Genomic DNA, 54,920 nt, shown 5'->3' with positions numbered 1-54,920 from the left:
TGCGCGTGCACAATTTCACCGTCTCGCTGGACGGCTACGGCACCGGCGAGGGGCAGAGCCTGGAGGCGCCGTTCGGGCACGCGGGGGAGCGGCTGCTCGACTGGCTCCACCACACCCGGACGTTCCGGCAGATGCTGGGGCAGGACGGCGGGGAGACCGGGCTCGACGACGAGATGGCCCGTGCCTGGGGCGAGGGGATCGGCGCCGAGATCATGGGCCGGAACAAGTTCGGACCGCAGCGCGGCCCCTGGAAGGACCACGAGTGGACGGGCTGGTGGGGCCCGAACCCGGTCTTCCACACGCCGGTCTTCGTGCTCACCCACCACCCCCGGCCCTCGGTGGAGATGGAGGGCGGCACCACCTTCCACTTCGTCGACGCCTCCCCGGCGGAGGTGCTCCGCCGGGCGCGGGAGGCCGCAGGCGGGCTCGACGTGCGGATCGGCGGCGGGGCGACCGTGATCCGCGAGTTCCTGGCCGCCGACCTCGTCGACCACCTGCACGTCGTGGTCGCACCGATCCTGCTGGGCCGCGGCGTCCGGTTCTGGGACGGACTCGAGGGTCTCGAACAGCGCTTCCGCATCGAGTCCGTGACCGCCCCGAGCGGGGTCACCCACCACACCTTCACCCGCCCGTAACGGCTGCTTCCAAGGGGCGCGGGGAACTGCATCGCGCAGTTCCCCGCGCCCCTTGCGTCTGCCCGCTCTGCGCAATGCTACGCGCACCGATGCGCAATGATGCGCGAAATTCGGCTCGAACGCGCAATTGACGTCACCTGGCGCCTCTGCTGTCATGTCATTGCTCGACTGCCCCTGCGCGTCCGCCAGTTGAGCCATCGGACCCCGCAGACCTCCTGAGGAGGCACCCCCGTGCGATCCGCTCCGCCCTCCGTCGTGCCGCGGCCCGGGAGCCCCGGCTCCCGTCGCACCGCCCTCGCCCTGGCCCTTCTGCTCATAGCGGCGCTCGTCGCCGTCCTCGGCCCGGCCGCCCCCGCCCGAGCCGCAACTCCCGGGAACGCCACGGGAATCAGCCGCAACGGCAACACCTTCACGGTGGCCGCGTCCGGCGGGGCCGCCGCCCGGGTGGTCCTCGCCAGGGCCGACATCCTGCGCATCTGGCTGTCCCCGACCGGCGCGTTCACCGACGACCCGGCCGGCACCGACCTCGCCGTGAAGACCGACTTCGGTGCCGTGACCGCCACCCTGACCGACGCGGGCAGCCACTACCGGATCGCGACCTCGGCGGTGAGCCTGCACATCACCAAGTCGCCGCTCACCTTCGCTCTTTACCGGGCCGACGACACCACACTGCTCTGGGCCGAGTCCCAGCCGACCAGTTGGACCGGCACGCAGACCACCCAGTACCTCGCCCGCGGCGCCGACGAGCAGTTCTACGGCACCGGCCTGCGGCTCGGCGAGTGGGCACTGCGCGACAAGACCGTCCCCGTCGCGGTGTCCAACTCCTGGAAGGAGAACACCAACGCCAGCCCGGCGCCGTTCTACATGTCGACCAACGGCTACGGCGTGATGCGCAACACCTGGGCCCCCGGCTCGTACAGCTTCGGCGCGCCGACCGCGCTCACCCACGACGAGAAACGCTTCGACGCCTGGTACTTCGCCGGGAACGGCCTCAAGGACGTACTGGGCGGCTACACCGACGTCACCGGCAAGCCGTTCCTCGCACCGGTCTGGGGCCTCGAACTCGGCAACGCCGACTGCTTCAACGCCTCCAACCCCGACTACAGCGGCGACCACAACCGGCTGCGCCACCAGACCACGCCGGACGTGGCCGGCTACGCCGCCGACGCCCGGGCCGCCGACATGCCCTCCGGCTGGTTCCTGCCCAACGACGGCTACGGCTGCGGCTACACCGACCTGCCGAACACGGTGGCTGCCCTGAAGGCCAAGGGCTTCAACACCGGGCTGTGGACCTCCACCGGCCTCGGCGGCATCAACTGGGAGGTGGGGACGGCCGGTTCGCGCGCGGTGAAGACGGACGTCGCCTGGATCGGCGGCGGCTACAAGCAGGCCTTCGCCGGCGTCCAGCAGGCCGTCGACGGCATCGAGAACAACTCCGACGCCCGCCGCTTCGTCTGGACGGTGGACGGCTGGGCCGGCACCCAGCGCAACGCCGTGGTGTGGACGGGCGACACCTCCGGCACCTGGGACGCCATGCGCTGGCACGTCCCGGCGATCGCCGGCGCCGGCCTGTCCGGGCTCAACTACGCCTCCGGCGACGTGGACGGCATCTTCGGCGGCAGCCCCAAGACCTACGTCCGCGACCTGCAGTGGAAGGCCTTCACCCCGGCGTTCATGACCATGTCCGGCTGGGGCGCCACCAACCCCGCCGCCGGTTACCAGGACAAGCAGCCCTGGCGCTTCGCCGAGCCGTACCTGTCGATCAACCGCAAGTACCTGCAGCTGAAGATGCGGCTGACGCCCTACCTGTACACGATGAGCCGCAACGCCACCGACACCGGCGTGCCCGCCACCCGGGCCATGGTGCTGGAGTACCCGGACGACCCGGTCGCCCGCGGCAAGGCGACCAGCGGCCAGTTCATGGCCGGCGACTCCTTCCTGGTCGCGCCGGTGGTCTCCGACACCGCCGTCCGCGACGGCATCTACCTGCCCGCCGGGACCTGGACGGACTACTGGACGGGCAAGGTGTACACCGGTCCCGGCTGGCTGAACGGCTACAGCGCGCCGCTCGACACCCTGCCGCTGTTCGTCAAGTCCGGTGCGATCGTGCCGATGTGGCCGCAGATGAACTACGCGGGCGAGAAGCCCGTCTCCCGGCTCACCTACGACGTCCACCCGCGCGGCAGCTCCACCTTCACCCTCTACGAGGACGACGGCACCACCCGCGCCTACCGGTCCGGCGCCTTCTCGCGGCAGAAGGTGGACGTGACCGCGCCCACCGCAGGCAGCGGCGACGTGACCATCGCGGTCGGCGCCGCCGACGGCAGCTACACCGGCAAACTTGCCTCCCGGGACTACGAGTTCACTGTCCACGCGGCGGCCGCCCCGAGCAGCGTCAGCGTCGGCGGCACCGCACTGCCCGCACTGTCGAGCCGCAGCGCCTACGACGCGGCGACCACCGGCTGGTACTTCGACCCGTCGGATCGTTCCGGCGTGCTGTGGGTGAAGACCGGGCCCCGCTCCTCGGCGTTCACCGTCACCGCCGCCGGGCTCACCCTGCCCTCCGGCACCCCCGTCCCCTCCTCCTCCAGCATCCCGACCGCGGGCTGGACCCTCGTCCAGGCCGACAGCCAGGAGACCGCGGCGGAGAACGGCGCCGCCACCAACGCCTTCGACGGCAACAACGCCACCATCTGGCACACCCAGTGGTCGGGCACCGCGGCCCCGCTGCCGCACGACATCCGGATCGACCTCGGCGCCCGCTACACCGTCGACGGGCTCAGCCAGCTCCCGCGCCAGGACGGCGGCGTCAACGGCCGGATCGGCCGGTACGAGGTGTACGTCTCCGACTCCACCACCGACTGGGGAGACCCGGTCGCCACCGGCACCTTCCCCGACAGCGCAGCCCTGCAGCGGATCACCTTCGGCGCGAAGGAGGGCCGCTACCTGCGGCTGCGCGCCCTCACCGAGGCCGGCAACCGCGGGCCGTGGACCAGCACCGCCGAGATCGGCGCCACCGGCCGGGCCGTCCCGCTGCCGAGCAACGCCACCCTGGTCAACGGCGCCTCCGGCACCTGCATCGACCTGCCGGGCAGCGTCACCGCCCCCGGCACCCAGCCGACCCTCTACACCTGCCACGGCGGCGGAAACCAGCGCTGGACCCTGCGCGCCGACGGAGCACTCACCGGCCTCGGCGGGGTCTGCCTCGACGGCGCCGCGGCCACCGTCGTCGTGCAGACCTGCAACGGCTCCGCCGGCCAGCGCTGGCAGCAGGGCCCGCAGCTCGCCCTCGTCAACGGCGGCCGGTGCCTCGCCCCGCAGGGCTCCGGCACCGCCAACGGGACCAAACTCGTCCTCGCCACCTGCAACGGAGGCACCGCACAACGCTGGACACCCACCCCGTAACCGCGCAACCCCGTGATCCCGGGCCGTCGGCCGCCCCCGCGGTGGCCGGCGGCCCGGCCGCGTCGGCGACTCTCAGCCGCCGACGGAGGCCGCGATCTGGGCGTACTCGTGCGCGGCGGCCCACAGCTCGCCCGAGGTCGGCCGCATGCCGGGCATCGCGTTCATCGCGGCCTCGGCGTTCATCGCGGCGAAGCCCCACAGCTCGCGCCGCTCGCCCCGGGCGGCGCCCTCCGCCCGGCGCAGCGCCGCCAGCAGGGAGGTGCCGGTCGTCAGGTCGGCCGGCGAAAGGTCCAGGAACGACCACGGGCCCGGCGGGGCCTGGTCGAGCAGGTCGGGCGGCTGCGCCGCACCGCGTGAGGTGGTGTCGTTCATGCGGCACACCCTTGCACCTGGATCTGACACGCCGTCGGTGCCGGGCGCAGGGCCCCCGCGACGGCGGTCAGCCGGCCGATCGGCCGACAGCGGCGAGGACGGGCGCGACACCGTCCTCCGTGCGCAGGCGTGCGGCCAGTGCTTCGGCCTGCCGGCGGTACCCGGGGTCGGCGGTGGCCCGCCGCAGCGCATCGGCGAGGAGATCGTCGTCCAGCCGGCGCAGCGGGACGGCACAGGGCGCCGTGCCCAGCGCGGTGAGCCGCCCGGCCCAGAAAGCGGCGTCGAACTGGACGGGAACCGGCACGGACGGCACTCCGGCCCGCAGCGCGGCCGCGGCGGTGCCCGCGCCCGCGTGGTGGACCACGGCCGCCACGTGCGGGAACAGCAGGCTGTGCGGCACGTCGCCGACCGTCAGCATGTCGTCCCCCTCGGCCTGCAGGCCGCTCCAGCCGCGCTGGACGATGCCGCGCAGCCCCGCGGCGCGCAGGGCCCGGACGACCGTCCGGGCGACCCGCCCGGGATCGGGCACCGTGGCACTGCCCAGCCCGACGAAGACCGGCGGCGGACCGGCCGCCAGGAAGTCGGCCAGCTCGGCGGGCAGGTGCTGCCCGGGCCGGTCGTACGGCCACCAGTAGCCGGCCACCTGCAGCCCGGGCCGCCAGTCCCGGGGCCGGCGCACGACCAGCTCGCTGAAGCCGTGCAGGACCGGCCAGTCGGTGTGCTCGCGGGCACGGCGGGCGGACCGCAGGCTGCGCGGCGGCAGCCCGAGGTCCGCGCGGACGCGGCGGATGCTGTCGGTGAAGATGGCATCCACGGCGGCATTGACGGCCCGGCCGGCCAGTCTGTTCCCGGTCGGCCCCCAGGACCGGGTGCCGATCACCGGCGGCCCGAACTCGGTCGTGGCGGCCAGCGGTTGCAGGTGCAGGCCGATGCTCGGCAGGTGCAGTCCCTCCGCCACGGTGTGGCCGAGCGGGGCGACCGGCGCGGACAGCAGCAGCAGGTCGTGGCCGCGGGCGGCCTCGAGCAGCCCGTCGGCCATCTCGCCGACCAGTGACCTGGCCATGGGGACGAGCCGGGCGAACCTGGCGACACCGCCCGCACTGCGGTGCAGCCCCTGCCCGCGGGCCGACTCCAGCACCGCCCGCGGATCGACGGGCAGCGGATGGAAGTCCAGCCCCGCGGCCTCCGCGAGCGGCGCGAACCGGGCATGCGTCACCAGCGTGACCCGGTGGCCCGCCGAGGCCAGCTCGTGCCCGAGGCCCGTGAACGGGGCGACGTCACCACGCGAACCCGCTGTCATCACCGCGACACGCATGATCGCAAGTATCGCCCGGGCGCCCGCCCGGGCCCGGCACGGCGCGCCCACCCGACTCGCGGGAGCAGCCTCTGACGGCACGCCGAGTGATTCCGCGCCGCCCGGGCGGACACCTGACGGGCCGTGGAATCCGGGAATCCGCGCGGCGACGCCGTAGGCTGCTGGAGCGTCCCCGACTGACGACTCCCAGGAGTGACGTATGCCGAGGCCCCCGCTTCCCGATGAGGCCGTCGCCATGCTGGGCAGGCCCAATCCCGCGGTGATCGCGACCCTGCGGCCCGACGGGCAGCCGGTCTCGGTGGCGACCTGGTACCTCTGGGAGGACGGCCGGGTGATGGTCAACATGGACGAGGGGCGCCGCCGCCTCGGCCACCTGCGCCACGACCCGCGGGTCACCCTCACCGTGCTCGACGAAAACTCCTGGTACACGCACCTGAGCCTGGTCGGCCGCGTCACCGAGATGTACGACGACACCGGCCTGGCCGACATCGACCGCCTCTCCCGGCGCTACCTCGGCCACGACTACACCCAGCGCAGACGCGGCCGCGTCACCGCCTGGATCGAAGTCGACCACTGGCACGGCTGGGGCGCCTTCCGTACCCGCCACCACGGGCACTGACCGCCCCCCGCGGCACCCATCCGCACGGCCGTGCCGTCCGAATGGGGTACGTGAGCGACGGACGAGAGCGAGCGGACGGGACGCCTGCCGCCGGCCCGGGCGGTCGGCGGGGGCGGTGGATCGTCCTGGCGTGGGCCGGTCTTCTCGGGCTGGTGGCCGCCGGGCTGGCGGTGGGCGTCGGGGAGGCAGCGGCGGCCTTCACCGGGCCGGCCGGTGCGCCGGTCGTCGCGGTCGGGTCGGCCGCCATCGACCTGGCGCCCACCCCGCTGAAGGAGTACGCCGTCCGGACCTTCGGCACCCGGGACAAGGCCGTCCTCCTGCTGGGCATCCACACCGTGATGGCCCTGCTGGCGCTCCTGGCCGGTCTGCTGGCGTACCGGCGGCCGACTGCCGGTGCCGCGGTGGTGGCGGGCTTCGGCGGTCTCGGGGTGTGGGCCGCCGCGTCCCGTCCCGCGGCCGTCCCGACCGACGCCCTGCCCTCGGTGGCCGCGGGGATCGCCGGCGCGGCGGCCCTCTGGTGGCTGGCCCGCCTGCTGCGCAGCGCCACCACCGATCGCACGGCCGCGGCGCCGGCCGGCGAGCCCGGAGACGGGGCGGGCAGGCCGTCCGACAACCGGACGAGCCGGCGCACCGTGCTGGCCGCGACCGGTGCAACGGCCGCGGTGGCAGCCCTGGGCGCGGTCGGCGGCCGGGTGCTGGGCGAGAGCCGTACGGATGTGAGCGCCGCCCGGAGGGCGGTCCGCCTGCCCCCGCCGTCACGCGCGGCCGCACCCCTGCCCGCGCACGTCCACCCCGCGGTGCCCGGCCTTTCGCCGTTCACCACCGCCAACGCCGACTTCTACCGCGTCGACACCGCCCTCACCCTGCCGATGATCGACCCGCGCGCCTGGGCGCTGCGCATCCACGGCATGGTCGAACGCCCCACCGTGCTCACCTTCGACGAGCTGCTGCGCCGGCCCCTCGAGGAGATGGATTACACGCTGACCTGCGTCTCCAACGAGGTCGGCGGCCGGTACGCGGGGACGGCCCGCTGGCTCGGCGCCCCACTGCCCGCGCTGCTCCGCCGGGCCGGAGTGCGGGCGGGCGCGGACCAGCTGGTCGGCCGCTCCAAGGACGGCATGACGATCGGCACGCCGCTGGACGCGGTGCTCGACGGGCGTCGCGCGCTGCTGGCCGTGGCGATGAACGGCGAGCCGCTGCCGGTGGCGCACGGCTTCCCGTGCCGCTCGCTGGTGCCCGGCCTGTACGGCTACACCTCGGCCACCAAATGGCTGGTCGACCTGGAGGTGACGCGTTTCGCCGCGTTCGACCCGTACTGGGTGAGGCGGGGCTGGGACCGCACCGGCGAGATGCGGACGGCCTCCCGGATCGAGGTGCCGGCACCGTTCGCCCGCGTCCCCGCGGGGGACGTCACCCTCGCCGGGACGGCCTGGGCCACCCACCGGGGGATCGCCGCCGTGGAGGTCCGCATCGACGGCGGCGCCTGGCGTCCTGCGGACCTGTCGGCCGACGCCGGTCCCGACCTGTGGCGGCAGTGGTCGCACACCTGGCGCGGCGCCGCCCCGGGCACGCACCGCATCGAGGTCCGGGCCACGGACGCCGCCGGCGCCGTCCAGCCCGAGGCCCGCAGACCTCCCTTCCCCTCGGGTGCGACGGGTTGGCACAGCACCGTCGTCACGGTGGTCTGAGCACCTCTGCTGCGCCCGGGACCGGCGGGGGTGCGGGTCCGCGCGGGTGACACGCCTTCACGACCTCTTCGCAGTCGGGGGCAACGGGCCTCCGGCCGCGTACGGTCGATGTGGTCGGTCCCGTCCGACCCGCCACCGCGGCGGCGGGACGAGCGCAGGAGGTAACGGATGACCACGCCCGGCCCGCCGGACCCGCCCGAGCCGTCCGGCCCGCCGCCGGAGCCCGCCGGCCCGACCCCGCCCGCGGGTGGAGTGACGGCCCGGCAGGTGCTGGGCAACCCCAAGATCTGGATCATCCCGACCGCGCTGATCGGGGTGGTCGCCTTCCTGCTGTCGGTGCTGTACATGGGCGGCATCCTCAACCCCCGCCTCGACCTGCACCGGCTGCCGGTGGGGCTGGTCAACACCGACCGCGGCGCAACCGTGAACGGGCAGCAGCAGAACCTCGGGGCGAACATCACCGCCGCTGTCGCCGCCGCGCCCGACCCCGACAAGCGGGTCAACTGGAAGATCCTCACCCCCGAGGAGGCCCAGGACCAGCTCGCCTCCAACAAGCTCGCCGGGGCGCTGCAGATCCCCGCCGACTTCACCGCGGCCGTCGCCGGCCTCGGCGAACCGGCGGGTGCCACGTCCGCCCGGCCGACCGCGGTCGTGCTGACCAATCCGGGGGCGGGCAGTCTCGCCTCCTCCTTCGCGAGTTCGATCGCCGCGGACGCCGCGCACCGCGCCTCGCTCGACCTGGGCAAGCAGCTGACGGCGGTGGCCGCACAGCAGACGGCGCAGCAGGGCACGCAGGTGTCCACGGCGTCGGCCCTGCTGCTCGCCGACCCGATCACGGTGGAGACCCGGGTCGGGCACCCGATCGGCCCGCACAGCGGGCTGGGTCTGAGCGCCTTCTACTACACGCTGCTGCTGGTGCTGGCGGGCTTCCTCGGCGGCAACGCCATCGGCAACGGCGTGGACGTGGCACTCGGCTACACCGACAACGAGCTGGGCCCCTGGCACACCCGGCGGCCGACCGTCCCGATCAGCCGCCGTCGGACATGGATCGTCAAGTCGGTGATGACCGTGGGGATCTCGCTGGTCAGCTCGGCCGTGATCATGCTGGGCACGATCGGCGTGCTCGACATGGACGCCTCGCACCTGCCGCTGCTGTACCTGTTCTCGGTGTGCGCGAGCGCGGCGGTCGGCCTCGGTGTGCAGGCGATCAACGCGACCTTCGGCGGGATCGGGCAGCTGGTCGGCATGTTCGTCTTCATCGTGCTGGCGCTGCCGTCCTCCGGGGCGACGATTCCGCTGCAGGCGCTGCCGTCGTTCTACCGGTTCCTGGCCGAGTTCGAGCCGATGCGGCAGCTGAGCGACGGCGTCCGGGCGATCCTCTACTTCGACGCCCGCGGGGACGCGGGGCTGACCCGCGCCTGGATCATGATCGCCATCGGCACGGTGCTGGCCCTGATCCTCGGCTACGCCATGACCACCTACTACGACCGCAAGGGCCTCCACCGCCTCTCCACCACCATGTCGGCATAGGGGCACCCCGTCAGGGGCGCTCAGAGGTCGGCTGTGCGGTGGGTCGGGTGCCCCCCGAGGACGGTGAGGAGGACCGGGAGGTCGGCGAGGTCGGTGGCGGCGACGGTGAGCGGGTCGTCGGCGAAGGCGGTGAGGTCGGCGCGGTGGCCGGCGGCGATCCGGCCGGCGGTGTTCTCCTCGCCGGCGGCCCAGGCCGGGTTCACGGTGAGCCCCTGCAGGGCCTGCAGCGGGGTGAGGGCCTGTTCGGGCCGTGCGGGGGTTCGGAGAGAGGTCGCGGGTGGGCCGGCGGTGCCGGGCGCCGGCCATCACGCCGAGCGGCGGGAAGGGCGCGATCGGCCGGTCCGAGCCGAGCACGACCCGGACGCCCGCCTCGTACAGGTCCCGGCAGCGGAAGGCCCGTGCGGCGCGCTCCTCGCTCGAGTTCATGGTGGCGCCGATGGGCCCGACCGTCGCCGTGTACGCCACCGACATCCTGTGGCGGCGCAACCGCTACAGCGGGTCGGAGCTCACCGACGAGACGCCCGCCGGCCCGTTCCGGTACACCGCCGGCGTGAACCGGGCGGGTGCGACCGCCCTGGTCGCCGGCACCACCGCCGCCGTGCTCTGCCTCGCCACCGTCCCCCGGACGGGGCCGGTCGCCGCCGCCCTGGGCGGCACCGACCTCTCGCTGTCGGCCGGCATCCTGGTCGCCTCCGCGGTCTACCCGGCGATGATGCGCCCGCGCCGGCCCGCCGCCTGACCGCCCCCGGCGGCCTCCGGAAACCCGCCCGCCGCGCCGGACCCGCGGCGCGGCGGGTACCGGAACGGACAATTCCGTTCTCCGGCCCTTCCGCGCGGCGCAGCGCCGTGGCAGAGTGCCGACCCTGGGGAAGCGGGCGATGACCTGGTGGAACAGGGACCGCACGCTTCGCTGTGTAAGGCCGCCCGCGCATGCGGGCGGTGCCGCGGTGCCCGGCAGTCCAACCGCCGCCGGGCAACCGTGAGCCCCTCTCCCGATCCTCCCGGCGCGCCGGTCCGCGACCGCCGCCGCGGTGTCCGCCACCCCGCCGGAGAGGGGGTGTCCAGCTGCCCCGGCCGACCCTAGAATGCGGAGCTCGCACGGCATTACTGACCGGTAGGGGCAAAGGGGTTCGGATGGCGGGGGAGCGGGTCCACGCATTCGGGGACGACGCACTGGGCGAGCACGACGCGGTCGCCCTGGCACAGCTCGTACGGGAACGCCGGGTCAGCCCCGGCGAGTTGGCCGAGGCGGCGGCCGCCCGGGCCCGGCGGATCGACGAAGCCCTCGACCCGGTCGCCTTCGCCGCCTACCGGGCACCGCGCCGCGCCGCAGAGGACCCGGACGCACCCCTGCACGGCGTGCCCAGCTACCTCAAGGACAACGTCGACCTGCAGGGCATGCCCACCGGGCAGGGCAGCGCCGCCTTCCGGGCCCGCCCCGCCCGCCGCACCGCGGGCTTCGCCGACCAGTTCCTCGGCACCGGCCTGGCCGTGCTCGGCAAGTCCCGGCTCCCCGAGTTCGGACTCAACGCCTCCACCGAGTACGCCGCCGCCCCGCCGGTGCGCAACCCCTGGAAGACCTCCCACTCGCCCGGCGCCTCCTCCGGCGGATCGGCCGCCCTGGTGGCCGCCGGCGTCGTCCCGATCGCGCACGCCAACGACGGCGGCGGCTCGATCCGCATCCCCGCCGCCTGCTGCGGCCTGGTCGGCCTCAAGCCCACCCGCGGCCGCCTCGTCCCCAACGACCAGGGCAAGCGCCTGCCCATCGACCTGGTGACCGACGGCGTCGTCACCCGCTCCGTGCGCGACACCGCCGCCTTCTTCGCCGCCGCCGAACGCCACCACCGCAACCCCGCCCTGCCCCCGCTCGGCCTCGTCGAAGGCCCCGGGGACACCCCGCGGCGGATCGGCCTCGTCGTCGACTCACCGCTCGCCGCCAGCGACGAGGACACCCGCCGCGCCGTCGAGCAGACCGCACAGCGCCTGGAGGCCATGGGCCACCGCGTCGAACCGGTCGAGCTCCCGTTCGGCGAGGAGTTCTCCCGCGACTTCACCATGTACTGGGGCTACATCGCCTTCCTGATCGCCGTCACCGGCAAGCTGATGCTCGACCGCAGCTTCCGCGCCGACCGGCTCGACGGCCTCACCACCGGCCTGCGCCGCAGCTTCCGGCGCGAATTCCGGCACATCCCCGGCGCCCTGCGCCGCCTGCGCCGGGCCGAACAGACCTACGCCGAACTGTTCCGCCGGCACGACGCCGTCCTCTCCCCGGTGCTCGCCCACACCGCCCCGCCGCTCGGCCACCTCAGCCCCAACGTGCCCTTCGAGGAACTGATGGAGCGGCTGCGCCGCTACGTCGCCTTCACCCCGGTCAACAACGTCACCGGCGCCCCCGGCATCGCCCTGCCCACCGGCAGCGCGGCCAACGGCCTGCCGGTCGGCATCCACCTCTCCGCCGCCCACGGCGCCGAACGCACCCTGCTGGAACTGGCCTTCGCCCTCGAGGCGGACCGGCCCTGGCGGCGCATCCAGGACTGACCGCGCCGGGTCGGGAGGGCCCGGAGGCGAGCGGGCGAGCACCGTGCGTCAGCTGTAGAAGTTCCGCTCCCACCGGTGCTTGGCGAGCACGGCCAACTGCTCGTCCGTCAGCAGCGGGCCGCCGCTCAGCGCGGTGTTCCGCTCCACGTTCCGCACGCTGCGCATCCCGGGAATGACCGTGGAGACGGCCGGCGCGGCGAGCACGAACCGCAGCGCGGTGGCCGCCATCTCCTCCCGGGGGATGCCCAGATCCCCGGTGATCGCCCCGACCCGCCGCTCCACCTGCGCCGGGCGGTCGCCGCGGAAGTAGCGGCTGCGGAAATCGCCCTCCGGGAAGGTCGTCCCCGCCGTCATCCGGCCCGTCAGGCCGCCCTCGTCGAGTGCCACCCGGACGACCACGCCCACCCCGTGCTCGGCGCAGGCCGGGAACAGGGCATCGGCCGGGGACTGGTCGAACACGTTGTAGATGACCTGCACCGCGTCCACCACACCGCTGCGCACCAACTCCAGGGCGTTGCCCGGCTGGTGGTCGTTGATCGACACGCCGAACAGCCGGATCTTCCCCTCCTCCTTCAGCGCGGCGACCGTCTCCAGCCAGTCGCCGCGCCCGACCCACTCGTCGCTCCACACGTGGAACTGCAGCAGGTCCACCCGGTCGAGGCCGAGGGCGCGCAGACTCGTCGCCAGGCTCTCCCGGATGTGTGCGCCGGGGAACGTCTCCGCCGGGTCGAGCCCGTCCGGGGCCGGCCACACCCCGTTCTTCGGCGGCACCTTGGTCGCCACGTGCACCCCGTCGCCGGCGCGTTCGCGGACCACCCGGCCCACGATCCGCTCGCTCTCCCCGTAGCCGCGGGCCGTGTCGACGAAGTTCACCCCCAGGTCGATCGCCCGGTGCAGCGCCCGCACCGACTCGTCCTCCGTCGCCCCCACCCAGCTCGACGCGCCGATGCCCCACGCCCCGTAGCCGATCTCCGACACCGAAAGCCCACTGCGTCCCAGCTCGCGGTAGTGCACCGCGGCCCTCCTTCGTCGCCGAACGGAAACCCTCCGATGCGCCGACCCTACGGGTTGCCGCCCGCCCCGGCCACGGATCCGACCGGGGACGTGGCGAGCCGGGGCCGTCCCCACCCCGGGCCCTGACGGGTCGTCGACGCCGCGAACGGTGACCGCCCGGGCAGGGCGGCGGAACCGCCGACCGCCCCACGGCGTCCTCCACCTGCGGCGGAACGGGGGCCGGAAGGCGTCCGCCCGCCCGTCCCCCGCCACCCCGCCTCGGCCGCCCCCGGCCGGGCCCTCGGATCGGAGCCCTCGTGAACCTCGACGCCCACCCCCAGCACGCCGGAACGAAGCCGTTCCGACTGGTCGTCACCGGCGGCGGCACCGGAGGCCACACCTACCCGGCGCTGACGGCCGTCCGCACCCTGCGGGCCGCCCTCGCCGCCTCCGGCCGGGGCCTGGACGTGCTGTGGGTCGGCACCGCGGAAGGCCTGGAGGCCAAGGTCGCCGCCGCCGAGGGCATCCCCTTCGCCACCGTCGCCACCGGCAAGATCCGCCGGTCCGCCAATCCGCTCAAGCTCGCCTCGCCCGCCAACGTCCGCGACATGTTCCGCGTGCTCCGCGGCATCGTCCAGGCCCGCCGCCTCGTCGCCGACTACGCCCCCGACGTGGTCCTCGCCACCGGCGGCTACGTCGCCGTCCCCGTCGGGCGGGCCGCACAGCGCTGCGGCGCCCCGCTGGTCGTCCACGAGCAGACCGTCCGCCTCGGCCTGGCCAACCGGGTGCTCGCCCGCTCCGCCGCCCGCATCGCCGTCTCCTCCGACTCCACCGTGCCGCTGCTGCCCGAGGCGGCCCGCGCCCGCGCCGTGGTCACCGGCAACCCCGTCCGCCCCGAGGTCTTCCACGGCCGGCCGGACAAGGCCGTGGAGGCACTCGGCCTGTACGGCTTCGACCGCAGCCTGCCGACCGTCTACGTCACCGGCGGCGCCCAGGGCTCGCTGCAGATCAACACCGTCGTGCAGGACCTGCTGCCGTGGCTGCTGGAGCGCGCCAACGTCGTCCACCAGTGCGGCGCCGCCCACGCCGACGGCCTGCGGGCCCGCGCCGCGGAACTGCCCGCCCACCTCGCCGGACGCTACCTGGTCACCCCGTTCGTCGGGCCCGAACTCCCCGACGTGCTGGCCCTGGCCGACGTGGTGCTCTCCCGCAGCGGCGCCGGCACGATCGCCGAACTCACCGCCCTCGGCAAGGCCTCCGTCCTCGTCCCGCTCGCCTCCTCGGCCGGCAACGAGCAGGCCCACAACGCCGGCCACCTGCAGAACGCCGGCGCAGCCGTCGCCCTCCTCGGCGAGGTCACCCCGGACACCCTGCGCACGGCCGTCGAGCCGCTGCTCATGGACCCGGCCCGGCGCGCCGACATGGCCCACCGCGCCCGCGCCCACGGCCGCCCCGACGCGGCCGACCGCCTGGTCGACGTCCTGCTGGACGCCGCCACCGGCCGCTAGAACTGCACACATTCCGGCACGGGCCCGACGGCCGGTCAGAGGCCGCCGTCGGCCCGTACCGCGGCGGCCGGCCGCTCGGCCACCCCGTGCACCTCGTCCCGGCCGCCGTGGTGACGGAGTCCCGCGGGCGGCACCGGCCGCGCACCGGGCCGCCGCCGATCTCGCCCTCGCCGGGCGCGCGGGCACCTGCCGGGCCGGACCGGGCGGGTCGACCACGGCGGGCGCGGCCGTGCCGTCAAACGGGTGAAGCCGCGGATCCGTCCAGGGCGTGTCCTGAGGGACGAGCGAGTGGTCCACCGACCCGGGGCACACCGCGGCGCAGCGCCCCACCCGGTTCCGGCCGGCACCCCGACGGCCGGAAGGCCGTCACCTTGAACGGGTGACGGCCTGTGCCGTGCGGGCTGCGGCCCGGAGGGCCTGGGCGGCGTTACTTGCCCGTGCCGCCCTGGACCTGTGCCTGCACCTCGGCGTCGGCCACCGCGATGGCGATGCCCAGCGCCTCGGCGATGTGGCCGGCCGCGGACATGACGCGCGCGGTGCCCACGATCGGGGCCACGGCGACGAGCACGTCCTGCAGTTGGCTCGCGGTCACGTTGGCCTCCACGGCGGGGCCGATGTGCGCGAGGTAGGAGATCGCCGGGGCGTCCATCGCGGTGAGCGCGGCGATCCTGGTGAGGATGAGCATGTTCTCGTCCATCTGGCAGCGCTCGATCGAGTCGATCGTCATCGCCGCGAGGGTGTCGAGGACGGGGGTTTCGGACATCGTGGTCATGGTCGGCTGCCCTCCGAAGGGGTGCGGGGCTGGCACGGCCCGAGGCAGGACGCGAGGCATCCGGGAGCGGGGCCGCTCTGCTGCCGACCCTAGGGCCAGGTCCGCACTCCCGCACCGCGGGCCGATCGCCCCCCGCCCCGGCCCGGCGCACCGCCCGGCCGGGGCGGGCGGAGCGCGAAATCCCCTGCCGGGCTGCGCTCCGGTCAACTACGGTCGTCCGAATGGAGATCGGTGAGTTGATCGGCACGGGGCGGACGGCGGACGTCTTCGCCCTGGACGGGGAGCGGGTGCTCCGGCGCTACCGGGACGGCCTCCGCGCGGCCGGGGAGGCCGAGGTCATGGCGTACCTGGGGGAGCGCGGCTACCCGGTGCCGGCCGTGTGGCCGGCCGCGAGTGCCGACTCGCTGGTCATGCAGCGGCTCTCCGGCGGCACCATGCTGGAGGCGCTGAGCGAGGGGGCGATCACGCCCGAGGAGTGCGGTGCGGTCCTCGCGGACCTGCTGCGGCGGCTGCACGCGATCCCGGCGCAGGCGTCCGCCGACCCGGGGCACCGGGTCCTGCACATGGACCTCCACCCGGACAACGTCATGCTGACCCCGCAGGGGCCGATCGTGATCGACTGGGGCACCGCCACGGAGGGCCCGCCCGGCCTGGACTCGGCGATGGCCGCACTGATCCTCGCGCAGGCCGCCCTCACCGTCCCCGGGGTCGAGGCCGCCGCCCGGGCCGTCCTGGCCTCCCTGCTGCGGCACCTCGGCGGCACCGGGGGAATGCTGCTGGACGAGGCCAAGGCGCGGCGCGCCGCCAACCCGACCATGAGCCGCGAGGAGGTCGCCCGGCTCGACGACGCGATCGCGCTGATCCTGGAGAGCGCCGGGGCCGTCCCCGTCCCCGACCCCGCGTCGGCGTAGGCCGTGGGAGCTCCGGAGCCGCCGGTCCTGCCGGACCTGCCCGCCAATGCCGACCTGCTCGCCTTCCTGCGCCGCCGTGCCTGCCCGCCCGGCGGCCCGAACGACCTCGCCCTCGGCCCCTGGCAGCTGCACACCCACCCCGACCTGTACGAACGCCTCGCCGAACTCGCCCCGCACCACCCGCTGCACGCGGCCTACGGCGTTCCCGTGCTCGCCGCGGAGGGCGGTGCGGCAGCGGCGACCGCACTTGGAACGGGCATCCTGCTCGTCCGCCTCCCGCAGATCCCCGCCCACCTGGCGGCCCGCGAACCACTCCCGCCGCTGACCGACCGCGGCTGGCACACCGTCACCCCCTGGTCCCCCCGCGGCCTCACCGGCCGACAGGCCGACGACCGGCTCTCCGCCCTCCTGCGCGAGGCCCTCGCCCACGCCACCGCCCTGACCGGACGGGGCTGACGAGCGATCAGGCCGTGCGCGCCGGGCAGGCTCGCGCTTGCGGGAGAGCGGTCGTTCTCCTAGGGTGGGGACATCGGGAGAACGAGCGTTCTCCTCTGGGTTCGGAGGAGTGCCATGGGCAAGCGCCCGCCCCTGCCGCCGTTCACCGAGCAGAGCGCGATCGAGAAGGTCCGCCTCGCCGAGGACGGCTGGAACACCCGTGACCCCGAGCGGGTCGCCCTCGCCTACACGGTCGACTCGCGGTGGCGGAACCGCGCCGAGTTCGCCACCGGCCGCGAGGAGATCGTCGCCCTCCTGACCCGCAAGTGGGCCAGGGAGCACGAGTACCGGCTGATCAAGGAGCTGTGGGCGTACGGCGACCACCGCATCGCGGTGCGCTTCGCCTACGAGTGGCACGACGACTCGGGCCGGTGGTTCCGCTCGTACGGCAACGAGAACTGGGAGTTCGACGACGACGGGCTGATGCGGCGGCGCCACGCCTCCATCAACGACCTGCCGATCGCCGAGGCCGACCGCAAGTACCACTGGCCGCTGGGGCGCCGCCCCGACGACCACCCGGGCCTGAGCGACCTCGGCCTCTGATCCCCGTCCCGGCCGCGGGCGGTGTCAGGCGGCGGCCAGCAGCGCCGCCGCCGCGCCGCGGGCCTGCAGGGCCGCCTCCGGCGAGCCGGTGACGGCGGCGGTGGTCATCGCGCCCTCCGCGAGCAGGAACAGGGGGTCGACCAGCGACTGCGGCCGGCCCGCCTGCTGCAGCAGCCCGGCGAGGTAGTCCCGCAGGGCCGCCTTGTGGGCGCGGACGACCTCGGCCGCGGCCGGGTCGGTGGCCCCGATCTCGGCGAAGGCGTTGATGAACCCGCAGCCGCGGAAGTCCGGTTCGCCGAACCAGCCGTGCAGCCAGTCGAAGACGGCGAGGATGCGGGTGTCGCCCTCCGGCCGGGCGTCGGCGTACCCGGTGAGCGCGGCGAGCCAGCGGGCGTCGCGGCGCCGCAGGTAGGCCAGTACGAGATCGGCCTTGGACGGGAAGACCTGGTACAGCCGCTTCAGCGAGACGCCCGAGGCGGCACGGATCTGGTCCACACCGACCGCCTGGATGCCCCGCCCGTAGAACAGCTCCTCCGCCGCGTCCAGCAGTCTGGTCTCCGCCTCGCCCTGGTCCATGGCCTCCCCACCCGTCAGAGAACGTTCGCTCTCCACCGAGCTTACGCCCCGCCTCCCGTAGGATCGGCGGATCATGGACGCGAAGGTGGGCATCGAGATGATCCCCGTCCCGGCGGGGCGGGTCGTGCTGTCGGACCGGCGGACGCAGCGCAGTTGGCCGGTCGAACCGGGGCCGTACGAACTGGCCGCCGTGCCGGTCACCCAGAGCCTGTACGCCGAGGTCACCGGTCTGCGGCCGAGCGCCGCCCAGGGGGAGCGGCTGCCGGTCGAGGGCGTCTCCTGGTGGGACGCCGTCCGGTTCTGCAACGCACTGTCCGAGCGCGAGGGCCTGGCGCCCGCCTACCGCCTGGTCGGCGAGGCCGACGACGGCACCGTGGAGTGGGACACCGCCTCCGGCGGGTACCGGCTGCCCACCGAGGCCGAGTGGGAACACGCCTGCCGGGCCGGCACCGGCGGCCCGCACTACGCCCCGCTCGACGAGATCGCCTGGTACCGCGGCACCTCCCAGGAGCGCCTCCACGAGGTGGGCGGCCTGCGCCCCAACGCCTGGGGCTTCCACGACATGCTCGGCAACGTCTGGGACTGGTGCTGGGACGTGTACGACGCCGAGGTCTACGGCGACTACCGGGTGCTCCGCGGCGGAGGCTGGTTCGACGAGCACTGGAGCTGCCGGGCGTCCGCCCGCCGCCGCAGCCACCCCACCTTCACCGTCGACGACGTGGGCTTCCGCCTGGCCCGCTCGCTCCCCGCCTGACCGCCGCCGCGCCCCCGGGCTCAGGTGGCAGGCGGTACGGCAGGGGGCAGGCCAGGTGTTCCTCCAGGCGGCGCTGGTTGGCGACCAGGCGCAGGCACAGGTGTCGGAAGACGGCGAGATCCTCCGACGTGAAGCCCTGGAAGACTGCGGCCGCGGCGCACTGTCTCGGTACGCGGAAGGACTCCGGCCAGGTCCGGCCCTCCGCCGTCAGAACCACCCGGACCGACCGGCGCTCCACCGATCCGTCCATCCGGCGGATCACCAGCACTCCGTCGAACGGGACGTCGGGGCTTCGTCCGACCCAGCCCTTGACGTGGCGGCTTCGGCGGAGGTGCCGTCGATGCACCAGCAGAACAGCGAGCTCGCCTGCGGGACCGACCGTCCACCACAGCGGGCACCACCCTGCCCAACGGTCGGCAGCGGGCAGCCTCCAGACCTTCTGCGTTTCAACGACCGTCGACACCGCATCCCCTCAGAGCCGGCCGGCGATTGATTGGTCATGTGGTTTTGCGAGGCGATTCCGGCGATCTGCTCGACACCGGAAGGTCGTTCTCTGCTGCCACCTGTGCCTGTTTCGCGTGGCGGGTGGACCTCAGCTCTTGACGGCCTCCGCGATCTGCAGGGCGGCCTGGGCGGGCGTGAGGTGCGTGGTGTCGACGACCTCGGCCTCGCCGTGCAGCCAGGTGCGGGCCGCCTCGGCGTAGGGCTCAAGGTATTTGAGGCGGAACGGGGAGGGGCCGAGAAGAGTGTCCCCCTCGATGCGCGCGCGGAGGGTGTCTTGGTCAGCGTGGAGGACGAAGTGCCGTACCGGGATGGCATGTCGGGCGAGGCCTGTGCTGATCTCGCGCCAGTACTGCTCGACCAGGACGGTCATGGGCATCACCAGAGTGCCGCCGGTGTAGTCGAGTACGCGGCGGGCGGTCTCGACCACGAGCTGCCGCCACGGCGGCCAGTGCTGGAAGTTGTCCGTCCTGGGCAGCCCCGGCGTGATGTCCATGAGCGTCTCGCCGACCTTCTCGGCGTCGAACACCCGTGAATCCGGGATCAGCGGCTGCACGAGTGCACCGGTCGTTGTCTTGCCTGCGCCGTGGGTGCCGTTGAGCCATACGATCATGGGACCCGATGCTAAGGCGTGTTTCTTTGATGGGCCGAGCAGTTGATCGGATGTGTCTGTCCGGTTGGTGACCAGTGATGCGATGTGGGACCGGATCGGGCCGTCGATGCCGGCCGATCCGGTCCGCGGTCACGGCACCAGGGCCTGTCCGGCAGTTCCCGTCGGATCGGCGGGTGCCCGCCGCGCCGGCAGCCGGGGGGCGGGAGCCCGGCGGGTATTGTCGGACAGGACCTACGAACGGCGGGCCAGCAGGTGGGCGTCGAGGAAGCCCCGTTCGGAGGCCGGGTCGTGGAGCAGCCGGGCGAAGGGAACGAGCCCGGCACCGGCCAGCAGTTCGGCGAGGCGGTCCGCCGGCCAGCTGTAGGCAGGCGTCACCTTGTGGTCGAATCGGACCGGCTCCGGTCCGTCGGTCCCGAAGAAGGAGACCAGGAGCAGGCCGCCCGGTGCCAGGACGCGTGCCTGCTCGGCGAGCAGCTCCGGCAGTTCCCCCGGCGGGGTGTGGATCATCGAGTAGTGGGCCAGTACGCCGCCGAGAGCGCCGTCCCCGACCGGCAGGGACTCCATCCGCGCCTCCTGGAAGCGCAGCGCCGGATGGGCCCGCCGGGCGTGGTCGACCATGCCCGGGGAGAGGTCGAGTCCGAAGGCGTCCAGGCCCAGTTCGTGCAGCATGGCCGTCAGGTGTCCGGGCCCGCACCCGACGTCCGCCGCCCGCGGGTTGCCCGTCGCGTGCACCAGTTCGGCGAAGGTGCCGATCATGGCCCGGGCGAACGGCTGCTTCTCCAGCCGGTCTGCGAACAGCGACGCGTACAGCTCGACGACCCCGTCGTAGGCCGTCCTGGTCTGGTCCTGATGATCCGTCACGGGAGGGACTCTAATGCCGGTCTGACAATTGATCTTGTGGCAGGTCGAGGTGAGGTGACGGACGCGGCGTGGGAGCGGATTGATCCCCTGTTGCCGCAGGTGGGCGTGACCGTCCGTGGCGTGACCACCGGCAGGTGGTCAACGGGGTGCTGTCGCGGCTGCGGACGGCATGATCGCTCCTGCGGTCGCGGGGCCGGCTCACACCTCGCCGAGGAACCCCGGATCGGCAGGGCCCATCTGCCGTGCGAAGTCGGCCGCCACGCCGAGGACCTCGCGCATCGGTACGGCCTTCCGAGTCGTCGCCGCCAGGTCGGCACGCGCCTGCTCGGACCAGAGGAACGGATAGACGGCGATCCCCTGCGAGAGGGCCAGCGCCGCACTCTCCTCGCGCCAGCCGGGCCATCGCAGCCCCTCGTAGAACGCCTCCGGGCCGTCCGACAGCAGCCACGAGACCCAGGCGGAGTGGCCGATGTCCAGTGCCTCCCACTCCAGCGTGTCCGGAGCGAACCAGGTCATCTGCCCCGGAGCCCCGGGGCGGCCCTCACCTGCGGGGTCGTGGCCGTTCAGCGCGAACACTCCGCCCAGGACGTCGTGCCCGACGACCAGACCCGTCGCGGGGTGCCAGGCGGGATCGAACGCGGAAGGGAACCGGTTGACCTGTGCCAGACCCGGCAGGCCGCCGACCGCCTCCGAACCTCCGCCGAACACCCGCACCCAGCCGTCGTCGACGACCAGGCCGCCGCAGTGCAGTGCCAGGGCGCCGAGCGTCGATCGCGCGGTGACCTGCATCTGCACCAGGCACCGGCGGCCCTCCTCGGGGTCGACGGGCAGGACCCGTACGGGCACGCTGCTCGCCGCGCACGCCGCCTCGATGTCCGGCCATGCCGGGTCGTCCACGTTGACCAGCTGATCGATCGCTCGCATCCGAGCATGATCTCAGCTGCTTCCGGAGCCCCGCCCGTGGGGCCGGTGTGCCGACGCGCGGCAGGGGCGGAGGTGTTGCGGTGTCAGGCCGGGGCGGAGCCGGGGCAGCTGCCGTCGGGGTCGATGGCGGTGGTGACGCGGCGTCCGATGTCGCGGAGCTGGCGCTGCTGCGCCCTGGTGAGGGGGTCGAAGACCAGGCGGCGTACTTCGGCGACGTGGCCGGGGGCGGTGGCGACCACCTTGTCCCAGCCGGACGGGGTGAGCAGGGCCAGGGTGTAGCGGCCGTCCTCGGGGTCGGGTGTGCGGCGGACCCAGCCGCGCTGCTCCAGCCGCTTGACCACGTGGGAGAGGCGGGAGAGCGAACCGTCGGCGAGCACGGCGAGTTCGCTCATCCGAAGGGTGTGATCGGGCGCCATGGAGAGGCCGGCCATCACCTGGTACTCGAAGTGGCTGATGCCCGCGTCCCGTTGGAGCTGGGCGTCCAGCGCGGCGGGCAGCCGGATCAGCATGCTGCCGAGGGCCAGCCAGGACTCCTTCTCCTCCTCGCTCAGCCAGCGCGGCTCGTCTGCGTCCATGGACTCCACCCTAGCGTGGCCCGGCGCAGACCCCTGGACCGCTTCCGACCTCCGGATGCGTTCCGCAGATTACTTGACTCTTCAAGTCATGCCTCCCTATCTTCTGGTTGAAGGTTCAAGTCAATGCGGGAGGAAAACCCAGATGAACGTCGCCCTGTGGATCATTGCGATCCTGCTCGCCGCCGCGTTTGCCGCCGCCGGCGCGATGAAGATGGCCCAGCCGCGGGAGAAGCTCGTCGCCGCGGGCATGGGCTGGGCGGGGGACTGGCCGGCAGGCGCGGTGAAGGCGATAGGCGCCGTCGAGGTGCTCGGCGGCATCGGCCTGGTGCTGCCCGCCGTCCTCGGCGTCGCACCCGTGCTGACCGCCTGGGCGGCCCTCGGTCTGGCGCTGACCATGGTCGGCGCAGCCGTCGTCCACGCACGCCGCAAGGAGTACCCGGGCATCGCCGTCAACGTGGTGCTGCTGGCGCTGGCCGTCGCAGTGGCCTGGGGACGTTTCGGCCCCCAGGCCTTCTGACCCGGGGTCTTCCCGGGGCCCGTAAGGTGCCCCCGTGCGCCCCTGGATCGACCCCTGAGCGATCTTGGACGACAGCCCCTACGCCGAGCCGCGGACGACCAGTTCGGTGGGGAGGATGACGGTCGGGGCGGTCTCGCCGGCGATCTGGGCGAGCAGCAGGCGGACCATCTCGCTGCTGATCCTGTCCCAGGGCTGGCGGACGGTGGTCAGCGGCGGGCGGGTGGTCAGGGCGGCGGGGGAGTCGTCGAAGCCGCCCACCGCGACGTCCCCGGGCACCGAGCGGCCGGCCCGGTCGAGGGCGGTCAGGGCGCCGTCGGCCATCAGGTCGGAGGCGACGAACAGCGCGTCCAGGCCGGGGGCGGCGGCCAGCAGTCCGGCGGTGGCGGCCTCGCCGCCGGCCCGGCTGTAGTCGCCGTACGCCACCAGCCGCTCGTCGTACGGGAGGCCGTACTCCTCGAGGACCTCGCGGTAGCCGAGCAGGCGCTCGACGCCGCCGGGGGTGTCCTGCGGGCCGGCCACGGTGGCGATCCGGGTGCGGCCGGACTCGGCGAGGTGGCGGACCATGTCCTTGGCGCCCTCGCGGTCGTCCGCGGCGACGTAGGTGACCCGGCCGCGCTGGCCGAGCGGCTTGCCGCAGCAGACCATCGGGATGCCGGCCTCCCGGAGGTGCTCGATCATCGGGTTGCCGCGGTGCGAGGAGACCAGCAGGACGCCGTCGACGTGCCCGGCCGCCAGGTAGCGGGTGATCCGGCGGCGCTCGGCCTCGTCGCCGGCGGTCATCAGCAGCAGCGGGATGTCGTGGGCCGCCAGTGCCGCGGTGCAGCCGCGCAGCAGGGTGGTGAAGTTGGGGTCCTCGAAGAACCGCTCCTGCGGCTCGGTCAGCAGGAAGGCGACCGAGCCGGAGCGCTGGGTGACCAGGCTGCGGGCGGCCCGGTTGACCACGTACCCGAGCTTGCCGATCGCCGCCTCGACGGCCTCCCGGGAGGCCGGGCTGACGTTGTGGCCGCCCTGCAGGACCCGGGAGACGGTGCCGCGCGAGACACCGGCGACCGCGGCGACGTCGTGGATGGTCGGCGGGCGGCGGGGCTTGCCGGCCGACCGGCCGCGGGGCTCTGGTTCCGTCATGGGGCTGGGCGCTTCCTCGCGGGGCGGGGCGCCGGCGGCCACGGGCGGCACCGGCGCAGGCGGACTGGCGGACGGTCAGGACTTTACGGCCCCGGAGAGCAGATCGATGCGCCAGTACCGCTGGAGTCCCAGGAAGAGTGCGATCAGCGGCACGACGGACAGCAGCGCGCCGGTGACCACCAGGGTGTACAGCGCGGGGGCGTTGGCGCCCTGCTGGAGCAGCGAGTACAGGCCCACGGTGACCGGGAACTTCCGGTCGTCGCCGAGCATGATGTACGGCAGCAGGAAGTTGTTCCAGATCGCCACGAACTGGAACAGGAAGACGGTGACCAGGCCGGGCACCATCATCGGCAGCGCCACGCTGCGGAACAGCCGCCACTCCTCGGCCCCGTCGACCCGGGCCGCCTCGACGACCTCGTCCGGGATCGCCGCGGCCGCGTAGATCCGGGCCAGGTAGATGCCGTACGGGCTGAGGATGCTGGGCAGCAGCACCGACCAGTAGCTGTCGGCCAGGCCGGCCTCGGCCATCAGCAGGTACTGCGGGACGGCGAGCGTGATCGGAGGCATCAGCACGCCGGCCAGCAGGATGTTGAAGACCGCCGTCCGGCCGCGGAAGCGGTACTTGGCGAGGGCGTAGCCGGTGGCGCCGGAGAGGGCCGCCGACAGCAGGGCGCCGACACCCGCGTAGAGGGCCGAGTTGGCCATCCACTGCCAGTAGACGCCGTCGCGGTAGTCGGACAGGTCGGCGAGGTTGCCGAGCAGGCCGCTGCCGGGGGCGAGGGTGAAGGTGGTGAACAGTTCGCTGCTGCTCTTGGTGGCCGCCGTCACCACCCAGAGGATCGGGATCAGGCAGTAGACCGCGCCGAGCAGCAGGACCAGGGTCGGGCCCCAGGCCGGGCTGCGGCGCGGCGGGGCGACGGGGTTGCCCGGCGTCGTCCCGGGGGCGGGGGCGGTGCGGCGGCCTTCGGTCAGGGCGGTGCTCATCTCAGTTGCCCCCCGTGGAGCGCTTGTTGACCAGTGTGAGGAAGCCGAACGACAGGACGAGGGTCGCCACGGCGACGATCGTGGAGGTGGCGGCGGCGGAGTGGATGTCGCCCTGGACGAAGGCGTCGCGGTACACCTTCATCAGCGGGCTCCAGGTGGAGCTCATCGAGTTGGTCAGCGGCTTGAGGGTCATCGGCTCGCTGAACACCTGCAGGGTGGCGATCATCGAGAAGAAGAAGGTGAGCACCAGCGAGGGCGCCACCATCGGGATCTTCACCCGCAGTGCGATCTGCAGCTCGGAGGCGCCGTCCAGCCGGGCCGCCTCGTACAGCTCGGCGGGGATCGCCCGCAGCGAGGTGTAGATGACGATCATGTTGAAGCCGGTGCCGCCCCAGACCGCGATGTTGGCCAGGGCCACGAACAGGCCGTTGCCGTGCAGCAGGTCGGGCCCGCCGATGCCGGCCTTGTCCAGCAGGAAGTATCCGGGGCTGACGGTCGGCAGGTAGAGGAAGCCCCACAGCAGCGAGGCCACGATGCCCGGCACCGCGTACGGCAGGAAGATCGCGAGGCGGGAGAAGGCGCCGAGCCGCACCCGGGGGGTGTCCAGCAGCAGGGCGAACAGCAGGGCCGCACCGAGCATGGCGGGCACCAGCAGGGCGCCGTACAGCAGGGTGCGCCCGGAGCCGGAGAGCAGCTCCGGGTCGGTGAGGGCCGAGGTGTAGTTGGACAGGCCGGCCCAGACCTCGGTGCGGGCGTGCGAGCCGAGGCCGAGGCCCTTGACCTTGACGGCGCGAACGCTCAGGTAGAGGGCGTAGCCGATCGGCAGCGCGAAGAACAGCGCGAACAGCACGACGGCGGGGGTGAGGAAGGCGTACGGCGCGAGGCGCCGGGTGGGGCGGGCAGCGGAGGGGGACGCCATGGCGGTCCTAGGGGTGTGCGGGGGCGGTGGGCACGGGCGCTTGCGGCTCGAAGAACACGGGTGGCACCTCAGGGGCGCGGGGAACTGCGCAGTCCGGGGGTGGTTGCATGACAGACCGGGCTGACCCCGGTTCGTACGGTGGCCCGCATCCGAATCGCGCAGTTCCCCGCGCCCCTGGTGGCTCACCCGCGCCCCTTCGGGGAAGAGCCTCAGCCCTGGGTGGTGAAGCCGTTCTTCTTCAGGTCGGCGACGGTGGCCTGCTGGATGGCGGTGAGTGCGGCGGGGAAGCCGGACCTGCTCTGGGCGGCCTTGCCGAAGGCGTCCTTGAAGGCCGAGTAGGCGACGTTCACGTTGGGGCCCCAGGCGGCGGGCGCGGTGTTCTTCGCGATCTCGGCGGCCTTGGTGTAGAAGTCGGGCTGGTTCGAGAAGAACTCGGGTGCGGTCGCCAGTGCGCCGCCGGTCTGGGCAGCGGTGGCGGCAGGGTAGATGCCGGCCTCCTTGACCAGGGCGGCGACGGCCTGCGGGTCGGTGTTCAGCCAGGTGGCGAATGCGCGGCGGCGTCGGCGTGGCCGGCCTTCTCGGCGCCGGTGGTGACGCCGGTGCTGGAACCGCCCCAGCTGCCGGTCACCGTCTCGCCGGCGTTCCACTGCGGCAGCGGCGCGATCGCCCACTTGCCCTTGGTGTCGGGCGCGGAGGAGGTGAACACGCCGGGCGCCCAGACCGCGGAGACCCAGCCGATCTGGCTGCCGTCGTTGAGCGCCTTGCTCCAGGCCGGGGTGTACATCGGCTGGTTGTCGACGGCACCCTCGGCGACCAGGCCGCCCCAGAAGTCGGCGACCTTCTTGGTGGCGGCGTCGTCGACGGCGACCTTCCAGGCGTCGCCGGAGGCCGTCCACCACTTGGCGCCGGCCTGCTGGGCGAGGCCCGCGAACAGGCCGGGGTCGTTGGCGGAGAAGGTGGTGAGCGCCTTCGACGGGTCCTTCTGCTTCAGCTGCCGGGCGGCGTCGGCGAACTCGGCCCAGGTGGTGGGCACCTTCAGGCCGTACTGGGCGAAGAGGTCGGTGCGGTAGTAGAAGGCGAGCGGTGCGGTGTCCTCGGGTATCGCGTAGACCGCGTCGGAGCCCAGGGTGACCTGCTGCCAGACGCCGGCGGCGAACTTCTCCCTGGCCGGGCCGGCCTGCTTGGAGACGTCGGCCAGCACGTCGTTGCTGACCAGGGTGGGCAGGGCCTGGTACTCGACCTGGACGAGGTCCGGGGCGTTGCCGGCCTTGGCCGCGGTGATGGTCTTGGTGACCAGGTCGTCGCCGGAGGCCTGCTTCTGCACGGACACCTGGATGTCCGGGTGGGAGGCGTTCCACAGGGCCGCGACCTTGTCCATGTTCGGCGTCCAGGACCAGAAGGTCAGCTTCACCGGCCCGGTGGCGGCCTTGGTGTCGCCGGAGTCGCCGCCGCTGCTGCCGCAGGCGGTCAGGGCGAGCGTGCCGCAGAGCGCGGCGGCCGAGGCGAGGGCAAGCCGACGGTGCATGGATCCTCCCGGGGATCACGGGTGCGGGGTGGGGGATGCGGGAGCGGCGCAGGGCCCGGAGCTGCCGGTACCGCCGCTGTGCACGTTCACAGTACGGAAACCACGACGACACTTGTCAATCCCTTGCCTCGTACGGTTATCTTGCCGAAACACGGCGCCCCGGACGCTGTGTACGTGCACAGCAATCTCGTATGGAGCTTCGATGGATCACCCGCTGACCCGCGACACCACCCCGGCCGTGGCCGCCGGGCCCGCCGAACGGCGCCGCCGGCCGGTCGGGCTGCCGGCCCTCGCCTACGGCGGTGACTACAACCCCGAGCAGTGGCCGGAGGAGGTCTGGGAGGAGGACGTCCGGCTGATGCGGGAAGCCGGCGTCACCATGGTCAGCGTCGGGATCTTCTCCTGGGCGCTGCTCGAGACCGCACCCGGTGAGTACGACTTCGGCTGGCTCGACCGCCTGCTCGACCTGCTGCACGCCGGCGGCATCCGGGTCGACCTCGGCACCCCCACCGTGGTGCCCCCGGCCTGGTTCTACCGCCGGCACCCGGAGGCGCTGCCCGTCACCCGCGAGGGCGTCCGCCTGGAGGCCGGCTCCCGCGGCGCCATCTGCCACAGCTCACCCGCGTACCAGGACGCCGCGGCCGCGATCACCGAACAGCTCGCCCGGCGCTACGGCGACCACCCGGCGCTCGCCATGTGGCACGTCCACAACGAGTACGGCGTACCGGTCAGCGCCTGCTACTGCGACACCTCCGCCGAACACTTCCGCCGCTGGCTGCGCCGGCGGTACACCGACCTGGACGAGCTCAACGAGGCCTGGGGCACCGCCTTCTGGGGCCAGCGCTACGGCGCCTGGGAGGAGATCCGGCCGCCGCGGCTCACCCCCACCGCCGGCAACCCCGCCCAGCAGCTCGACTGGGCGCGCTTCACCAGCGACGCCCTGCTGGACAACTTCAGGCGCGAACGGGACGTCCTGCACCGCCTGTCGCCCGGCATCCCGGTCACCACCAACTTCATGACCGCGCTCTCCCAGTGCGAGTCCCTCGACTACTGGGCCTGGGGCCGCGAGGTCGACATCGTCGCCAACGACCACTACCTGGTCGCCGAGGCGCCGCGGAACCACATCAACCTGGCGATGTCCGCCGACCTCACCCGCTCGGTCGCCGGCGGCCGGCCCTGGCTGCTGCTGGAACACTCCACCGGCGCCGTCAACTGGCAGCCCCGCAACCTGCCCAAGCAGCCCGGCGAGATGGCCCGCAACAGCCTCACCCACATCGCCCGCGGCTCCGACGGCGCCATGTTCTTCCAGTGGCGCGCCTCCCGCTACGGCGCCGAGAAGTTCCACTCCGCGATGCTGCCGCACGCCGGCACCGACAGCCGGATCTGGCGCGAGGTGGTCGCCCTCGGGGCCTCCGTCGGCGCCCTCGGCAGCGTCCGCGACAGCCGGGTGGTCTCCGACGCCGCCGTCCTGTGGGACTGGCAGTCCTGGTGGGCGCAGAAGCTCGAGTGGCGGCCCAGCGTCGAACTCGACGCCCGGGCCCAGGCCGACGCCTGGTACGCCGCCGCCTGGGACCGCCACCTCACCGTCGACTTCGCCCACCCCGAGGCCGACCTCTCCGGCTACCCGCTGGTGCTCGTCCCGGCGCTGTACCTGATGACCGGCGCCGCCTCCCGCAACCTGCGGCGCTACGTGGAGACCGGCGGCACCCTGGCCGTCGGCCACTTCTCCGGCATCGTCGACGAGCACGACACCGTGCACCCGGGCCCGTACCCGGGTGCCTTGCGGGACGTCCTCGGGCTCACGGTGGAGGAGTTCGCCCCGCTGCCCGCCGGCCGCGGCATCCGCCTCACCGGGCCCGGCGGCGACCTCACCGCCGCGTCCTGGTCCGAGTTCGTCGTCGCACGCGGCGCCGACCCGCAGTGGACGTACGCCGACGGGCCGACCGCCGGCCACCCCGCGGTCACCCGGCACGCGCTCGGCGGCGGCAGCGCCTGGTACGTCTCCACCCGGCTCGACGAGGCCGGCCTGGACGCGGTGCTCGGCCGGGTCTGCGCCGACGCCGGCCTGCCGGAGCGGGCGCTGCCCCGCGACGTGGAGGTGGTCGAGCGGGTCGGCGAACTCGGCCGCTACCTGTTCGCGGTGAACCACAGCGGCACGGACGCCCGCATCCCGCTGCCGGGCGACGGCATGGAACTGCTCACCGGGCTGCTGGTCGGCGGTGTGCTGGACGTCCCGGCGGGCGGCGTGCGGGTGGTCCACCTCTGACGCGGAGGTACTCCACCCGGCCCGTCGCGCGCGCCCCCGCCAGGCATCGTCTACATTTACGTAGACGATGCCTGGCGGCGTGCGACACGGCCGCCCGGGGAGAGGTACGGCCCGAATGTCCACGTCCGCCGACCGTGCGCCGGACGCCGGATCACTGCCCGGCGCCACACAGCTGCGGCGCCCGCAGCAGAACCGGCCGGCCCGCGAGAGCGCCGAGCGGGAGCCTGCGGGGCGGCCCGGCCCGCGGCCCGCGCCCTCGAGGAGCCGGAGTCTCCTGTGGCCGGTCCCGCCGCCCGACCGGGGGCGGGGCCGGTGGGTTCCGGCGGCCGGGGTGGTTCTGGTCGGTGCCTGGACCGCCTTCGCCGTCCTGGCCGTCGTGGTCGCCCTCCACGGATCGGCCCCCTTCGGCTGGGAACAGCAGACCGTGCAGTGGGCGGGCGGCCACCGCCCCGGCGCAGCCCGGACGACCGCCCGGGCCGTCACCTCCCTGGGCACGGCCGCCGTCCCCTGGGCGGCGGCACTCGCGGCGGGCCTGCTCGTCGCCCGCCGCGCCCCGGCCGACCGTCGGCTGCTCCTCGCCGTCACCCCGCTGCTCTGGCTGCTCGCCGGACAGCTGCTACGGACCCTGCTGATGCACGGCATCGGCCGGCCGCGACCGCCGGCGGCCGGATGGGCGGTGCCCGCGAGCGGCTTCTCCTTCCCGTCGGGCCACACCTTCACCTCGGCCACCGCCTTCGGCCTCCTGGCCTGGGCCCTCGGCCGTGACCTCGCGATCCGCGGGTACGGCCGCACCTTCCGACGCCGCTGCACGGCTGCCCTCGCCGCCCTCGCCGTCCTGGTGGGCCTGAGCCGGGTGTACCTCTCCGTGCACTGGCCGCTGGACGTCCTCGGCGGCTGGCTCCTCGCCGCCGGCTGGCTCGCCCTCGGCGCCCTGCTCCTCATCCGCCGCCGCCCGCGCCCCCGCACCGCAGAGCCCGAGCGCATCCGGGCGCCCTGAGCCCGGCGTTCGACCGTCGGCCCGGTGCGCGGTCCAGGAGAGGCTTTGGACGGTGTCCCGATCGGGGCAGCGCGTTGCCCGGCATGGGCACAGGTGAGCGGCTGGTGTCGGACGGGGTTGTGGGATGCGCTCCAGGACGCGTACAGCAGGGGAGTGGCCGTCAGCCGAGAGCGTCGAGCAGCTCGCGCTCGCGCCGAGCGCCGAGGCCGGCACGTCTTGTCCGGTTCAGACCCTGCTCGCGTTCCCAGAGCAGCGTGTCGGCCAGCAGCTCCGCCCGGGGCCGATGGCGCAGTCCTGCGGCGCGCGCCGCAGACCCGTCCCGGGCGGAAAACCCTTCCCAGCCCGGTTCGACCAGCCACATCGGCAGTGACTCGGCACCCATGTACTCGGCCACGCCGTTCGTGAGCAGCCATGCCGAGTCGGCGGTGACCACCGGACCGGTGTGCCCGCCGACGGCGCGGGACAGCTCGATCCACTCTCCGAACGGAACGACCGGACCGACGGCGTCGTACGTGCCGACGGTCCCCGTCTCCGCGGCGTCGAGCAGCCAGGCGGTGAGGTCCCGTACGTCGATCGCCTGGGTCGGCATGTCCGGTGCGTCGGGAACCAGCATGGGCCCTCGCGGGTCGCGTGCGGCACGGGCCACCCAGTAGCCGGAGCGTCCGCTGTGATCCCCCGGGCCGCCGATCAGGCCGGCGCGTGCGACGAGAAGGCGGTCGCCCACAGCGGCCGTCGACGCCTGTTCGCAGGCGACCTTCGCCTCGCCGTACAGCGCGCGGTCGGCCTCGCTCCGGTCGGTCGGAGCAAGCAGGGCCGCGGACTCGTCCGCGCCCGGCGCGGTGTGGGAGGCATAGGCGCTGACGGAGGAGACATAGGCCCAGTGCCCGGCCCGGCCGCCCAATGCGTCAAGCGCCTCGCGAACGAACCCCGGCTGCCATGACACCTCGACGACCGCATCCCATTCGCGCTTGAGCAGGGGCGCATACGCCGAAGGATCGCGCCGGTCGGCGGCCACCAGCGTCGCTCCGTCCGAGACTTCTCCGCTTCCGCGAGCCAGGCACGTCACCCGATGACCGCGCTCGATCGCCTGTCGCGACAGCTCCCGGCCCACCCACGCTGTTCCGCCCAGAACCAAGATCTCCATCCCGACACCCAAGCACCGCGAACACGAGTACCCGGGCGGGTTCGCCGACAGCGGACCCGGAACAGCCGTCAACCGGCCGGGGACCCCCACGCACCGCACATCCAGCCTGCCGATCAGCGACGGGCGTGCCTTGCGAGCCGGGCCGCATGGCGACGCATCCGGGCCGGGTCCTCCGGGAAGTAGCTCTCCCAGTCGTGGTCCAGGCGGATCCAGGTCGCCGGCTGGCCGCTCTCGGCCGCGAGCGGCACTGCGCGGTCGACAACGGCGGCGTACGACAGCCCGAGCGTCCGGGTTCGACCCGTCCGCCGGGCGGCACCAGGCCTCGCCATCGGTGTGTCACCAGCAGGACTTGCGCGAGATCTTCGTCGAAGACCCGGACCTCGGCCGCGAGCGGTTCCGTCAGGGTCGGGCCGGCCGAGGCCGTCGTCTCAGGGGGAGAGGGGTGCGGTGCTCTCCTGGCCCTGTTCGACGTACTCGTGGAGGTCGTAGGCGGAGCCGAGGCCGGCGGCGGTGGAGATGCCGACGACGGCGAGCAGGCCGGCCACGACCAGGTGGAGGACGCGGCCGTGCGGGGCCCGCGGCGGTGGGGCGAGGAGGGCGGCCACCCGCTGCGGCACCGGGCCGGCGTGGGCGGCGGGGAGGGCTGCGCCGCGTGGTCCGGGGCCGCGGCGGGAGGTGGCGGCGAGGGCGCCGCGGGCGACGGCCCGGGCGGTCAGCGGGCGGTCGCCGACGGTGCGGGCGGCGTCTTCGTCGGCCCAGCGTTCCAGGTGGAGGTCGAGCGGGGCGCGCAGCCGGCGCAGCGCCGGGTGGGCGGCGGCGGCCACGTGGACGGTCCGGGAGAGTACGTGGTGGCGGCCGGCCAGGTGGGCGCGTTCGTGGGCGATCAGGGCACGCTGCTCCTGCGGGCCGAGTGCGTCGAGCATTCCGGAGGTCACCACCACGCGGCCCGGGCGGCCGGGCAGGGCGAAGGCCTCGGGGGTGGGGTCGTGGACGACGACGGTGTCGCCGTCCACGGGCAGTCCGGCGACGGTGCGGCGGGCGGCGGTCAGCTGGGTGCGCTGGGCGGCGAGCGCGCGTCCGCCGGAGACGGTGACCGCCGCCAGGGCGGCCCCGGCGGCGACGGCGACGGGGACGGCCGCGGGGGAGGTGGCGGCGAGCCAGGCGAGCGGCAGCCGTCCGGCGGCGGCCAGCCAGGGCAGGTGGAGCAGCCCGGCGAAGACGAGGACGGCCAGGCCGGTCACGGCCCCGGCGGCCAGTACGGCGGCGCAGCCGGCGACGGCGAGGGCGGCCCAGCGCGGGGTGAGCCGTGCGGCGAGCGCCCGGGCGGCCGGTGCGGCGAGCCAGGGCAGGCCGAGGGCGACCAGGGCGAGGGTGTTCACGGCCGTTCCGCGGTGCCGTCGGCGCCGGCGAGCAGGTGGCGCAGCAGAGCCTCGTCGCCGGGGCTGAGGGTGGAGACGAAGTGGCGCAGGACGCTGCCGCGGTCCTCGCCCTTGCTGAGTTCGCTGTGCATGCGCGAGGCGACGATGCCGGAGGCGTCCTGGGCGGCGGCGTAGACGTAGCCGCGGCCCGCGCGTTCGCGGTGCACCAGGTCCTTCTCGTGCAGCCGGGTGAGGATGGTGGTGACGGTGGTGCGGGCGAGGGCGCCGCCGAGTGCGTCGTTGACCTGGCCGGGGCTGAGCGGGCCGTCGGCCGCCCACAGCACTTCGAGCACGTCGGTCTCCAGCTGCCCGTGCTGGCGTCTGGTGGCTGCGGCGTCGGTCATCGCCGGTGTGTCCCCTCTCCCCGTGCGGCCGCGGGTCGGCGCGGTGGCCGGCGGCCGGGTTTCCAGGCTAGTCGGTGGTGTGCCCGCCCCGAGCGGGGCGGAACGGGCTGCGGGCGGCCTCCCGCCTTGTGGGGTGGCCGCCCGCGGGTGCCGGGTCGGGTGCGGCGGTCAGGCGTTCAGGACGCCGGTGCCGAGCAGGCCGAACAGCAGGACGCCGACGACGATCCGGTAGAACACGAAGGCGTTGAAGGAGTGCTTGGCGACGTACTTGAGCAGCCAGGCGATGGAGGCGTAGGCGACCACGAAGGAGACCGCGGTGCCGACGATCAGCGGGAGCGGGTCCACGCCGGCGCCGAGGGCGTCCTTGAGTTCGTAGATGCCGGCGCCGGTGAGCGCCGGGATGCCGAGGAAGAACGAGAGCCGGGTGGCGGCCACCCGCTCGAGGTCGAGCATCAGGCCGGCCGACATGGTGGCGCCGGAGCGGGAGAAGCCGGGGAAGAGCAGGGCGAGGATCTGCGCCGAGCCGACGATCATCGCGTCCTTGAGGCCGGTGTCGTCCTCACCGCGCTTGAGCCGGCTCATCTGGTCGGCCGCCCACATCACACCGCTGCCGACGATCAGCGAGCCCGCCACCACCCAGAGCGAGGCGAGCGGTCCTTCGATCAGCGGCTTGGCGGCGAGGCCGACGACCACGATCGGGACGGTGGCGTAGATGACCCACCAGGCGAACTTGTAGTCGTGGTGGTACCGCTCCTCCTTGTTGACCAGGCCGCGGCCCCAGGCGCGGACGATCCTGGTGATGTCCTTGAGGAAGTAGAGCAGCACGGCCGCGATGGCGCCGACCTGGATGACCGCGGTGAAGCCGACGACGGACTTGTCGTCGACCGGGATGCCCATCAGCCCTTCGGTGATCTTCAGGTGGCCGGTGGAGGAGATGGGCAGGAACTCCGTCACCCCTTCCACGATGCCGAGGACGACGGCTTGACCGACGGTGATCACGCTCACGTGGACCCTTCCCGGAACTTCCCTGCGGACGGACCTGCGCCCGCACGTCTACGGGAATGTAGACGGTGGAGGGCTGCCGGGTCCACCCGGGGCGTGTCGGCCCGGCGTGTCGTTGCGTGTCGTTACCGGGCGGCCGGGGCAGTGGCAGCGGCAGGGTCGTGGGCGGGGGTCGGGGCGGGGCCGAGCATACGGTCCAGGGCCCGGCGGGTGCGGTCGGCGGCGTCGGCGGAGCCGAACAGCTGGAGCTCCTGGTTCAGCGCCAGGTAGAGGCCGCCGAGCTCGTACGCGAGCTGCTCCGGGTCGGTGCCGGCGGGAAGGGTGCCGTCGGCGGCCGCGGTGCGCGCCTCGGCGGCGAGCCGGCGGCGCCAGAGCCGCAGCAGGCGGCCGACCGCGTCGTGCACCGGGCCGCCGCGGGCGTCGAACTCCACCGCGGCGGTGGTGAACAGGCAGCCGCCCGGGAAGACCTCGCGCTCCGTCTCCAGGTAGGTGATCCACGCCTCGCAGAGCGCCCGCAGCCGGGGCAGCCCCGGGGGCTCGTGCTGCGCGGGCTCCCAGACCGTGCGGGAGAAGACGGCGGCGGCGCCCTCCAGCGCGGCGAGCTGCAGCGCCTCCTTCGTCCCGAAGTGGCCGAGCACCCCGGCCTTGCTCATGCCCAGGTCGGCGGCGAGGCGGCCGATGGTCAGCCCCTCCAGGCCGTCGACGGAGGCCAGTGCGATGCCGTGCGCCACGATGCGCTCCCGCGTCCTGCGGGCCTCGGCGACGGACTTGCGTGGGCTCATGCCGCCCATGCTATCCGGGTGCCGCCATTTAGCGTCCGACCGATCGGTTGCTATATTCCCGGCATCCGTTGCCGAGCCGAGGAGAGACCAGCCGTGCCGGGAAGCCGCATCACCGCCCTGGGCCACCACCAGCCCGACCGCGTCCTGACCAACGACGACCTGGCCGCCGTCGTCGACACCAGCGACGAGTGGATCCGCCGCCGCACCGGCATCGCCACCCGGCGCATCGCCGGCCCCGACGAGTCGGTCACCGACCTGGCGGCCGCCGCGGCCGGCAAGGCCCTCGCCGCAGCCGGACTGGACCCGTCCGACATCGGCCTCGTCACCGTGGCGACCTGCTCCGCCGTCGACCGCTGCCCCTCCATCGCCGCCCAGGTCGCCGCCCGTCTCGGCATCCCCTCCGCCGTCGCCTTCGACCTCAACAACGGCTGCGCCGGGTTCTGCACCGCCCTCGCCTGCGCCGACCACGCCCTGCGGGCCGGCGCCGCCCGGCACGCCCTCGTGATCGGCGCCGAGAAGATGTCCGACGTCACCGACTGGACCGACCGCAGCACCTGCGTGCTGCTCGGCGACGGCGCGGGCGCCGCCGTCCTCAGCGCCGCCGAGGACGCCGGCATCGGGCCCGTCGCCTGGGGCTCCGACCCCACCCGCGGCAACGCCGTCCGGCTCGTCGACGAGTGGCAGCCGCGGTTCGCCCAGGAGGGCCAGGCCGTCTTCCGCTGGGTCACCGGCGAACTGCCGGACATCGCCCGGCGCGCCTGCGAACTCGCCGGCCTCACCCCCGCCGACCTGGCCGGTGTGGTCACCCACCAGGCCAACCTGCGCATCATCGAGGCCCTCGTCCGTCAACTCGACCTGTCGCCGGACGCGGTGGTCGCCCAGGACGTCGTCGAGTCGGGCAACACCTCCGCCGCCTCCGTCCCGCTCGCCCTGTCCAAGCTGGTGCAGCGGCGCGAACTCCCGTCGGGCGCCCCCGTCCTGCTCCTCGCCTTCGGCGGCGGCCTCTCCTGGGCCGGACAGGTCGTCAGCTGCCCGTAGCCCGCCCCGGCCGGACCTGCCCGGCGGCATCTCGCCGGGCAGGTCCGGCCGAGTGAGGGCAGGGGCGCCCCGGGGTGGGTAGGGATGAAGCGTCCGTCAGATGCACCGGCGCCCCCAGGAGGAGACAGTGACGCCACCGGCGCAGAACCCGCCCCCGCCGCAGACCTCCGCAACGGCCGACCCGCCCGCCGTGGAGGAGGCCGAGGTGATCGTCGTCGGCGCCGGGCCCGCCGGGGCGTCCGCCGCCGTCCACCTGGCCCGGGCCGGCGTCGACGTCCTGCTGCTGGAGAAGAGCCGCTTCCCCCGCGACAAGGTCTGCGGCGACGGCCTGACCCCGCGCGCCGTACGCCAGCTGCTGCGCATGGGCATCGACATCGACGCGCCCGGCTGGAACCGCTCCCGCGGCATGCGGTGGGTCTGCGGCGACCGCCAGGTCACCATCGACTGGCCGGACCTCGGCCGCTTCCCCGACTTCGGCCTCACCCGCAGCCGCCACGACTTCGACGACATCCTCGCCAACCACGCCGCCGCCTCCGGCGCCCGCCTGCGCACCGAGGTGAAGGCCACCGGCCCGCTCACCGACCGGGCCGGCCGGATCACCGGCGTCAGCGCCAGTGCCGGGCCCGAGGGCCGGCCCGTCGAGTACCGGGCACCGCTCGTCGTCGCCGCCGAGGGCGCCTCCGCCCGGACCGCCCTCGCCATGGGCCTCGACCGCGACCCCAGGCGGCAGCTCGCCACCGCCGCCCGCCGCTACTACCGCAGCCCCGAGCTGTCCAAGGACGAGTACCTGGAGCTGTGGGCCGACCTGCGGTGCCCGCGCACCGGCCGCGACCTGCCCGGATACGGCTGGATCTTCCCGCTCGGCGACGGCCGGGTCAACGTCGGCCTCGGCGCACTCCCGCACCGCGACCACGGCGCCGTCGACCTGCGCGCCACCCTCGACCAGTGGCTCGCCCGGCTGCCCCGCGACTGGGGGCTCACCGAGGAGAACGCCGACTCGCCGCTGCGGAGCGCGGCCCTGCCGATGGGGTTCAACCGCCACCCGCAGTACGGCCGCGGCCTGCTGCTGGTCGGCGACAGCGCCGGCATGATCAGCCCCTGGAGCGGCGAGGGCATCGCCCAGGCCATGGAGGCGGCCGAGATCGCCGCTGAGACCGTGGCCCTCGCCCTCACCCGGGCACCGGGGCAAGGGCGCGAACACGTCCTGCGGCGCTACCCGGAGGAGATCCGGCGCCGCTGGGGGCGCTACTACCGGCTCGGCAACACCGCCGCGGACCACCTGTTCAGCCGCTTCGGCTACCGGCCGCTCCTCAACGAGCACGTCATGGCCAGGCCCGGCCTGGTCGGCTCGCTGGCCAGGCTGCTGACCGAGCTGATGGACGATCCACCGCGGGACGCCGCCGACCACGTCCTGCGCACGGTCCTCCGGATGGTTCCGGCAGCTCGCCGCAGACGCTAGGGAACCACCAGGGGGCGCGTGGCGCCCCCACGCGCCCCTGGTGTGCTACCCCGGGCGTGCCCCGTGCCCCTTAGGGGTGGCACCCGTGCGCGTGGGCCGTGGCCCGGTCGTGGGCGAGTTCGCGGGGGTCGGGGCGGCGGGCTGCGGCGAGGGTGGCGAGCAGGGCCCACGGCGAGTCGCGTACGGGGCCGCGTGCGACCGCGGCGCCGGCCCGGCGGACGGCCTCCAGACGGCGGCGGGCCAGCCGCAGGGCCATCCGGCTGAGCGGGCGGTACTCGGCGGGGACCTCGAGGATCGCGTCGGCCCGGCCCAGGGCCTCCTCGGCGCGGTCGGCCTGGTCGACCACCAGCGCCGCCGCGCCCGCGCTGCGGCGGCCCGCCGCGAGGTCCTCGCGCGTCACGCCGTGCTCGCGCAGGGCCTCCTCGGGGAGGTAGAGCCGGCCGTCGCGGAGGTCGCGGGACAGGTCGATCAGGAAGTCGAGCCGCTGCCAGGCGTCGGCCAGGGCCCGCCCGGCAGCGGTGTACCGCTCGTCGCCGCCGCCGATGTGCACCAGGCCGGCCGTCAGCATGGTGAACGGCCAGGACAGCCGGTCGATGTACGCCTGGTAGTCCTGCTCGGTGCCGAAACCGGTGAACGACAGGTCCGTCCGGGCACCGGCCAGGTAGGACTCGATCCAGTGCACCGGCAGCCGGCGCAGCCGTGCGGAGTGGACGAACGCCCGGGCCAGCGGCTGCCCGCAGGCCTCGCCCGCCAGGGCGGCGCGGACGTCCTCCTGCCAGCGGGCGAACCGGTCGGCGCGCTCCTGCGGCGCGCCGAGGTCGCACAGGTCGTCGGTGAAGCAGGCGAACGCGTAGCCCGCCACGGCGTGCGGCTGGTAGGCGGGCACGCCGAGCAGCCGCACTGCCGAGAACAGCGCGGGCTCCCGCCCGAGCAGGAAGCGGCCCGCCGCCCGGTAGTCCTCGATCCGCTCCTCGCCCACGCCCGCCTCGACCAGGCAACGCCTCCACCGGTACACCCGTACACCTCTCCACCTGCCGTACTCGAACGCACCCATGATCGGTGACGGTGTCCGGCCGCGCTGACACCGCCCTCCGTTCTGCCCGTCCGTGGTGGCCCCCGGCAGGCCGCGCGGGCGGTGTCCGGACGTTGCGGACGGGCGATCGTTTCCGGTCAATCTCGTGGCGGCGGGCGGGGGTTGCGCCGGGGAACGCCGACCGGGCGGGGCGGAGCTGGACCGGGAGGCGTGCCGGAGGACGGCGGCGCTGCTCGCGCCGGCCCGGCAGGGGCGTCCGGGCGGGTCTGGGATGTGGCGGCTGGGCCGGAGTCGTCCGGTTATGGCGCCCGTACCGGTGTGGCCGTATCCGACAGGTCGGGCGCCGTCCCGGGGCGGCGGCGAACGGCCTTTCCGGGAAGCACCGTTGACCCACTTGAAGCGGCCATGGCAGTTTCGTGCGGCTCGGTCGCGCGCAACCGGTCGCGTGTCCGGCACATCCCCCACAAGGAGACCCCATGTTCAAGGGACTCGCCGCCGCCGTCGGCGCGGTCGCGGTCGCCGCCGGCACGCTGACCGCTGCCGCCACGCCGGCCCACGCCGTCCAGGCGGGCGATCTGACCTCCACCATCGCCCTGAGCAACTGCTCGGCGTCGCTGGTGCGTTACCCCTCGTCGGTCGACACCGACCGGGCCATGATGCTGACCAACGGGCACTGCCTGCCGACCATGCCCGCCGCCGGTGTGGTGATCCAGAACGCGAGCGCCAGCCGCAGCGGCACCCTGCTCAGCTCCTCCGGCTCCTCGCTCGGCACCGTCCAGGCCGACAAGGTGCTCTACGCGACCATGACCGGCACCGATGTGGCGCTGTACCAGCTGACCGACACCTTCGCCTCGATCAGCAGCAGGTTCGGCGCCACGGCGCTGACCATCAGCGACACCCACCCGGTCGACGGCTCCGCGATGTTCATACCCTCCTCGTACTGGAAGCAGGTGTGGAACTGCTCGGTCAACGGGTTCGTCCCGACCCTGCGCGAGGACGAGTGGACCTGGCACGACTCGATCCGCTACAGCTCGGGCTGCAACACCACGCACGGCACCTCCGGTTCGCCGATCGTCGACGCCGCCACCAAGAAGGTCGTCGGCATCAACAACACCGGCAACGACGACGGCGCGATGTGCACCCTCAACAACCCCTGTGAGGTGGCCGCCGACGGCACCACCACCGCGACCAAGGGCCAGAGCTACGGCGAGCAGACCTACTGGTTCACCACCTGCCTGGGCACCGGCCGGGTCATCGACCTCAACGTCGCCGGCTGCCTCCTCACCAAGCCGGCCGGCTCGACCGCCGTCACGGTGACCAGCCCCGGCAACCAGACCACCGCCGTGAACGGCACCGCCAACCTGCAGATCTCGGCCTCCGGCGGCACCGCGCCGCTGACCTTCACCGCCACCGGCCTGCCGACCGGCCTGTCGATCAGCAGCTCCGGCAAGATCACCGGCACGGCCACCACCGCGGGCACCTACAACGTGACCGTGACCGCCAAGGACGCCGCCAACAAGACCGGCTCCACCAGCTTCACCTGGACGGTCTCCGGCACCAGCAGCTGCGTCCCGGCCCAGCTGCTCGGCAACGCCGGCTTTGAGACCGGCACCGCCGCCCCCTGGACCACCAGCAGCGGCGTCGTCGACAACTCCGCCTCCCAGGCCGCCCACTCCGGCTCCTGGAAGGCCTGGCTGAACGGCTACGGCTCCACCCACACCGACAGCGCCTCGCAGACCGTCACCGTCCCGGCCGGCTGCAAGGCCACGCTGAGCTACTGGCTGCACATCGACACGGCGGAGACCACCACCTCCACCGCGTACGACAAGCTCACCGTGACGGTCAACGGCACCACGGTCGCCAGCTACTCCAACCTCAACAAGGCCACCGGCTACAGCCAGAAGACGGTCGACCTGTCCTCCTACGCGGGCCAGTCCGTCACCGTGAAGTTCAACGGCACCGAGGACTCCTCGCTGCAGACCAGCTTCGTGATCGACGACACCGCCATCCAGACCGGCTGACGCCGACACACTGAGAACGGACGGGCCCGGCCGCACACCCAGCGGCCGGGCCCGTCCCGTGCCCGCGGGTCCGGGTGGCCGTCCGGGGCGGCCGTTCGCGGGCGTGGCATGCTCGTCGGCGGACCGGGTGCCGCCGGTGCCCGCTGCCGACCGTTGGGAGACCCTGCCGAGATGACACTGCTGGAGCAGGTCGGCCGGATCGGGCCGTACTTCGCCGTGCGGACCGGGTCGGCCGGGGCCGGGCCACCGGCCGGGTTCCGGCCGCTGCGCGAGCTGTACGACGGCGGGCCGGACGGTCCGCTGGCCGCGCGGATCGCGGAGGTCGCCCGGCGGATGGGCACCGCGGAGCCGCGGGTGGCGGCCTCCACCGTCCACCTCGGGCTCGCCGCCCGGCTGTGGTCCGTGGCGCTCGGTACGGCGGCGCTCGGCGCAGCCGTACCGGACCTGCACCCCGACCTGGCCCACTGGGCGCTGCCCGCGGAGGGTCCGCTCGACCTCTGGCTGCCGCACCCGGTGGCCCTGTCCGACGGGCCGCCGGCGGACGCCCTCCACCAGGCTGTGATCACCGAGAACCTGGCCCCGCTGGCGGCGGCCGTCCGAGCCGTCACGCCGATCGCCGAGCCGCTGCTGCACGGCAACACGGCCTCCGCCCTGGCCGGGACGCTGAAGGTCCTGGCCATGACGCCCGCCCTCCGGCGCACCCTCGCGCTGCCCGCCGCCGAGGCGCTGGTGCGGGACCTCCTCGACCGCCCGCCGCTGCGGGGGACGGGCACCCTGTCGGCGCCGGGGGAGCCGTTCGCGTTCCGGCGCACCTCCTGCTGCCTGTACTACCGGGCGCCCGGCAGCTGGGTCTGCGGCGACTGCGTCTTCGACCGGCCGCCCGCCCGGCGCCGCTGAGGGCCGTTGCCGTGCGGTGCCGCCGGGCGCCTCCCGCGGTCGGTCGCCGCGGTCAGGTGCCGTGGGCCTCCGCGGCGGCCAGTTGGGCGGCGAGCAGCCCGGGCGCCTCCACCAGGGACGGCCCGTACCAGGTGAGATGGCGCCCGCTCACCAGTGCCGCCGGCACACCGGGGAACGCCTCCGGCCCGTCGGTCGCCGAGAACCGGTACGGCTCGTCCGGCAGCACCGCCAACTCGGGACGGGACACCCTGAGTTCGTCGATCGGTACGGCCGGGTAGCGCTCTGCGTGGTCCGCGTACAGCTGGTGCACGCCCAGCCTGCGCAGCAGGTCGCCGGCGAAGGTGTCGCGGCCCACCACCATCCACGGGCGGCGCCAGATCGGCACCACCGCCCGCCGCGGCGGCCCGGCCAGCGCCGGCACGGCGGCCCAGGCGCGGCGCGCCTCCGCCAGCCAGGGCGGGGAGGGCAGGGCGCAGGCGCCGGTCAGCAGCCGTTCCAGCGAGACGAAGGCCTGGTCCAGCGTCCTGACCTCGGTGACCCAGACGGCCAGTCCGGCCTCGCGCAGCGCGGTGAGGTCGGGAACGCGGTTCTCCTCCTCGTTGGCGACCACCAGATCGGGCTGCAGCGCGGCGATCGCGGCGGTGTCCGGATTCTTGGTGCCGCCGATCCGTGCCACGTCCAGCCCGGCGGGATGGCTGCACCAGTCGGTGGCGCCGACCAGCAGCCCCGGGCGGGTGACGGCGATCGCCTCGGTCAGCGAGGGCACCAGCGACACCACCCGGCGGACCTCGCCGAGCCGCACCACGGCCCCCAGGTCGTCGGTGAGCGTCCGTACGGCTGGTGACATGGGCATGGGCCCACCGTAGCCGAAGGGGCTCCCTGTCAGGGGCGCCCGAGTGCCTCCTTGAGGACGACTCCTGCAGAGCCACCCAGGGACCGGCGCTCAGTCCTCCGCGGGACCGTCCGCCACCTGGTGCGTCCGCGTCCACTCCTCCCCGCACCGGCACGCCCACTGCTCCACGAGTTCGCCCTCGCCGCCGACGGCGATCCCCTGTCGCAGCCGGACGTGGACGTGTGCGCTCATCGGTGATCGGGCTCCTTCGTGCTTCGTGCAGGGACGGGTGCCGACATCCTCACCGCCCGCCGCCCCGGACGGAAGGCCGCGCCGCCCCGGTCCCACCTGGCGAGACGCCCGTCCGGGTCGCACCGACCGGCTGATCCCCAGCCCGCGCCCGGCCGGCCGGGCGCTGCCAGGCTGGAAGGAGCGGCCGGCCGGGGAGGCGGTGGACCGGGCCGGGCCCGTGCACCGAGGAGGACCGATGACCACCAGCGCCCCCGACCGGCTGTCCGCCCACTACCACCACGACGACGCGCCGCGGCGCGCGGACTTCGACCGCGCCCTGGGTCGCTACCTGCGCGGCCACCACGACCCGTGGGACGTCACCCCGCTCCTGGAGGCCCTCGAGCGCCTCGGCCGCGACGTCGACGACATCACCCTCACCCTGGAGCGGGAAGCCGGCGGGGCCCTGACGGCGACCCTCCGCTGCGCACTGGAGCCCACGGAGGCGGCCGCGGCGCGCCCGGCGACCGGCACCGCCTGACCCGGCGGCCGCCCCGGAAGCGGCCCGTCCGGCGGAGGCGCCCGTCCGGCAGGGGTGTCTACCGTAGAGGGTGAACAGCACTCCGCAGGGAGGCAGTCATGGCGAACGAGCTGCGCCGAAAGTTCCCGTTCTCCTCGCACCGTCCGGCGATGCCCGAATGGTTCGAGGACATGGCGATGAGGATGTCGCCCGGCGAGCACATGATCCGCATCGAGGAGTCCGAGGAGGACGGCGTCTACCAGGTCCGCGCCGAGCTGCCCGGTATCGACCCGGACAAGGACGTCTCCGTCACCGTCGAGGACGGGCTGCTCACCATCCACGCCGAACGCATCGAGGAGAAGAAGGAGAAGCACCGCTCCGAGTTCCGGTACGGCTCCTTCACCCGGACCGTCCAGCTGCCCGCCGGCGCCTCCGAGACCGAGGTCACCGCCGGCTACGAGCACGGCGTGCTGACCGTGCGGGCGCCGATCGCCGCGCAGTCGGACAAGCCCGCCCGCAAGATCGAGATCACCCGCACCACCTGACACAGCCGACCGGCCGGCGGGGCACCCGGTCGGGGGAGGTCCCGCCCGGCCGACGGAGGTTCCGCGCGGCTACTGGAGGTTCAGCCGGAAGGGGTGCGAGCCGTCGACCGGGCAGGTGAACACCCGCAGTTCTCCGAAGCGCCCCACGTTGAGGTGCGGGTCGCCGCCGCTGTCCAGGGTGAGCAGGAGGCGCATGGCGGCGCCGCAGTCGCATTCGACGGGGACCAGGTCGGTCTGGTGCCAGCTCGGCCAGCCGCCGACCTTCCAGCCCGGGCGGCAGGCGAGACATCGGTGGAACTCGACACCGTGCTCCTCGGCCCAGGCCTCGCCGGCCTCGGACAGCTCTGCCGGGAGCTCGTCCGGGTCGGGCAGTTCGGCGATCCGGACGGGTGCCACCGTGCAGGGGTGCGGCAGGTAGCTGCGGTCGGCGCGGTCCGGCCGGGGCGGCGGCACCCGGTGCTGCCGGACCGCCTGCGACGCGCGGAAGCGCAGGTCCACGGCAGGCCCCCAGTAGCCCGGCTGTGCGGGCTGCTCGGCATGGTCGTTGGGGCACCACAGCAGCTGCAGGACGTCAGTGCCGGGCGGCCACGGGACGCCGGGGACGTCCCGGGCGAAGAGCTGCACCACGGGCACCATCGGGACACCGCTGCCGGTCGTGTCCGGCACCCACCGCACCCGCTCCCAGGCGATCAGGTCGAGGACCCCGGCGCCCGCCATGACCCGTGTCTGCTCGGCGGCGTCCTCGGCGGACAGCCGGTACGGCCGGTCGGGGTGCCGCACGTGCCACTCGCGCCGCTCCCGGTCGATCCGCAGACAGGTCTCCCGCTCCCGGTCGGTCAGTTTCTCCCGGGTCTCGACCAGGTGCGCGGCCGTGCACAGCGGCCACTCCTCCCCGGCCGGCCACAGGAGCGGGCCGCCGACCGAGCTGTCCTCCCGGACCGGTGTGCCCGCCCTCGGACGAAGCAGTGTCGCCGCCCGGAGGTGGCCGGCGAACGCGGGTATCTCGGACAGCAGCACGGCGACACCGGCGTCGGATCTCCTGAGTGCCAAGGGTGGGCCTCGCTCCCGTGAGTGCGCTGGTGCGGAGATGATCCGCCAGGAGGATCGTGGCACAGCGCCCGCCCGCCTCCGCCGACCGCCGACGGCGACACGGGCTCAACCGGTCGCGGGCCCGGCCAGGTCCGCCAGCAGCTCGGCCGTGTCGAGGAGTTCGGCGGCACGGCGGGCGGAGTGCCGGGCCCCGGCGGTGAGCCGGGCGTACAGGCCGTACAACTCGTGGCGGACGAGGGCGGGGACGGCGGGCGCGTCCTGCAGGGCGGGCGCGAGGAGGGCGAGGGCGCCCTCGACGTCGCCGGCGCACAGCAGGCAGTCGGCCGTCCGCACTGCGAACAGCAGTCGGGCCGACGGCAGCTGCCGGGGGCCGAGGAGGCGCAGCGCGGTGCCGGCGGCATCGGCGGCGAGGCGGGCGAGCCGGGGCTCGCCGGTGGCCGCGGCGAGGTCGCGCAGGGCGGCGGCCGCGCCCGCCTCGACCCGGATCTGCATCGAGGCGATCGACAGCCAGGGGGCGTCGGCCGTGTCGTCCTCACCGATGTGGTCCACGTGCAGGCGGGCCCGGGTGAGGTGCCGCACGGTCTCGCGGACGTCGCCGGTCGGCGCCTGGGCACGGGCCATGCCGATCCGGGCCATGGCGCCGGCCCAGTGTCGGTCGGGTGCCGCCCGGCCGATGGCGCCCGCGCAGCCGAGGGCGGTACGGGCGTCGCCGTCCAGCCTGGCGAGGGTGCTCATGTCGCTGAGCGCGGCGACCTGGGTGGCGGGATCACCGGCCAGTTCGGCCCAGGCGAGGGCCCGGTCGAAGCAGGCCATCGCGGTGGCCGCGCGCCCGCTCTGCATGCGCAGCGCGCCGGCGGCGTGCGCGTGTTCGGCGGCGAGCCTCAGCAGCGGCCGGCGACGCAGGCCGGCGGGGCGGGTGGCCAGGCGATCGAGGACGGCGCGCAGGGTCCGCTCGACGGACTCCGCGGCGCCCGGGTCCGCGCACTCCTCACCGTCGCGGAGGTGGGCGGCGAGCAGGCCGGTGAGGGCGTGCGCGGTGTCGGCGTCCAGCGGCGGCGCGGCGGCCGGGTCCGCGGCGCAGAACTCGGCGTGCAGGGCGGCGGATTCGGCGGCCGACGGCACGGTGCAGCCGTCGGCGCCGTGCAGCGGGCAGAGCAGACCGTAGTCGGGGAGGCGCGGCGGCGGGCCGCCGCCGGGCGGGGTGTGTCCGGTGCTCGGGGCGGGGGTGTGGGGGAGCGGCGGGCGGGTGAGGGCGGCCGGCAGCGCAGGGGTGTGCCGCCGTCCCGCGTCGGCGGTACGGAGGGCGGCCCGGAGTTCGCCGCCGGCGTCCAGGAGTTCGTCGAGCCGGTCGGCGAGGCGCGGGTCGGCCCGGCGGCTGCCGTGCTCCAGCCGGCTGACCGAGGTGTGGTTGTAGCCGATCCGCTCGCCGAGCTGCGCCTGGGTGAGGCCGGCCCGGCGGCGCCAGTGCCGAAGGCACGCCCCGAAGGACTCCCATGGCGCGGCGGGCTCGGCGCCGGTGCGGTTCCGGTGCACGCGCGGCCCTCCCGGTCCTCCGGCCCCTCCGCTTGTTCCGGACAGCAGGACGGTACTGGAGGAGCCTGTCGCCTGTACATGACGTGGTCTCAACCTCTTTGGAAAGCACGCAGCTTGACGGAGTTTGCCAACGCGGCTCCCGGGCCGTCGAAGCCGTTGACCGGCGCATGGCGGCGTGTGAGGGTTCCGGCACCCGAGCGCGGACCAACCGCGGCCGTCCCCGAAACAGCGGCCCGCGGCGCGTGCGGCCGGCCACCGCCGGTACCGCACACCACTGTGTCCGCGGTCGAGGACCCCCACCTTCGAGGAGCCTCGATGAAACGCAGACTGCTGACGGCCGGGACCGCCCTGGCCGTCCTGGCCGGCATGCTCACCGCCACTGCCGCCACCGCGGCCGCGGTCGCCGAACCCGGCCCGGCGGCCACCCCCGCACCGCCGACCGCCCTGGCCGCCGCCGTCTCCGCCGCCGACCGGGCGGCCGCGGCGGGCCTGGACTCGCTGGCCAAGGGGCCCGGCGAGACCTACGAGCGGCACGCCGTCACCCCATGGCTCGGCGGCCTCTACTCCGTTGCCTACGAGCGCAGTTACCGCGGGCTGCCGGTGGTCGGCGGCGACGCCGTGGTGCTCGCCGACGGACAGGGCCGGATACGCGGCCTGCAGTCCGCCGCCACCGGCGCGATCGGCGTCCCGACCACGCCCGCGGTCACCGCCGCGGCCGCCGAGCGGACCGCCCGCACCCGGCTCGCCGCCGTCGACGCGGCCGAGCCGGCCCGCCTGGTCGTCCGGGTCAAGGACGGCCGCTCCCGGCTGGCCTGGGAGACCGTGCTCACCGGCCGGACCGCCACCGCCCCGAGCCGCCTGCACGTCTTCGTCGACGCCCGCACCGGCGCCGTCATCGACAGCTTCGACGACGTCCGCGCCGGCACCGCCAACAGCCGCTGGAACGGCCCCGCCCCGCTCACCATCAGCACCACGGGATCCGGCAGTTCGTACTCCCTGCGGGACCCGAACCGGCCCGGCCTGAGCTGCGCCGACCACAGCACCGGCCAGGTGTTCACCAAGTCCACCGACTCCTGGGGCAACGGCAGCCCCACCAGCAAGGAGACCGGCTGCGCCGACGTGATGTTCGCGGCGCAGAAGGAGTGGGACATGCTCCGCGACTGGCTGGGCCGCAACGGCCACAACGGCAACGGCGGCAGCTGGCCGGTGAAGGTCGGCCTGAACGACGTCAACGCGTACTGGGACGGCTCGTCGATCTCGATCGGCCACAACAACGCCAACGAGTGGATCGCCGCGATGGACGTGGTGGGCCACGAGTTCGGGCACGGCATCGACCAGTACACGCCCGGCGGCGCCAACAACGAGTCCGGGCTGGGCGAGGCCACCGGCGACATCATGGGCGCGCTCACCGAGGCGTACGCCAACGAGCCCGCCCCGTACGACACTCCGGACTACACCGTCGGCGAGACCATCAACCTGGTCGGGCGCGGGCCGATCCGGGTGATGTACAACCCGTCGCAGGTGAGCGGCAATCCGAACTGCTACTCGGCGTCCATCCCCACCACCGAGGAGCACGCCGCCGCAGGCCCGATGAACCACTGGTTCTACCTGCTCGCCGAGGGCTCCAGCCCGGGCGGCGGCAAGCCCTCCAGCCCGACCTGCAACAACACGACGGTGACCGGGGTCGGCATCCGCGACGCCGGGCGGATCTTCTACGGCGGCATGCTGCTCAAGACCAGCGGCATGACCTACAAGCGCTACCGGACCGCCACCCTGACCGCGGCGAAGGGCCTCGATGCGTCCTGCACCTTCTTCAACCGGGCGAAGGCCGCCTGGGACGCGGTGAGCGTTCCCGCCCAGGCCGGCGACCCGACCTGCACGCCGTCCGGCAGCAACGACTTCTCGCTGACGCTCGGCCCGGCCTCCGGCACCGTGCAGCCCGGCGCCTCCACCACCGCCACGGTCTCCACCGCCGTGACCTCGGGCAGCGGCCAGACGGTCGCCCTCACCGCCTCCGGCGCGCCGAGCGGCGTCACCGTGAGCTTCAACCCCGGCTCCGTCCAGACGGGTTCGTCCGCCACCATGACCGTCTCGGCCTCCGCCGCGGCACCGGCCGGCACCTACACGCTGACCGTCACCGGCAGCGGCTCCGCCGTGCACACCGCCCAGTACACGCTGACCGTGGGCGGCGGCGGCAACCCCGGCGGCAGCGCACCCGACATCGACGTCGTCAAGGTGCAGGCGCACCTCGCCCAGCTGAACGCCGTCGCCGCGCAGAACGGCGGCAACCGCAGGGCCGGCAGCGCCGGGCACACGCAGTCCGTGGCCTACGTCAAGAGCCGTCTCCAGGCCGCCGGTTACACCGTCACCGAGCAGACCTGCACCTCCTGCACCTACACCTCCAACAACCTGATCGCGGACTGGCCGGGCGGCCCGTCCGACCAGGTGACCGTGTTCGGAGCCCACCTGGACAGCGTCTCCGCCGGGCCCGGCATCAACGACAACGGCTCCGGCTCGGCCGTCCTGCTGGAGACCGCACTCGTCCTCGCCCAGCAGAACCCGACCCTCACCCGGCACGTCCGCTTCGCCTGGTGGACGGGGGAGGAGCAGGGCCTGCAGGGATCCAAGCACTACGTGGGGCAGCTGAGTTCGGCCCAGCGAACGGCGATCAAGGCGTACTACAACTTCGACATGGTCGGCTCGCCGAACGCCGGCTACTTCGTCAACAACCTCAACTCCGCGGCCGCCGCGCCGATGAAGGCCTACTGGGACTCGCTCGGCCTCCAGCCCGAGGAGAACACCGAGGGCCAGGGCCGCTCCGACGACTACTCCTTCCAGCAGGCCGGCATCCCCACCTCCGGCTACGCGGCCGGCGCGAGCGCCGTCAAGTCGGCGGCACAGGCGGCCAAGTGGGGCGGCACCGCCAACCGGGCGTACGACTCCTGCTACCACCAGTCCTGCGACACCACCGGCAACATCAACGCCACCGCACTGGACCGCAGCGCCGACGGTGTGGCTTACACGCTCTGGAAGACCTCGGTGGGCGGCACCGCCCCCGCCGACGACTTCTCGATCGCGGTGAACCCGGCCACCGGTACGGCGACACCGGGCGGCACCACCACCGCGAGCGTCGCCACGGCCGTCACCTCCGGCCGGGCCCAGACCGTCAACCTCGCCGCATCCGGCCTGCCGGCCGGCGTCACCGTCGCCTTCAGCCCGGCCTCGGTGCAGGCCGGTGCCTCCGCCACCATGACCGTGTCGGTGAGCACCGCCACCGCCCCCGGCACCTACGGCATCACCGTGACCGGCACCGGCACCGCCGCCCACACCACCAGCTACACGCTGGTCGTCGGCAGCGGCCCCGGCGGGCCCGGCACCTGGGCCGCCGGCACCGTCTACCAGGCGGGCGACCAGGTCGGCTACGGCGGACTGAACTACCGCTGCATCCAGGGCCACCAGGCCCAGACCGGCTGGGAGCCGCCGAACGTCCCGGCGCTCTGGCAGCCGATCTGACACCACAGGCGTGCCGAGGCCCGAACCCCACACGGGCCTCGGCACAGCCGCGCGCCGACGGCCGGGTACGGACTGCGGCGGGACACCGGAGCCCGGCCGGGCCGGGAGGGCCGGCGCGCGGCGGGGGGATGAGGGCGGCAGCGGTCCCGGGGGTGCGGGACCGCTGCCGCCCGCCGGCGTCCGTGCCGCTTCGCCGGCGCTCGCGCTGGTGCACCCGCCTCGGCCTGCGCGTGGCCGACCGCCACTCGGATCCGCGGCCGGAGCATCCTGACCCGTCACCGGGCAGCCGGGCGGCGGCACCTTCGCCCGGTGTCCGGCGTTGGGCAGACGGAAGAACCACCGCGGGGACCGGGAGCACGGCTTGGATGCAGCACGGGACGAGTACGTCGACACCGGCACGCCTCCGAGGCTGGACCGCGACGGCGTCACCGTCCTGGTGCCGCTGCGGGGACGGACCGCCGAGGGCCTCTGTCACGACGGGATGCGCACGGTCTCACCGGGTGACGCGGAGTACGGCGAACTCCTGCGGATCGCGCGGCAGCACCCTGCCCAGGAGCCCCTGCCGGCGACCCGGCAGCCCGATCCGCAGACGCTCGCCCGCCTCGCGGAGCTCGGGGGCAAGGTCCGCTGACACGGCTCTACGCGGTCTCCGGCGCGGTCGGCTCGGTGGCGCGGGCCTGGTGGAATTCGGTCCAGGTGCGGGCGGAGACGCGGAACGACAGGCCGCCCTCCACCTGCGAGAGCGGCGCGGGCATCTCGGTCAGGGTGCCGTCCGACAGCAGCGCTGCGATGACGGCACCGCGCCACGTCGGGGTGTCGAAGTACGGCTGTCGGCGCAGGAATTCGCCGAGGTCGACCCACTCCGCGGGGGTGCTCGCCCGTTCCAGCAGTTCGGCGCGCAGCTCGTCGGCGAACGCCCGGATCTCCGCGGGTTCGTAGTGCCGGCCGCGCTTGCCGCGGCTGCGCAGGTACAGCCCCAGCGGGACGCCGATCACCGCACCGATCACCAGTGCCACCGCAAGTTCGGTTCCGCCCATGGTTCTCCCCGTTCGCCGGTAACCTCCGGGCCGCGGAGCCTACCGCCCGCCCGTGCGGTCGGCGAGGTTTCCGCGCGTGTTCGGTGTGTCAGTTGTGGTTCCGGCCAAACCCCGTGACCGAGCCCTGCGCCGGACACACGCGCCGCTGGGACCGGAGGCGAGGACGGCAGCGGCCCTGGGGACGGCTACGGCTTGCGGATGTAGGCCGCGGCGAAGGAGGAGTCGGCGAGCCCGCCGGCGGGCGCGAAGCAGAAGACTTCGACGACGAGTTGGGGCTCCGAGATGTCGTTGATGGTGCCCAGCAGGCAGTAGCCGTTTCCCGGATATTGGGCACCCGGAGTCCGAGCGTGACGTGGACCGGGACCGACAATGATCGTCGCGGTGTCGCCGGTGTCCGGCACGCCCCGTGCGGGCCGCGGTCGAGGGTGATCGGAGGTGCCGCATCGGACGTTCGAATGGCCGGGGCCGGTGACAGCCGCACCGTCCGCTCCTACGATCGGCACACCGCCGGGCCCGACACGCGGGTGGGCGGCCGTTCGAGCAGTGACCGGCCGCCTCGCGGGTCCCGGGGCGCGCCCCACCGCGCCCCGGGACCGTCCCCTGCCGGAGCGTCCGCAACCCGGCCGCGCCACCCCCGCGGGTTCGCTGCCGGGGCGCTCTGCTTGGATCTGAGCATGAGCACCGATCTCCCGGGCGGATACGAGATTTCGACCGAGCCCTCGCGCCTCGACGCCGAGCTGATCCACCAGTGGCTGTCGAAGGACGCCTACTGGGCACTCGGCCGCTCCCGGGAGAAGCAGGACTCTGCCATCGCGGCCTCCCTCAACTTCGGTGTCTACGAGACCGCTTCCGGCATCCAGGTCGGCTACGCGCGGGTCGTCACCGATGGGGCCACCTTCGCCTGGCTCTGCGACGTCTACATCGCACCCGAGGCGCGCGGCAGGGGGCTGGGCACGGCCCTGGCCGCCGCCGTCCGCGACCACCTCGCCCCGCACGGCCTGCGCCGCATCCTGCTCGCGACTGCCGATGCCCACGGGGTGTACGCCAAGGCGGGCTTCGAGCCGCTGGCGAAGCCCGGGAAGTGGATGGCCCTCGGCGAGCAGTGAGCCGGCCCGCCGGGCGGAGACGGCGGGACCGTGACCGCCGGCCCCGATGGCGCAGGGTGTTGCTGCAGATCCTCAGGGTGATCGCCCGTCGAGAGCGCATGCCCGGGCCGCGTCGGAGAGTCGGCGCCACCGGCCGCCGGTGGGCCGCGTCGTCCGGCTGCTCCGGGGTAGGACAACAGGTGGCGGTCGGCGCCGCGTCGTGCCGTTCATCATCGGGGTCCGGGCGCGTCCCGTGCGCACCCGGACCTTCGCCCGCTGCGGACGGGGACCGCGGCGCGGGCCGGGGCCGCGAGGCCGTGCCGGGCGGGTGCGGTCGGCCGGGCTGCACCGGGCCGAGGAGGACGTCATGATCGTCGACTGTGCGCACTACCGCGACGGGCGCCGGCAGCACGCGGGTGCCATGCCGCTGGAACAGGCGGCCGCCCGTGCCGAACAGGGCGGATTCGTCTGGCTGGGCATGTTCGAACCCGCCCCGGAGGAGCTGGCCGTCGTCCAGCGGAACTTCGGGCTGCACGAGCTCGCCGTCGAGGACGCGCAGGCCTTCCACCTGCGGCCGAAGGCCGAACAGTACGAGGACGGCACCGAGCTGATCATCGTCCGCACCGCGCGCTACGACGACGGACGCGAGGAGATCGACACCGGCGAGATCAGCATCTTCCTCTCCGAGCACTTCGTGATCACCGTGCGCCAGGGCATCGCCAGCGAGCTCGCCGGTGCCCGCAGCCGCCTCGAACACCGCCCCGAACTGCTGCGCACCGGAAGCGCCTCGACACTCTGGGCGATCCTCGACCAGGTCGTCGACAGCTATGCGCCCGTCGTCGCCGAACTCGACCGCGACATCGAGCAGATCGAAGCCACCGTCTTCTCCGGGACGGTCGCCCCGACCGAACGGATCTACTCGCTGCGGCGGGAGGCCACCGACTTCTACCGCGCCGTGCACCCGCTGCTCGCCGTGGTCGCCCGCCGGCTGCAGGCCGGCCGGTCGCCGACCGAACTGCTGCCGTACTTCCGCGACGTCCACGACCACCTGCTGCTGGTCAACGAGGAGGTGGCCGCCCAGCGCGACCTGCTGGCCACCGTCCTGGAGGCGAACATCGCGGTCATCTCCGTGGAACAGAACGAGATCAACCTCCGGCAGAGCTCCACCGTCGAACGGCTGACCATCATCGCCACGGTGTTCCTCCCGCTGTCCTTCGTGGTCGGCTTCTTCGGGCAGAACTTCGGCTGGCTGGTCGAGCACATCAGCAGCTTCACCGCGTTCATCGTCCTCACCGCCGCCGGAATCCTGCTGCCCTGCCTGCTGCTCTACCTCTGGCTGCGGCGCCGGCGCCGGCGCCCGGCCCGTCCCACCCCGGTCGCGATGGGGGCCGAACCCGTGCGGAAGCAGGGCCGCCCGCTCGGGGAGGAGGGAGGCGCAGGGTCCTGACCGCGGCGGCGGCGAAACCCTCCGCCCCTGGCCCGGCGCGGCGCCCCGGGGCCTTCCGGCGGGCGGGGCGCCGCCCGGCGCGGAGGGCCGGCAGGCATGACGGGCACGGTCTCCCCCTGGCGCATCCGCGGCCTGGAGGGCGGCGACATCGACCAGGTGGTCCGGATCTGGGAGGAGTCCCGGGAGACGGACGCCGCCCCGGCCGCAGGCCTCACCGCCGTCCGGGCCGGCGCACCCGCCGTCGTCGCCGAGGTCGCCGACCAGGTGGTCGGCGCGGCCGTGTCCGCGACCCCCGCCGGCTGACCGAGGACCACCTGAGCGCCATCGTCCACACCCGCCCCTCGCCCACCGAGGCGGACATCCGCACCTTCGACCAGGACCTCCGCAACGCGGCCCGCGTCTGAACGCGCCCGTCCCGTTCGGCGGCCCGGCCGTCAGACGGGCCGGTGCAGGGCGAGCGTCCAGGTGTGGACGGTGTACCGGGTGTGGTCCTCGGGAGGTGTGCGCAGCGAGACGGTGGCGGTGAGCCGGTCGCCGGTACGGTGCAGAGTCCCGTAGTAGCCGGGGGAGTTGCGGGGGTCGAGCGGCAGCAGCTCCGCCAGTACGGCGTCGTCCAGCCTGCGGCCGACGGCACGCAGCACGCCGGAGTCGAGCACCAGGACGGTCCCGTCCTCCAGCACCACCGGCCGCGGCACGGTCGGATCGGTGAGCCGCGGTCCGCGCTCCACCACGCCGCCGCGCAGCAGCCGCACCACCCGGCTCTCGGTCGGGAAGGAGCGGTCGCACTCGACGACGCGGACACCGGTGCCCACCACGTAGTGCCCGTAACTGCGCCACGCGTCCACCCGGTTGCCGTCGCGGTCGTACTCCCAGGTGTCGAAGAAGTCGTAGCCCTCCAGGCCGAGCAGGAAGCGGCCGCCGCGCAGGGATGCGCCGCGGGCGCCGTGGAGTTCGGTGACCCGGGTGCCGTCCGCGAGGTCCAGCAGCAGGGCGGGGCCGAGGTTGCCCCAGGGGGTGTACTCCATCGAGTCCGTGGTGACCAGGACCCGGTCGCCGGAGACATGGGCCGCGTTCGGCCGGCCGTCGAGCCGGTGGCGCCAGCGGGTGCGCCCGTCCTCGTCGATGCACGTGACCTCCCCGACCGCGCCGTGGATGCGCAGGCCGCCGCGGTGGGCGAGCGGCTCTCCCTCGGGGAACCTGCTTTCGTACGGCGGGGTGCCGACGACTTCGCGATGGTCCAGCACGGTGACCCGCCAGGCGGGCGACGGCGCCTCCGCCGCGCGGTCGTTCTCATCGGGCATCGGCATGGGCGCGATGCTACAGCGCCCGAAGCCCGTACAGGCCGCTGCCGGTGGAACTAAACAACTACTGAAGAGCGTGATTGCGGCGCCTTGGAGCGGCTGTGTCCGCTACGGCTCCTTACGGGTGGATTGCCCGGCCCGGGATCGCTGGGTGCCCGTAAAACATACAGGTCAGAGCTGTTCGGTGAGCGTGGGTGCGGGTTGTTCGACGCCCCTCGCCCGGTGCGGGC

The 54,920-nt window shown here is 74.1% G+C and carries 52 protein-coding genes and 4 pseudogenes (1 of these 56 running past the window's edge); 28 read left to right on the top strand and 28 right to left on the bottom strand.

What is annotated here, in order from left to right; translation table 11 throughout:
* Positions 1-635, top strand: partial view of a dihydrofolate reductase family protein gene (locus ACQ614_RS04160; protein ID WP_431676787.1) — the 3' portion only. Its footprint begins 10 nt before the window's first position; the window shows 635 of its 645 coding nt (coding positions 11-645); its start codon lies beyond the left edge, outside the window; its stop codon occupies positions 633-635.
* 231 nt (positions 636-866) lie between these two features.
* On the top strand, positions 867-4,040 hold the full coding sequence (locus ACQ614_RS04155) for a TIM-barrel domain-containing protein (RefSeq protein ID WP_431676786.1): 3,174 nt from the start codon (positions 867-869) through the stop codon (positions 4,038-4,040).
* Between the two features lie 72 nt (positions 4,041-4,112).
* Here ACQ614_RS04155 and ACQ614_RS04150 read toward each other — a convergent pair whose 3' ends face one another.
* Positions 4,113-4,412: a hypothetical protein gene (locus ACQ614_RS04150; protein WP_431676785.1), complete on the bottom strand. Its 300-nt coding sequence runs from the start codon at positions 4,410-4,412 to the stop codon at positions 4,113-4,115.
* A gap of 67 nt (positions 4,413-4,479) precedes the next feature.
* On the bottom strand, positions 4,480-5,727 hold the full coding sequence (locus ACQ614_RS04145) for a glycosyltransferase (RefSeq protein WP_431676784.1): 1,248 nt from the start codon (positions 5,725-5,727) through the stop codon (positions 4,480-4,482).
* Between the two features lie 199 nt (positions 5,728-5,926).
* Here ACQ614_RS04145 and ACQ614_RS04140 point away from each other — a divergent pair, with 199 nt between their 5' ends.
* The 3 genes from ACQ614_RS04140 to ACQ614_RS04130 all read left to right on the top strand — a co-directional run bounded on the left by ACQ614_RS04140 (position 5,927) and on the right by ACQ614_RS04130 (position 9,564).
* On the top strand, positions 5,927-6,346 hold the full coding sequence (locus ACQ614_RS04140) for a PPOX class F420-dependent oxidoreductase (protein ID WP_431676783.1): 420 nt from the start codon (positions 5,927-5,929) through the stop codon (positions 6,344-6,346).
* Positions 6,347-6,387: 41 nt separating this feature from the next.
* Positions 6,388-8,034 carry a molybdopterin-dependent oxidoreductase gene (locus ACQ614_RS04135; RefSeq protein ID WP_431676782.1) on the top strand — a complete coding sequence of 549 codons (1,647 nt, stop codon included), beginning with the start codon at positions 6,388-6,390 and terminating at the stop codon, positions 8,032-8,034.
* A gap of 168 nt (positions 8,035-8,202) precedes the next feature.
* The gene (locus tag ACQ614_RS04130; RefSeq protein ID WP_431676781.1) at positions 8,203-9,564 is read left to right on the top strand and encodes a DUF3533 domain-containing protein; all 1,362 of its coding nucleotides are present in this window, start codon (positions 8,203-8,205) and stop codon (positions 9,562-9,564) included.
* Between the two features lie 20 nt (positions 9,565-9,584).
* On the opposite strand, the gene ACQ614_RS04125 is transcribed toward ACQ614_RS04130, so the two are convergent.
* Complete coding sequence (locus tag ACQ614_RS04125; RefSeq protein WP_431676780.1) at positions 9,585-9,767, bottom strand: amidohydrolase family protein; 183 nt, start codon at positions 9,765-9,767, stop codon at positions 9,585-9,587.
* 233 nt (positions 9,768-10,000) lie between these two features.
* Between ACQ614_RS04125 and ACQ614_RS04120 the strand changes: the two genes are divergently transcribed.
* Both ACQ614_RS04120 and ACQ614_RS04115 read left to right on the top strand, forming a co-directional pair.
* Positions 10,001-10,303 carry a hypothetical protein gene (locus ACQ614_RS04120; RefSeq protein ID WP_431676779.1) on the top strand — a complete coding sequence of 101 codons (303 nt, stop codon included), beginning with the start codon at positions 10,001-10,003 and terminating at the stop codon, positions 10,301-10,303.
* A 395-nt stretch (positions 10,304-10,698) separates the two neighbouring features.
* Positions 10,699-12,102: an amidase gene (locus ACQ614_RS04115; RefSeq protein WP_431676778.1), complete on the top strand. Its 1,404-nt coding sequence runs from the start codon at positions 10,699-10,701 to the stop codon at positions 12,100-12,102.
* Positions 12,103-12,150: 48 nt separating this feature from the next.
* Here ACQ614_RS04115 and ACQ614_RS04110 read toward each other — a convergent pair whose 3' ends face one another.
* Complete coding sequence (locus tag ACQ614_RS04110; RefSeq protein ID WP_431676777.1) at positions 12,151-13,116, bottom strand: aldo/keto reductase; 966 nt, start codon at positions 13,114-13,116, stop codon at positions 12,151-12,153.
* 296 nt (positions 13,117-13,412) lie between these two features.
* On the opposite strand from ACQ614_RS04110, the gene ACQ614_RS04105 reads away from it, so the two are divergent.
* Positions 13,413-14,603 (top strand): UDP-N-acetylglucosamine--N-acetylmuramyl-(pentapeptide) pyrophosphoryl-undecaprenol N-acetylglucosamine transferase, encoded by a 1,191-nt coding sequence (locus ACQ614_RS04105; protein ID WP_431676776.1) that lies wholly within the window; start codon positions 13,413-13,415, stop codon positions 14,601-14,603.
* A gap of 427 nt (positions 14,604-15,030) precedes the next feature.
* Here ACQ614_RS04105 and ACQ614_RS04100 read toward each other — a convergent pair whose 3' ends face one another.
* Positions 15,031-15,375, bottom strand: a complete 345-nt coding sequence (locus ACQ614_RS04100) for a carboxymuconolactone decarboxylase (protein ID WP_431676775.1) — start codon at positions 15,373-15,375, stop codon at positions 15,031-15,033.
* Between the two features lie 221 nt (positions 15,376-15,596).
* On the opposite strand from ACQ614_RS04100, the gene ACQ614_RS04095 reads away from it, so the two are divergent.
* From ACQ614_RS04095 to ACQ614_RS04085, 3 genes are all read left to right on the top strand, one after another.
* The gene (locus tag ACQ614_RS04095; RefSeq protein WP_431676774.1) at positions 15,597-16,286 is read left to right on the top strand and encodes a phosphotransferase; all 690 of its coding nucleotides are present in this window, start codon (positions 15,597-15,599) and stop codon (positions 16,284-16,286) included.
* 3 nt (positions 16,287-16,289) lie between these two features.
* The gene (locus ACQ614_RS04090) at positions 16,290-16,742 is read left to right on the top strand and encodes a hypothetical protein (protein WP_431676773.1); all 453 of its coding nucleotides are present in this window, start codon (positions 16,290-16,292) and stop codon (positions 16,740-16,742) included.
* Positions 16,743-16,856: 114 nt separating this feature from the next.
* A complete protein-coding gene (locus ACQ614_RS04085; protein WP_431676772.1) occupies positions 16,857-17,324 on the top strand; it encodes a DUF1348 family protein in 468 nt (155 codons plus the stop codon).
* 24 nt (positions 17,325-17,348) lie between these two features.
* Here the strand turns inward: ACQ614_RS04085 and ACQ614_RS04080 are convergent, their stop codons facing one another.
* Positions 17,349-17,900 carry a TetR/AcrR family transcriptional regulator gene (locus ACQ614_RS04080; RefSeq protein WP_431676771.1) on the bottom strand — a complete coding sequence of 184 codons (552 nt, stop codon included), beginning with the start codon at positions 17,898-17,900 and terminating at the stop codon, positions 17,349-17,351.
* Positions 17,901-17,973: 73 nt separating this feature from the next.
* On the opposite strand from ACQ614_RS04080, the gene ACQ614_RS04075 reads away from it, so the two are divergent.
* Positions 17,974-18,654: a formylglycine-generating enzyme family protein gene (locus ACQ614_RS04075; RefSeq protein ID WP_431676770.1), complete on the top strand. Its 681-nt coding sequence runs from the start codon at positions 17,974-17,976 to the stop codon at positions 18,652-18,654.
* 592 nt (positions 18,655-19,246) lie between these two features.
* Here the strand turns inward: ACQ614_RS04075 and ACQ614_RS04070 are convergent.
* The gene (locus tag ACQ614_RS04070; protein ID WP_431676769.1) at positions 19,247-19,768 is read right to left on the bottom strand and encodes an ATP-binding protein; all 522 of its coding nucleotides are present in this window, start codon (positions 19,766-19,768) and stop codon (positions 19,247-19,249) included.
* Positions 19,769-19,999: 231 nt separating this feature from the next.
* Positions 20,000-20,629: a class I SAM-dependent methyltransferase gene (locus ACQ614_RS04065; protein WP_431676768.1), complete on the bottom strand. Its 630-nt coding sequence runs from the start codon at positions 20,627-20,629 to the stop codon at positions 20,000-20,002.
* 36 nt (positions 20,630-20,665) lie between these two features.
* On the opposite strand from ACQ614_RS04065, the pseudogene ACQ614_RS04060 reads away from it, so the two are divergent.
* A pseudogene (locus tag ACQ614_RS04060) lies at positions 20,666-20,796 on the top strand (transposase); the annotation flags it as partial.
* Positions 20,797-20,827: 31 nt separating this feature from the next.
* Here ACQ614_RS04060 and ACQ614_RS04055 read toward each other — a convergent pair.
* Complete coding sequence (locus ACQ614_RS04055; RefSeq protein WP_431676767.1) at positions 20,828-21,553, bottom strand: DUF2625 domain-containing protein; 726 nt, start codon at positions 21,551-21,553, stop codon at positions 20,828-20,830.
* An 83-nt stretch (positions 21,554-21,636) separates the two neighbouring features.
* Entirely contained in the window at positions 21,637-22,128 is a 492-nt protein-coding gene (locus ACQ614_RS04050) for a MarR family winged helix-turn-helix transcriptional regulator (protein WP_431676766.1), read from the bottom strand.
* Positions 22,129-22,270: 142 nt separating this feature from the next.
* Here ACQ614_RS04050 and ACQ614_RS04045 point away from each other — a divergent pair, with 142 nt between their 5' ends.
* Positions 22,271-22,645: a DoxX family protein gene (locus ACQ614_RS04045; RefSeq protein ID WP_431676765.1), complete on the top strand. Its 375-nt coding sequence runs from the start codon at positions 22,271-22,273 to the stop codon at positions 22,643-22,645.
* Between the two features lie 78 nt (positions 22,646-22,723).
* Here the strand turns inward: ACQ614_RS04045 and ACQ614_RS04040 are convergent, their stop codons facing one another.
* The 4 genes and pseudogenes from ACQ614_RS04040 to ACQ614_RS04025 all read right to left on the bottom strand — a co-directional run bounded on the left by ACQ614_RS04040 (position 22,724) and on the right by ACQ614_RS04025 (position 27,198).
* Positions 22,724-23,770 carry a LacI family DNA-binding transcriptional regulator gene (locus ACQ614_RS04040; RefSeq protein WP_431676764.1) on the bottom strand — a complete coding sequence of 349 codons (1,047 nt, stop codon included), beginning with the start codon at positions 23,768-23,770 and terminating at the stop codon, positions 22,724-22,726.
* 75 nt (positions 23,771-23,845) lie between these two features.
* Entirely contained in the window at positions 23,846-24,754 is a 909-nt protein-coding gene (locus tag ACQ614_RS04035) for a carbohydrate ABC transporter permease (RefSeq protein ID WP_431676763.1), read from the bottom strand.
* A gap of 1 nt (position 24,755) precedes the next feature.
* Positions 24,756-25,673, bottom strand: a complete 918-nt coding sequence (locus tag ACQ614_RS04030; protein ID WP_431676762.1) for a carbohydrate ABC transporter permease — start codon at positions 25,671-25,673, stop codon at positions 24,756-24,758.
* Between the two features lie 209 nt (positions 25,674-25,882).
* Positions 25,883-27,198: pseudogene (locus ACQ614_RS04025) on the bottom strand (ABC transporter substrate-binding protein).
* A 202-nt stretch (positions 27,199-27,400) separates the two neighbouring features.
* On the opposite strand from ACQ614_RS04025, the gene ACQ614_RS04020 reads away from it, so the two are divergent.
* Both ACQ614_RS04020 and ACQ614_RS04015 read left to right on the top strand, forming a co-directional pair.
* Positions 27,401-29,464 (top strand): beta-galactosidase, encoded by a 2,064-nt coding sequence (locus tag ACQ614_RS04020; RefSeq protein ID WP_431676761.1) that lies wholly within the window; start codon positions 27,401-27,403, stop codon positions 29,462-29,464.
* Between the two features lie 331 nt (positions 29,465-29,795).
* Positions 29,796-30,461: a phosphatase PAP2 family protein gene (locus ACQ614_RS04015; RefSeq protein WP_431676760.1), complete on the top strand. Its 666-nt coding sequence runs from the start codon at positions 29,796-29,798 to the stop codon at positions 30,459-30,461.
* A 160-nt stretch (positions 30,462-30,621) separates the two neighbouring features.
* Here the strand turns inward: ACQ614_RS04015 and ACQ614_RS04010 are convergent, their stop codons facing one another.
* The 6 genes from ACQ614_RS04010 to ACQ614_RS03985 all read right to left on the bottom strand — a co-directional run bounded on the left by ACQ614_RS04010 (position 30,622) and on the right by ACQ614_RS03985 (position 35,151).
* The gene (locus tag ACQ614_RS04010) at positions 30,622-31,605 is read right to left on the bottom strand and encodes an NAD-dependent epimerase/dehydratase family protein (RefSeq protein ID WP_431676759.1); all 984 of its coding nucleotides are present in this window, start codon (positions 31,603-31,605) and stop codon (positions 30,622-30,624) included.
* 113 nt (positions 31,606-31,718) lie between these two features.
* Positions 31,719-31,934 (bottom strand): hypothetical protein, encoded by a 216-nt coding sequence (locus tag ACQ614_RS04005; RefSeq protein ID WP_431676758.1) that lies wholly within the window; start codon positions 31,932-31,934, stop codon positions 31,719-31,721.
* A gap of 99 nt (positions 31,935-32,033) precedes the next feature.
* Positions 32,034-32,984 carry a M56 family metallopeptidase gene (locus ACQ614_RS04000; RefSeq protein WP_431676757.1) on the bottom strand — a complete coding sequence of 317 codons (951 nt, stop codon included), beginning with the start codon at positions 32,982-32,984 and terminating at the stop codon, positions 32,034-32,036.
* Entirely contained in the window at positions 32,981-33,367 is a 387-nt protein-coding gene (locus ACQ614_RS03995) for a BlaI/MecI/CopY family transcriptional regulator (RefSeq protein ID WP_363486863.1), read from the bottom strand. The genes ACQ614_RS04000 and ACQ614_RS03995 overlap by 4 nt, the downstream gene beginning before the upstream one ends.
* Positions 33,368-33,535: 168 nt before the next feature.
* A complete protein-coding gene (locus tag ACQ614_RS03990) occupies positions 33,536-34,372 on the bottom strand; it encodes an undecaprenyl-diphosphate phosphatase (RefSeq protein WP_431676756.1) in 837 nt (278 codons plus the stop codon).
* A 122-nt stretch (positions 34,373-34,494) separates the two neighbouring features.
* Complete coding sequence (locus ACQ614_RS03985; protein WP_431676755.1) at positions 34,495-35,151, bottom strand: TetR/AcrR family transcriptional regulator; 657 nt, start codon at positions 35,149-35,151, stop codon at positions 34,495-34,497.
* Between the two features lie 93 nt (positions 35,152-35,244).
* Between ACQ614_RS03985 and ACQ614_RS03980 the strand changes: the two genes are divergently transcribed.
* On the top strand, positions 35,245-36,189 hold the full coding sequence (locus ACQ614_RS03980; RefSeq protein ID WP_431676754.1) for a beta-ketoacyl-ACP synthase III: 945 nt from the start codon (positions 35,245-35,247) through the stop codon (positions 36,187-36,189).
* A gap of 127 nt (positions 36,190-36,316) precedes the next feature.
* On the top strand, positions 36,317-37,648 hold the full coding sequence (locus ACQ614_RS03975) for a geranylgeranyl reductase family protein (RefSeq protein ID WP_431676753.1): 1,332 nt from the start codon (positions 36,317-36,319) through the stop codon (positions 37,646-37,648).
* A 70-nt stretch (positions 37,649-37,718) separates the two neighbouring features.
* Here ACQ614_RS03975 and ACQ614_RS03970 read toward each other — a convergent pair whose 3' ends face one another.
* Complete coding sequence (locus tag ACQ614_RS03970; RefSeq protein ID WP_431676752.1) at positions 37,719-38,663, bottom strand: phytoene/squalene synthase family protein; 945 nt, start codon at positions 38,661-38,663, stop codon at positions 37,719-37,721.
* Positions 38,664-39,157: 494 nt separating this feature from the next.
* Between ACQ614_RS03970 and ACQ614_RS03965 the strand changes: the two are divergent.
* From ACQ614_RS03965 to ACQ614_RS03955, 3 genes and pseudogenes are all read left to right on the top strand, one after another.
* A pseudogene (locus tag ACQ614_RS03965) lies at positions 39,158-39,775 on the top strand (trypsin-like peptidase domain-containing protein); the annotation flags it as partial.
* 201 nt (positions 39,776-39,976) lie between these two features.
* A pseudogene (locus ACQ614_RS03960) lies at positions 39,977-40,702 on the top strand (putative Ig domain-containing protein); the annotation flags it as partial.
* Positions 40,703-40,873: 171 nt separating this feature from the next.
* Entirely contained in the window at positions 40,874-41,599 is a 726-nt protein-coding gene (locus tag ACQ614_RS03955; protein ID WP_431676751.1) for a (2Fe-2S)-binding protein, read from the top strand.
* Between the two features lie 52 nt (positions 41,600-41,651).
* Here the strand turns inward: ACQ614_RS03955 and ACQ614_RS03950 are convergent, their stop codons facing one another.
* Both ACQ614_RS03950 and ACQ614_RS03945 read right to left on the bottom strand, forming a co-directional pair.
* Positions 41,652-42,446: a helical backbone metal receptor gene (locus ACQ614_RS03950; RefSeq protein ID WP_431683817.1), complete on the bottom strand. Its 795-nt coding sequence runs from the start codon at positions 42,444-42,446 to the stop codon at positions 41,652-41,654.
* A gap of 96 nt (positions 42,447-42,542) precedes the next feature.
* Positions 42,543-42,683: a hypothetical protein gene (locus ACQ614_RS03945; RefSeq protein ID WP_431676750.1), complete on the bottom strand. Its 141-nt coding sequence runs from the start codon at positions 42,681-42,683 to the stop codon at positions 42,543-42,545.
* 235 nt (positions 42,684-42,918) lie between these two features.
* Here ACQ614_RS03945 and ACQ614_RS03940 point away from each other — a divergent pair, with 235 nt between their 5' ends.
* Both ACQ614_RS03940 and ACQ614_RS03935 read left to right on the top strand, forming a co-directional pair.
* Complete coding sequence (locus ACQ614_RS03940; RefSeq protein WP_431676749.1) at positions 42,919-43,200, top strand: hypothetical protein; 282 nt, start codon at positions 42,919-42,921, stop codon at positions 43,198-43,200.
* Positions 43,201-43,298: 98 nt separating this feature from the next.
* Positions 43,299-43,724: an Hsp20/alpha crystallin family protein gene (locus ACQ614_RS03935; protein WP_431676748.1), complete on the top strand. Its 426-nt coding sequence runs from the start codon at positions 43,299-43,301 to the stop codon at positions 43,722-43,724.
* A 69-nt stretch (positions 43,725-43,793) separates the two neighbouring features.
* On the opposite strand, the gene ACQ614_RS03930 is transcribed toward ACQ614_RS03935, so the two are convergent.
* Together ACQ614_RS03930 and ACQ614_RS03925 are read right to left on the bottom strand one after the other, a co-directional pair.
* Positions 43,794-44,774: a hypothetical protein gene (locus ACQ614_RS03930; RefSeq protein ID WP_431676747.1), complete on the bottom strand. Its 981-nt coding sequence runs from the start codon at positions 44,772-44,774 to the stop codon at positions 43,794-43,796.
* A gap of 105 nt (positions 44,775-44,879) precedes the next feature.
* Positions 44,880-46,307, bottom strand: a complete 1,428-nt coding sequence (locus ACQ614_RS03925; protein ID WP_431676746.1) for a helix-turn-helix domain-containing protein — start codon at positions 46,305-46,307, stop codon at positions 44,880-44,882.
* 315 nt (positions 46,308-46,622) lie between these two features.
* Between ACQ614_RS03925 and ACQ614_RS03920 the strand changes: the two genes are divergently transcribed.
* On the top strand, positions 46,623-49,820 hold the full coding sequence (locus ACQ614_RS03920; RefSeq protein WP_431676745.1) for a M28 family peptidase: 3,198 nt from the start codon (positions 46,623-46,625) through the stop codon (positions 49,818-49,820).
* 361 nt (positions 49,821-50,181) lie between these two features.
* The gene (locus ACQ614_RS03915) at positions 50,182-50,451 is read left to right on the top strand and encodes a hypothetical protein (protein WP_431676744.1); all 270 of its coding nucleotides are present in this window, start codon (positions 50,182-50,184) and stop codon (positions 50,449-50,451) included.
* Between the two features lie 7 nt (positions 50,452-50,458).
* On the opposite strand, the gene ACQ614_RS03910 is transcribed toward ACQ614_RS03915, so the two are convergent.
* Positions 50,459-50,857 carry a hypothetical protein gene (locus ACQ614_RS03910; protein ID WP_431676743.1) on the bottom strand — a complete coding sequence of 133 codons (399 nt, stop codon included), beginning with the start codon at positions 50,855-50,857 and terminating at the stop codon, positions 50,459-50,461.
* 185 nt (positions 50,858-51,042) lie between these two features.
* Positions 51,043-51,258, bottom strand: coding sequence for a hypothetical protein (locus ACQ614_RS03905; protein WP_431676742.1), 216 nt, complete (start codon positions 51,256-51,258; stop codon positions 51,043-51,045).
* Positions 51,259-51,531: 273 nt separating this feature from the next.
* Between ACQ614_RS03905 and ACQ614_RS03900 the strand changes: the two genes are divergently transcribed.
* The 3 genes from ACQ614_RS03900 (at position 51,532) to ACQ614_RS03890 (ending at position 53,692) form a co-directional block, all read left to right on the top strand.
* Entirely contained in the window at positions 51,532-51,963 is a 432-nt protein-coding gene (locus ACQ614_RS03900) for a GNAT family N-acetyltransferase (protein ID WP_431676741.1), read from the top strand.
* Positions 51,964-52,309: 346 nt separating this feature from the next.
* Complete coding sequence (locus ACQ614_RS03895; protein WP_431676740.1) at positions 52,310-53,389, top strand: CorA family divalent cation transporter; 1,080 nt, start codon at positions 52,310-52,312, stop codon at positions 53,387-53,389.
* Between the two features lie 96 nt (positions 53,390-53,485).
* Positions 53,486-53,692, top strand: coding sequence for a hypothetical protein (locus tag ACQ614_RS03890; protein WP_431676739.1), 207 nt, complete (start codon positions 53,486-53,488; stop codon positions 53,690-53,692).
* 131 nt (positions 53,693-53,823) lie between these two features.
* On the opposite strand, the gene ACQ614_RS03885 is transcribed toward ACQ614_RS03890, so the two are convergent.
* Entirely contained in the window at positions 53,824-54,696 is an 873-nt protein-coding gene (locus ACQ614_RS03885) for a hypothetical protein (protein WP_431676738.1), read from the bottom strand.
* Positions 54,697-54,920 lie beyond the last annotated feature (224 nt).

It is taken from the genome of Kitasatospora dryopteridis, assembly GCF_050749075.1.
GTDB lineage: Bacteria > Actinomycetota > Actinomycetes > Streptomycetales > Streptomycetaceae > Kitasatospora.
This window is presented reverse-complemented; position numbering and strand designations above follow the sequence as displayed.

Coding starts and splice junctions, on each gene's coding strand:
- ACQ614_RS04075 (WP_431676770.1), top strand. CDS start 17,974: ATGGACGCGAAGGTGGGCATCGAGATGATCCCCGTCCCGGCGGGGCGG.
- ACQ614_RS04010 (WP_431676759.1), bottom strand. CDS start 31,605: ATGGAGATCTTGGTTCTGGGCGGAACAGCGTGGGTGGGCCGGGAGCTG.
- ACQ614_RS04005 (WP_431676758.1), bottom strand. CDS start 31,934: ATGGCGAGGCCTGGTGCCGCCCGGCGGACGGGTCGAACCCGGACGCTC.
- ACQ614_RS03945 (WP_431676750.1), bottom strand. CDS start 42,683: ATGAGCGCACACGTCCACGTCCGGCTGCGACAGGGGATCGCCGTCGGC.
- ACQ614_RS04040 (WP_431676764.1), bottom strand. CDS start 23,770: ATGACGGAACCAGAGCCCCGCGGCCGGTCGGCCGGCAAGCCCCGCCGC.
- ACQ614_RS04135 (WP_431676782.1), top strand. CDS start 6,388: ATGGGGTACGTGAGCGACGGACGAGAGCGAGCGGACGGGACGCCTGCC.
- ACQ614_RS03920 (WP_431676745.1), top strand. CDS start 46,623: ATGAAACGCAGACTGCTGACGGCCGGGACCGCCCTGGCCGTCCTGGCC.
- ACQ614_RS03885 (WP_431676738.1), bottom strand. CDS start 54,696: ATGCCGATGCCCGATGAGAACGACCGCGCGGCGGAGGCGCCGTCGCCC.
- ACQ614_RS03890 (WP_431676739.1), top strand. CDS start 53,486: ATGACGGGCACGGTCTCCCCCTGGCGCATCCGCGGCCTGGAGGGCGGC.
- ACQ614_RS03950 (WP_431683817.1), bottom strand. CDS start 42,446: ATGTCACCAGCCGTACGGACGCTCACCGACGACCTGGGGGCCGTGGTG.
- ACQ614_RS04120 (WP_431676779.1), top strand. CDS start 10,001: ATGGGCCCGACCGTCGCCGTGTACGCCACCGACATCCTGTGGCGGCGC.
- ACQ614_RS04045 (WP_431676765.1), top strand. CDS start 22,271: ATGAACGTCGCCCTGTGGATCATTGCGATCCTGCTCGCCGCCGCGTTT.
- ACQ614_RS04115 (WP_431676778.1), top strand. CDS start 10,699: ATGGCGGGGGAGCGGGTCCACGCATTCGGGGACGACGCACTGGGCGAG.
- ACQ614_RS04055 (WP_431676767.1), bottom strand. CDS start 21,553: ATGCGAGCGATCGATCAGCTGGTCAACGTGGACGACCCGGCATGGCCG.
- ACQ614_RS04100 (WP_431676775.1), bottom strand. CDS start 15,375: ATGACCACGATGTCCGAAACCCCCGTCCTCGACACCCTCGCGGCGATG.
- ACQ614_RS04020 (WP_431676761.1), top strand. CDS start 27,401: ATGGATCACCCGCTGACCCGCGACACCACCCCGGCCGTGGCCGCCGGG.
- ACQ614_RS04085 (WP_431676772.1), top strand. CDS start 16,857: ATGGGCAAGCGCCCGCCCCTGCCGCCGTTCACCGAGCAGAGCGCGATC.
- ACQ614_RS03910 (WP_431676743.1), bottom strand. CDS start 50,857: ATGGGCGGAACCGAACTTGCGGTGGCACTGGTGATCGGTGCGGTGATC.
- ACQ614_RS04030 (WP_431676762.1), bottom strand. CDS start 25,673: ATGGCGTCCCCCTCCGCTGCCCGCCCCACCCGGCGCCTCGCGCCGTAC.
- ACQ614_RS04035 (WP_431676763.1), bottom strand. CDS start 24,754: ATGAGCACCGCCCTGACCGAAGGCCGCCGCACCGCCCCCGCCCCCGGG.
- ACQ614_RS04050 (WP_431676766.1), bottom strand. CDS start 22,128: ATGGACGCAGACGAGCCGCGCTGGCTGAGCGAGGAGGAGAAGGAGTCC.
- ACQ614_RS03955 (WP_431676751.1), top strand. CDS start 40,874: ATGACACTGCTGGAGCAGGTCGGCCGGATCGGGCCGTACTTCGCCGTG.
- ACQ614_RS03935 (WP_431676748.1), top strand. CDS start 43,299: ATGGCGAACGAGCTGCGCCGAAAGTTCCCGTTCTCCTCGCACCGTCCG.
- ACQ614_RS04130 (WP_431676781.1), top strand. CDS start 8,203: ATGACCACGCCCGGCCCGCCGGACCCGCCCGAGCCGTCCGGCCCGCCG.
- ACQ614_RS03895 (WP_431676740.1), top strand. CDS start 52,310: ATGATCGTCGACTGTGCGCACTACCGCGACGGGCGCCGGCAGCACGCG.
- ACQ614_RS04150 (WP_431676785.1), bottom strand. CDS start 4,412: ATGAACGACACCACCTCACGCGGTGCGGCGCAGCCGCCCGACCTGCTC.
- ACQ614_RS03995 (WP_363486863.1), bottom strand. CDS start 33,367: ATGACCGACGCCGCAGCCACCAGACGCCAGCACGGGCAGCTGGAGACC.
- ACQ614_RS03900 (WP_431676741.1), top strand. CDS start 51,532: ATGAGCACCGATCTCCCGGGCGGATACGAGATTTCGACCGAGCCCTCG.
- ACQ614_RS03940 (WP_431676749.1), top strand. CDS start 42,919: ATGACCACCAGCGCCCCCGACCGGCTGTCCGCCCACTACCACCACGAC.
- ACQ614_RS04070 (WP_431676769.1), bottom strand. CDS start 19,768: ATGATCGTATGGCTCAACGGCACCCACGGCGCAGGCAAGACAACGACC.
- ACQ614_RS03985 (WP_431676755.1), bottom strand. CDS start 35,151: ATGAGCCCACGCAAGTCCGTCGCCGAGGCCCGCAGGACGCGGGAGCGC.
- ACQ614_RS04145 (WP_431676784.1), bottom strand. CDS start 5,727: ATGCGTGTCGCGGTGATGACAGCGGGTTCGCGTGGTGACGTCGCCCCG.
- ACQ614_RS04095 (WP_431676774.1), top strand. CDS start 15,597: ATGGAGATCGGTGAGTTGATCGGCACGGGGCGGACGGCGGACGTCTTC.
- ACQ614_RS04080 (WP_431676771.1), bottom strand. CDS start 17,900: ATGGACCAGGGCGAGGCGGAGACCAGACTGCTGGACGCGGCGGAGGAG.
- ACQ614_RS04140 (WP_431676783.1), top strand. CDS start 5,927: ATGCCGAGGCCCCCGCTTCCCGATGAGGCCGTCGCCATGCTGGGCAGG.